The 57,540-nt window shown below is 62.6% G+C and carries 50 protein-coding genes, 2 tRNA genes, 1 other RNA gene, 1 riboswitch and 1 other annotated feature (2 of these 55 running past the window's edge); of the genes, 34 read left to right on the forward strand and 19 right to left on the reverse strand.

Features of this window, described 5'->3' with window-relative positions; genetic code table 11:
* From IB274_RS25240 to IB274_RS25250, 3 genes are all read left to right on the forward strand, one after another.
* Positions 1-1,293, forward strand: the 3' portion of a protein-coding gene (locus IB274_RS25240) for a right-handed parallel beta-helix repeat-containing protein (RefSeq protein WP_192435567.1). The gene continues 1,089 nt to the left of window position 1, outside the view; the window shows 1,293 of its 2,382 coding nt (coding positions 1,090-2,382); its start codon lies off the left edge, out of view; it ends in the stop codon at positions 1,291-1,293.
* Positions 1,294-1,307: 14 nt separating this feature from the next.
* A complete protein-coding gene (locus IB274_RS25245) occupies positions 1,308-1,949 on the forward strand; it encodes a glycoside hydrolase family 19 protein (protein WP_192435568.1) in 642 nt (213 codons plus the stop codon).
* A 386-nt stretch (positions 1,950-2,335) separates the two neighbouring features.
* Positions 2,336-3,430: an O-antigen ligase family protein gene (locus tag IB274_RS25250; protein ID WP_192435569.1), complete on the forward strand. Its 1,095-nt coding sequence runs from the start codon at positions 2,336-2,338 to the stop codon at positions 3,428-3,430.
* A gap of 1 nt (position 3,431) precedes the next feature.
* Here IB274_RS25250 and IB274_RS25255 read toward each other — a convergent pair.
* The 11 genes from IB274_RS25255 to IB274_RS25305 form a co-directional block, all read right to left on the reverse strand.
* Positions 3,432-4,645 (reverse strand): IS3 family transposase gene (locus IB274_RS25255; RefSeq protein WP_192435570.1). Its coding sequence is split into 2 segments (ribosomal slippage): positions 3,432-4,363 and positions 4,363-4,645, totalling 1,215 coding nucleotides; the frame shifts between segments, so codons are not numbered across the junction.
* Positions 4,260-4,376 (reverse strand) — a sequence feature (AL1L pseudoknot). It overlaps the preceding gene by 117 nt.
* 380 nt (positions 4,646-5,025) lie before the next feature.
* Positions 5,026-5,383: a transfer-messenger RNA gene (gene ssrA, locus IB274_RS25260) on the reverse strand.
* Positions 5,384-5,457: 74 nt separating this feature from the next.
* The gene (locus tag IB274_RS25265; RefSeq protein WP_192435571.1) at positions 5,458-6,135 is read right to left on the reverse strand and encodes a type 1 glutamine amidotransferase domain-containing protein; all 678 of its coding nucleotides are present in this window, start codon (positions 6,133-6,135) and stop codon (positions 5,458-5,460) included.
* Positions 6,136-6,221: 86 nt separating this feature from the next.
* Positions 6,222-7,235, reverse strand: coding sequence for a sodium:calcium antiporter (locus IB274_RS25270; protein ID WP_192435572.1), 1,014 nt, complete (start codon positions 7,233-7,235; stop codon positions 6,222-6,224).
* A 52-nt stretch (positions 7,236-7,287) separates the two neighbouring features.
* Positions 7,288-7,460: riboswitch (yybP-ykoY riboswitch) on the reverse strand.
* Positions 7,461-7,497: 37 nt separating this feature from the next.
* The gene (locus tag IB274_RS25275; protein WP_192435573.1) at positions 7,498-10,782 is read right to left on the reverse strand and encodes an acetyl-CoA carboxylase family protein; all 3,285 of its coding nucleotides are present in this window, start codon (positions 10,780-10,782) and stop codon (positions 7,498-7,500) included.
* Between the two features lie 149 nt (positions 10,783-10,931).
* A complete protein-coding gene (locus IB274_RS25280) occupies positions 10,932-11,198 on the reverse strand; it encodes a hypothetical protein (RefSeq protein ID WP_081520678.1) in 267 nt (88 codons plus the stop codon).
* A gap of 83 nt (positions 11,199-11,281) precedes the next feature.
* A complete protein-coding gene (locus tag IB274_RS25285) occupies positions 11,282-12,685 on the reverse strand; it encodes an ATP-binding protein (protein ID WP_192435574.1) in 1,404 nt (467 codons plus the stop codon).
* Positions 12,682-13,359, reverse strand: a complete 678-nt coding sequence (locus IB274_RS25290; RefSeq protein WP_192435575.1) for a response regulator — start codon at positions 13,357-13,359, stop codon at positions 12,682-12,684. Before IB274_RS25290 ends, IB274_RS25285 begins: the two co-directional genes overlap by 4 nt.
* Positions 13,360-13,551: 192 nt before the next feature.
* Positions 13,552-16,374, reverse strand: a complete 2,823-nt coding sequence (locus IB274_RS25295) for an FAD-binding and (Fe-S)-binding domain-containing protein (protein ID WP_192435576.1) — start codon at positions 16,372-16,374, stop codon at positions 13,552-13,554.
* A gap of 172 nt (positions 16,375-16,546) precedes the next feature.
* Positions 16,547-17,692 (reverse strand): FMN-dependent L-lactate dehydrogenase LldD, encoded by a 1,146-nt coding sequence (gene lldD / locus IB274_RS25300; protein ID WP_192435577.1) that lies wholly within the window; start codon positions 17,690-17,692, stop codon positions 16,547-16,549.
* Between the two features lie 156 nt (positions 17,693-17,848).
* Entirely contained in the window at positions 17,849-19,525 is a 1,677-nt protein-coding gene (locus tag IB274_RS25305) for a lactate permease LctP family transporter (protein WP_192435578.1), read from the reverse strand.
* A 346-nt stretch (positions 19,526-19,871) separates the two neighbouring features.
* Between IB274_RS25305 and IB274_RS25310 the strand changes: the two genes are divergently transcribed.
* Positions 19,872-20,648, forward strand: a complete 777-nt coding sequence (locus tag IB274_RS25310; protein ID WP_192435579.1) for an FCD domain-containing protein — start codon at positions 19,872-19,874, stop codon at positions 20,646-20,648.
* Between the two features lie 35 nt (positions 20,649-20,683).
* On the opposite strand, the gene smpB is transcribed toward IB274_RS25310, so the two are convergent.
* Positions 20,684-21,163, reverse strand: coding sequence for an SsrA-binding protein SmpB (gene smpB / locus IB274_RS25315; RefSeq protein WP_017518965.1), 480 nt, complete (start codon positions 21,161-21,163; stop codon positions 20,684-20,686).
* A 154-nt stretch (positions 21,164-21,317) separates the two neighbouring features.
* Here smpB and IB274_RS25320 point away from each other — a divergent pair, with 154 nt between their 5' ends.
* Together IB274_RS25320 and IB274_RS25325 are read left to right on the forward strand one after the other, a co-directional pair.
* Positions 21,318-21,752 (forward strand): type II toxin-antitoxin system RatA family toxin, encoded by a 435-nt coding sequence (locus IB274_RS25320; RefSeq protein WP_192435580.1) that lies wholly within the window; start codon positions 21,318-21,320, stop codon positions 21,750-21,752.
* Entirely contained in the window at positions 21,745-22,053 is a 309-nt protein-coding gene (locus tag IB274_RS25325) for an RnfH family protein (protein WP_192435581.1), read from the forward strand. The genes IB274_RS25320 and IB274_RS25325 overlap by 8 nt, the downstream gene beginning before the upstream one ends.
* Positions 22,054-22,141: 88 nt before the next feature.
* Here IB274_RS25325 and IB274_RS25330 read toward each other — a convergent pair whose 3' ends face one another.
* Positions 22,142-22,678, reverse strand: a complete 537-nt coding sequence (locus IB274_RS25330; RefSeq protein WP_192435582.1) for an outer membrane protein assembly factor BamE — start codon at positions 22,676-22,678, stop codon at positions 22,142-22,144.
* 96 nt (positions 22,679-22,774) lie between these two features.
* On the opposite strand from IB274_RS25330, the gene fur reads away from it, so the two are divergent.
* Positions 22,775-23,179: a ferric iron uptake transcriptional regulator gene (gene fur, locus IB274_RS25335; protein WP_009613072.1), complete on the forward strand. Its 405-nt coding sequence runs from the start codon at positions 22,775-22,777 to the stop codon at positions 23,177-23,179.
* 72 nt (positions 23,180-23,251) lie between these two features.
* Here fur and recN read toward each other — a convergent pair whose 3' ends face one another.
* Positions 23,252-24,928, reverse strand: a complete 1,677-nt coding sequence (gene recN / locus IB274_RS25340) for a DNA repair protein RecN (RefSeq protein WP_192435583.1) — start codon at positions 24,926-24,928, stop codon at positions 23,252-23,254.
* Positions 24,929-25,127: 199 nt separating this feature from the next.
* Between recN and grpE the strand changes: the two genes are divergently transcribed.
* The 9 genes from grpE to IB274_RS25385 all read left to right on the forward strand — a co-directional run bounded on the left by grpE (position 25,128) and on the right by IB274_RS25385 (position 35,955).
* A complete protein-coding gene (gene grpE / locus IB274_RS25345; RefSeq protein ID WP_081520689.1) occupies positions 25,128-25,691 on the forward strand; it encodes a nucleotide exchange factor GrpE in 564 nt (187 codons plus the stop codon).
* 90 nt (positions 25,692-25,781) lie between these two features.
* Positions 25,782-27,698 carry a molecular chaperone DnaK gene (gene dnaK / locus IB274_RS25350; RefSeq protein WP_192435584.1) on the forward strand — a complete coding sequence of 639 codons (1,917 nt, stop codon included), beginning with the start codon at positions 25,782-25,784 and terminating at the stop codon, positions 27,696-27,698.
* Positions 27,699-27,820: 122 nt separating this feature from the next.
* Entirely contained in the window at positions 27,821-28,954 is a 1,134-nt protein-coding gene (gene dnaJ / locus IB274_RS25355; protein WP_192435585.1) for a molecular chaperone DnaJ, read from the forward strand.
* Positions 28,955-29,012: 58 nt separating this feature from the next.
* On the forward strand, positions 29,013-29,819 hold the full coding sequence (gene dapB / locus IB274_RS25360) for a 4-hydroxy-tetrahydrodipicolinate reductase (RefSeq protein ID WP_192435586.1): 807 nt from the start codon (positions 29,013-29,015) through the stop codon (positions 29,817-29,819).
* A 187-nt stretch (positions 29,820-30,006) separates the two neighbouring features.
* Positions 30,007-31,143, forward strand: coding sequence for a glutamine-hydrolyzing carbamoyl-phosphate synthase small subunit (gene carA / locus IB274_RS25365; RefSeq protein WP_192435587.1), 1,137 nt, complete (start codon positions 30,007-30,009; stop codon positions 31,141-31,143).
* Positions 31,144-31,172: 29 nt separating this feature from the next.
* Positions 31,173-31,826, forward strand: coding sequence for a leucine efflux protein LeuE (gene leuE / locus IB274_RS25370; protein WP_192435635.1), 654 nt, complete (start codon positions 31,173-31,175; stop codon positions 31,824-31,826).
* A gap of 19 nt (positions 31,827-31,845) precedes the next feature.
* Positions 31,846-35,067 (forward strand): carbamoyl-phosphate synthase large subunit, encoded by a 3,222-nt coding sequence (gene carB, locus IB274_RS25375; protein ID WP_192435588.1) that lies wholly within the window; start codon positions 31,846-31,848, stop codon positions 35,065-35,067.
* On the forward strand, positions 35,064-35,540 hold the full coding sequence (gene greA / locus IB274_RS25380) for a transcription elongation factor GreA (protein WP_017518953.1): 477 nt from the start codon (positions 35,064-35,066) through the stop codon (positions 35,538-35,540). The genes carB and greA overlap by 4 nt, the downstream gene beginning before the upstream one ends.
* Entirely contained in the window at positions 35,521-35,955 is a 435-nt protein-coding gene (locus IB274_RS25385; protein ID WP_192435589.1) for a DUF4149 domain-containing protein, read from the forward strand. Before greA ends, IB274_RS25385 begins: the two co-directional genes overlap by 20 nt.
* 42 nt (positions 35,956-35,997) lie before the next feature.
* Here the strand turns inward: IB274_RS25385 and IB274_RS25390 are convergent, their stop codons facing one another.
* Complete coding sequence (locus tag IB274_RS25390) at positions 35,998-36,312, reverse strand: YhbY family RNA-binding protein (RefSeq protein ID WP_015478938.1); 315 nt, start codon at positions 36,310-36,312, stop codon at positions 35,998-36,000.
* A 79-nt stretch (positions 36,313-36,391) separates the two neighbouring features.
* On the opposite strand from IB274_RS25390, the gene rlmE reads away from it, so the two are divergent.
* From rlmE to IB274_RS25480, 18 genes are all read left to right on the forward strand, one after another.
* Positions 36,392-37,015 (forward strand): 23S rRNA (uridine(2552)-2'-O)-methyltransferase RlmE, encoded by a 624-nt coding sequence (rlmE, locus tag IB274_RS25395; RefSeq protein WP_045216738.1) that lies wholly within the window; start codon positions 36,392-36,394, stop codon positions 37,013-37,015.
* A gap of 201 nt (positions 37,016-37,216) precedes the next feature.
* On the forward strand, positions 37,217-39,133 hold the full coding sequence (gene ftsH / locus IB274_RS25400; RefSeq protein WP_045216741.1) for an ATP-dependent zinc metalloprotease FtsH: 1,917 nt from the start codon (positions 37,217-37,219) through the stop codon (positions 39,131-39,133).
* 9 nt (positions 39,134-39,142) lie between these two features.
* Entirely contained in the window at positions 39,143-40,012 is an 870-nt protein-coding gene (gene folP, locus IB274_RS25405; protein WP_192435590.1) for a dihydropteroate synthase, read from the forward strand.
* Entirely contained in the window at positions 40,009-41,349 is a 1,341-nt protein-coding gene (glmM, locus tag IB274_RS25410) for a phosphoglucosamine mutase (protein ID WP_192435591.1), read from the forward strand. Before folP ends, glmM begins: the two co-directional genes overlap by 4 nt.
* A gap of 65 nt (positions 41,350-41,414) precedes the next feature.
* On the forward strand, positions 41,415-42,170 hold the full coding sequence (tpiA, locus tag IB274_RS25415) for a triose-phosphate isomerase (protein ID WP_192435592.1): 756 nt from the start codon (positions 41,415-41,417) through the stop codon (positions 42,168-42,170).
* Between the two features lie 2 nt (positions 42,171-42,172).
* Positions 42,173-42,565: a preprotein translocase subunit SecG gene (gene secG / locus IB274_RS25420; protein WP_192435593.1), complete on the forward strand. Its 393-nt coding sequence runs from the start codon at positions 42,173-42,175 to the stop codon at positions 42,563-42,565.
* Between the two features lie 16 nt (positions 42,566-42,581).
* Positions 42,582-42,667: transfer RNA gene (locus IB274_RS25425), tRNA-Leu, on the forward strand.
* 93 nt (positions 42,668-42,760) lie between these two features.
* A tRNA-Met gene (locus IB274_RS25430) sits at positions 42,761-42,837 on the forward strand.
* Between the two features lie 127 nt (positions 42,838-42,964).
* A complete protein-coding gene (rimP, locus tag IB274_RS25435) occupies positions 42,965-43,423 on the forward strand; it encodes a ribosome maturation factor RimP (RefSeq protein WP_045216751.1) in 459 nt (152 codons plus the stop codon).
* A gap of 45 nt (positions 43,424-43,468) precedes the next feature.
* Complete coding sequence (gene nusA, locus IB274_RS25440; protein WP_017518943.1) at positions 43,469-44,950, forward strand: transcription termination factor NusA; 1,482 nt, start codon at positions 43,469-43,471, stop codon at positions 44,948-44,950.
* A 27-nt stretch (positions 44,951-44,977) separates the two neighbouring features.
* A complete protein-coding gene (gene infB, locus IB274_RS25445; protein ID WP_192435594.1) occupies positions 44,978-47,515 on the forward strand; it encodes a translation initiation factor IF-2 in 2,538 nt (845 codons plus the stop codon).
* 106 nt (positions 47,516-47,621) lie between these two features.
* Entirely contained in the window at positions 47,622-48,008 is a 387-nt protein-coding gene (rbfA, locus tag IB274_RS25450) for a 30S ribosome-binding factor RbfA (RefSeq protein WP_045216758.1), read from the forward strand.
* A 3-nt stretch (positions 48,009-48,011) separates the two neighbouring features.
* Entirely contained in the window at positions 48,012-48,926 is a 915-nt protein-coding gene (gene truB / locus IB274_RS25455) for a tRNA pseudouridine(55) synthase TruB (RefSeq protein ID WP_192435595.1), read from the forward strand.
* A 98-nt stretch (positions 48,927-49,024) separates the two neighbouring features.
* On the forward strand, positions 49,025-49,294 hold the full coding sequence (gene rpsO / locus IB274_RS25460) for a 30S ribosomal protein S15 (RefSeq protein ID WP_017518939.1): 270 nt from the start codon (positions 49,025-49,027) through the stop codon (positions 49,292-49,294).
* 169 nt (positions 49,295-49,463) lie between these two features.
* On the forward strand, positions 49,464-51,569 hold the full coding sequence (pnp, locus tag IB274_RS25465; RefSeq protein ID WP_192435596.1) for a polyribonucleotide nucleotidyltransferase: 2,106 nt from the start codon (positions 49,464-49,466) through the stop codon (positions 51,567-51,569).
* 94 nt (positions 51,570-51,663) lie between these two features.
* Positions 51,664-53,085, forward strand: coding sequence for a DUF4013 domain-containing protein (locus tag IB274_RS25470; RefSeq protein ID WP_192435597.1), 1,422 nt, complete (start codon positions 51,664-51,666; stop codon positions 53,083-53,085).
* Positions 53,086-53,278: 193 nt separating this feature from the next.
* Positions 53,279-53,626 (forward strand): BON domain-containing protein, encoded by a 348-nt coding sequence (locus tag IB274_RS25475; RefSeq protein ID WP_192435598.1) that lies wholly within the window; start codon positions 53,279-53,281, stop codon positions 53,624-53,626.
* Positions 53,627-53,672: 46 nt separating this feature from the next.
* Positions 53,673-53,870: a CsbD family protein gene (locus IB274_RS25480; protein WP_081520707.1), complete on the forward strand. Its 198-nt coding sequence runs from the start codon at positions 53,673-53,675 to the stop codon at positions 53,868-53,870.
* A 63-nt stretch (positions 53,871-53,933) separates the two neighbouring features.
* Here the strand turns inward: IB274_RS25480 and IB274_RS25485 are convergent, their stop codons facing one another.
* From IB274_RS25485 to IB274_RS25500, 4 genes are all read right to left on the reverse strand, one after another.
* On the reverse strand, positions 53,934-55,388 hold the full coding sequence (locus IB274_RS25485) for a rhomboid family intramembrane serine protease (protein ID WP_192435599.1): 1,455 nt from the start codon (positions 55,386-55,388) through the stop codon (positions 53,934-53,936).
* 72 nt (positions 55,389-55,460) lie between these two features.
* Positions 55,461-55,745 carry a DUF2845 domain-containing protein gene (locus IB274_RS25490; protein ID WP_192435636.1) on the reverse strand — a complete coding sequence of 95 codons (285 nt, stop codon included), beginning with the start codon at positions 55,743-55,745 and terminating at the stop codon, positions 55,461-55,463.
* A 35-nt stretch (positions 55,746-55,780) separates the two neighbouring features.
* Positions 55,781-56,071: a DUF2845 domain-containing protein gene (locus tag IB274_RS25495; RefSeq protein WP_139791700.1), complete on the reverse strand. Its 291-nt coding sequence runs from the start codon at positions 56,069-56,071 to the stop codon at positions 55,781-55,783.
* Positions 56,072-56,082: 11 nt separating this feature from the next.
* A protein-coding gene (locus IB274_RS25500; protein WP_192435600.1) for a DUF748 domain-containing protein crosses the window boundary here: on the reverse strand, positions 56,083-57,540 show its 3' end. It continues 1,671 nt past the right edge of the window; 1,458 of the gene's 3,129 nt are visible here — the last part of the coding sequence; its start codon lies off the right edge, out of view; it ends in the stop codon at positions 56,083-56,085.

Here is a 57,540-nt window from a genome sequence, read left to right on the forward strand (position 1 = left end):
CGGCACGGCATCTACTGGTGGGGCGGAGACAGCAACCAGAATCGCGGCGGGGTTCCGACAAACCCCCGTTGGGCCCGGCGTGTAAGCATCACGGGTAACAACGTGCGCAACATGGCGATGGGTGGGATCTGGGGCAGTATGGGCCAGAACATCGATGTTGTCGGAAATACCGTTCGTGATGTGAAGGACGTGGGGATCGATTTCGAGGGCACCTTCCACGGTACGGCAACAGGAAACACCGTTTACAACGCATCCGAAGGCTGTATTTCAACTTTCTTCTTTGTGAAGGATATTCGATTCAGCGGCAACGTTTGCACACAGGACGGCTCTTGGATGAACCGCTCTGGTACCGCGATTGCGACGACCATGTACGTCCATAACAACGGTGTGAACAGCCCGGACCCTAATGGCGCATTCAACATCGCGATCGAGGGGAATACCTTCGAGTACCTAGGGGTCGATGGCCAGTTTGGCGTTCTGCGGCCGACCAACGCCAAGCAAATCAGCATGTCTGAGAATCAGCTTATCAACACCAGAATCCAATGCACCTCGCAGAACGCGGGTGGCCGCCGAATCAATAACAACGCCCTGTATTTTACAGTCGCCAGCGCGGCGCCATTCACTGCCATCGAAGCGGACAACTGCCACCTTGGCTACACCAGAGCTCCAGGTGGCGACATCTCAGGAAATACGATTGCGTCCGCTCAGGGAGTAGTTCAGCCGGCAGGAAGTATCGGAATACTCTCTATCCAGTCGTATTTCGGTGGGCGAATTGTCGTCAGGATTCACGACAACATCATCGACGGATTCGAAAGAAGCATTGTGGTGCAGGACACCGGAACAAATGCTGGTATCGCGCATGTCTTCGACATTGCCAGCAATAGGCTATCTGGAACTCTGGAGAACGTAACAGTATCGGTGCCTGCCAAAGGGCTGTGGAAGTTGACAGAGAACTACAGCGTCACCGGTGCGCCGATTCCGAATAGCACCCCAGTTAATGGGAAATGGCCGCGCAATCAGCGCATAGAGCTAGCTGCCAGCGCCGCTGGCTATCTCGAAGTTGTCTGCGTTACCGCTGGTACTGCATGTCCGATTGGCTGGGCCGCGTCGACCAACTATGTCGGAGGCGATCGAGTCTTCTCGGGCAATCGTGTCTACCACTGCTTGGTGGGCGGCACATCGGGGGTAGTTCCTCCGACCAACACAAGTGGCTCAATGGTCGACGGCTCCGTGACTTGGACTTACGTCGATATCTTGGCCGTCTTCAAAAACTGCAACCAGATCGCCGTTTAACGAGGGAAAGGGTCATGAGGCTCATTACAGAGCAACAGTTGCTGCGCATACTGCCAAACGCCCGCCCAGTTGCGGGCGTTTTTGTTCCAGCCCTCAACGCCGCGCTGGCCGAATGGCGCATCGATACATCAGTGCGTATCGCCGCATTTCTCGCCCAGGTCGGCCACGAAAGTGCGCAGCTAACTCGCTGCGTGGAAAGTCTGGCATACAGCGCGCAGCGCTTGGCCGTCGTCTGGCCGCGTCGGTTCCGTGCTGCTGACGGTTCGCCTACGGCCTTTGCTCGTGACATCGCTTACCAGCCAGAGCGAATTGCCAACTTGGTTTACTCCGATCGCAACGGCAACGGCCCTGAAAAGTCGGGTGATGGGTGGCGCTATCGTGGACGCGGCCTCCTGCAGGTGACGGGCCGGGCGAACTATGCGGCGGTGGCAAAGGGACTCGACGCGCCGCTGCTAGATCAGCCGCAATTGCTTGCAGAGCCAGTCTGGGCTTGCCGCTCGGCCGCTTGGTGGTGGAACGTGAATGGCCTCAATGCGCTGTCTGATGAGGGGCACTTCGAGGCCATCACCCGGCGCGTCAATGGCGGTGTGAGCGGTCTTGATGAACGTACAAGGTTATGGCTGCGAGCGGGGGAGGTATTTGCTAGGCAAAGCTAGCCGGTGGCCAAACATTAGTTCCGAGCGAGTCATGAGGGGAATTCTTACACAATTTTCAGTTGTTACTGGTGTGCATTTTGAGCGTCTCTCTTCTAAATTCGCCACCCCATTATTGAATGCAACTTGATGTGTAAGCGTCTGGCTGAACTCTCGGTGAGTAGCTTCTCGAGACTATGCCAAGTGGAGTGCATGTTGTGATAGTTAGAGTTTCTTCCGTAAAGGACCTGTTGCTGAGGCTGACCTTCTTTCTAGGTCCGACCGGTATTTTCTTTACGCCTGTTCCCGGTATTGGGTCTTTGCGGAGTTTTTACTTTGCTACGGCCATAGTAAATATTGTTTTCTTGTGTCGAATGGCAAAGAGGGACTTGCCCCATTATGGCGCTTTGATGGTGATCTTTCTTATTCTCTTCTTAAGTTCGTCATTCTGCCTTATTTCTTTGTCGTATGATGTTCCGTTGTATTTGAATCCGGTTGTCAGAGTTCTTGTTATTTGTAATTTGATGTTTGGTTTTTTTAATGTTTCAAGAATGATTTTGAATAGCTGCCGAAAAGATATCCTGCAGGTTCTGCTTTCAGATTCGTTCAAAGGCTTTTGTTGTGTGTTTTTCCTTGGTTTGGCTCTTTATGTTGGGTATATTGCTGGTAAGGTTCCGTCAGATATATATAACCGATTTACTACTTTGGAGCAGGAAGCGTACGGATATTCGCGATTTAGTCCTGGTACCTATCCGAATGAGTTTGGGGTAATTTGCTCCTTCTATGCACTTTACGCTGTGCTGCTTTCTCAAAGGAAGAAAGGAGGAGCTATTTATCTTTTGCTGTCTGCCATATTCATGGGTGGCGTTTTTCTTACTTCTACCCGGGCAGCATATATAACTCTGGCGATTGGATATACTTATATAGCATTTTCATCTCCTGGGCTTATAAGGCGACTAGTGCTATGCATTCTTCCGTTTGTGTTTGCTCCAGTGATTGTTATCGTATTAGGCCATTTTTCCTTCGATGTAATAGATGTCATAACAAGGGGTTATGATTCGGCGGCAAATCAAACGGGGAGTTCTAATGTTCGAATGGAAGATTGGAACGCAGCTGTCGATGATTTATTAGATAATTTCTATTTTGGTGTTGGGTTTGAGTCACCGAAGGCTTATTCCTTGCATAATTTGCCCCTGCAGATAGTTTATGGGTTGGGTTTGTTAGGGGTGTTGTTATTGGTTTTGGCGTTTTCTGTGTTTGCTTATGTAAATAGCAGGTCGTCGTGGGTCGTTCGGCTTTTTTATTCGGATGATTGGAGGTTTCTTCGTTCCGTGAGAGTTGTCTTATTTATTCATGTTATTATTTTTGGTTTAACTAATCATAATCAGGCTCACTTCTTTACCTGGATGTTGTTTGCTTTGTGCTGCATTAGGATAAAGATGTATGGTCCCGCTCGGAGTGGCACTTTGAATCGCCCCGGGTTTCGCGGAGGCTATTGTGTTTGAGTCAGGCGACAGTGGGTATCGCAACCTGACTCTGCTCGTATAGTGCCTCAAACTCCGCGGGCGGCCTATTTCCAATCGGCTCCAGCAAGCGATGCTGGTTGAACCAGGTCACCCACTTCAGCGTTTCCCATTCCAGGGTTTCTACGCTTTTCCATAGGCCTCGCTTGTGGATCAGCTCAGTCTTATAAAGCCCGTTGATGGTCTCTGCCATCGCGTTGTCATAGCTGTCGCCGGTATTGCCAACCGACGGTTCGATACCCGCTTCACCCAACCGTTCGCTGTAGCGAATCGACAGATATTGCGAGCCCCTGTCGCTGTGATGAACCAGTTGGTGAGGCTCGGGTCGGCGTGCGTGAAGCGCCTGTTCGAGCGCATCCAGGACAAACTCTGTGCGCATGTGTCGACTGACACGCCAGCCGACGATGAACCGGGAATAGACATCCACGATGAAAGCCACATAAGCAAATCCCTGCCAAGTTGAAACGAACGTGAAGTCGGCGACCCAGAGCTGGTTGGGCCGCTCAGCGGTAAACTGCCGTTTCACCCGGTCTCTTGGGCTGGGGTTGGTGGGATCAGACTGCGTGGTCTTCACGGTCTTGCCTCGTGTGACACCGCGCAATCCCATCTCACGCATCAACCGCTCCACCGTGCAGCGCGCCGCTGCCTGGCGCTCGCGGCACATCTGGAGCCAGACTTTCCTGACGCCATAGACCTCGTAGTTCGCCTGCCAGACACGACGAATCTGCAAGGTAAGTGCCTCGTCACGGATCCTCCGTGCTGAGCGCTGCGTGGGATCGCGTAAATGTGCCGCATCGCGCCGGTAGGCTGACGGGGAAACGTGCAGCGTTCGGCACATCGGCTCGACCCCGAACTGCTCCCGATGCGCGTCGACAAGACGCCATATCACTTCAAACGGCGGTCGAGTTCCGCCTGGGCGAAAAAAGCACTGGCAACCTTGAGGATTTCGTTGGCTCGCTTGAGTTCGCGGACTTCGCGTTCCAGCTCTTTGATCCTGGGATCTGCCGGAGCACTGGGCGCAGCAGTAGAAGAGGAGGTCTTGCGAATCCAGTTGCTCAAGGTCTGAGCGGTGCAACCGATTTTGCTGGATACAGCCTCGATGGCAGCCCACTGGGACTCGTGCGACTCGCGGACTTCGTAGACCATCCGCACGGCGCGCTTACGGACTTCAGGGGAAAACTTGGGTGGCTTAGGCATAGTGGCTCCAGCTTCTCAAAAAGTGGAGCCTCCGCGAAACCCGGGGCGATTCAGGGAATACAAGCAGGAAGGCCGTTGCATCCTGATTTAATCCATTGGCTGGCGCACCTCGGGTACTTAATAAATAGCCAGGGGGACCTTCGGCTGACCATCAAGGCCTATCGCCTGATCCTGATCTGGAAATAAGCGTGCAGGGCGGCGAGGCAGTGGCGGCGGGAGGGGGTTATGGGCTACGAGTAGAAGCTGGAGGCGGCAGTTCAGGCCTGCCGGTGACAATGGAAGGCTGTCATTAAGCTGGCATTACCCAGCCAAAACAGCCCATTCAGGCACAAAAAAGGCACTTCGCGTTAAGCGTAAGTGCCTGATTTGTAAGGGTTGTTTGGTGGAGCCGGGGGGATTTGAACCCCCGTCCGCCAGTTCTCCGCTGTCGGTTCTACATGCTTAGCCATCTCTATTAGGTTAACTCCTCGCGGCCCGAGTGGCAGGGCGCTTGGAGCGAGCTGTATGAGTTTTAGCCGTTACGTCTACAGCGAACTTGGCGGCGATCCTGTTCTATATGACAGACCTAATCTTCGGGTTTACAGGCATCCCCTAGGGTCTGCTAGCGGCACTTAGGCTGCTAGGGCGTAGTTGTCGTCGTTGGCAACTATAAAGTTGTGGCAGCTGATTTACGAGAACTGTCACCTACTCGGCATGCCCCTAGAGTTTTGTTACCGGCGTCGAATCCTAATCGGCCCCAAAACCTGTCAAGGTCGAGATCCATTCTACGGGAAAGCCGCCCCGATAGCCACCCGGGGCGGTGCAAGGTGTTGTCAGCTCAGGAATTTCAGCACGGCTTCGGCCACGGCCTCGGAGGACGCGGGGTTTTGCCCTGTGATCAGGCCGCGGTCCACCTCGACGTGGCTCTGCCAGTCAGGGCCCTTGCTGTAGCGGGCGCCGTTGGCCTTGAGCATGTCCTGAACGAGGAAGGGCACTACGTCGGTGAGGCCCACGGCATCTTCCTCGCTGTTGGAGAAGCCGGTAACGTGCCGACCCTGTACCAGCGGCCGGCCGTCGAGTCCGCGTGGGTGGCGGAACACGGCCGGGGCATGGCAGACGGCGGAGACGGTTTTGCCGCTGGAGTGGAAGGCTTCGATCAGCGCCACCGAGGTGCGGTCCTCGGCCAGGTCCCAGAGCGGGCCGTGGCCACCGGGATAGAACACGGCGTCGTAGTCATCGGCCTTCACCTCACTGAGCTTCACGGTATTGGCCAGCGCTGCCTGAGCGTCGCTGTCCTGGCGGAAGCGCAGGGTGGCCGGGGTCTGGGCGCTTTCCTCGTCGCTCTTGGGGTCGAGCGGAGGCTGGCCGCCCTTGGGCGAGGCCAGGGTCAGGCTGGCGCCGGCATCCTTGAACACGTAGTAGGGCGCGGCGAACTCCTCGAGCCAGAAGCCGGTTTTCTTGCCGGTGCTGCCGAGCTGGTCGTGGGAGGTCAGGACTACCAGGATTTTCATGTTCACTCCTTCGGCGTATCGCTAGTCGTGCGGCTGCCGCCGAAACGGCAGCCCGGACTGTCAGTGTAGGCAATGAGCCGTCTGCGTCAGCGCGACAGGGTGATACCCAGATAGGCGGCGTACAGCATGCCGTTGAGCAGAAGCACCCAGATCGGCAAGCCGCCGTCACGCTGGGCGTTGATCCGCAACCAGAGCGCAGCGCCCAGGGTCACCAGTACGCCAGTTAGCACCTCGATACGCGGCTGCCAGGGCGTCAGAAGGATGCCGATCGCGGGCAACAGGGTGCCCTGGAAGACCATGGCGCCGCTGATGTTGCCGAAGGCCAGGGTGTCCTTGCCGCGACGCACCCAGAGGATGCTGTTGATCTTCTCCGGCAGCTCGGTGGCGATGGGGATGATCAGCAGCGACAGCAGCAGCGCGGAAATCCCCAGGATGTGCGACAAGCCCTCCACGCCATGGATGAAGCCCTTGGCCCCCAGTACCAGCAGCACAAGGCCCAGCAGCAGTTGCAGCAGGATGGTGGCGAGGTTGGTCGGCAGTCCGATGCGCGCCAGGTACATGTGGTGGTCGGCCTCGGTGCCGTGGCCGTCTTCCACAAGGCTTTGCGAGGCGCGGATGGTGAGCGTGATGTAGCCGAAGTAGGTGAGCACCAGCAGCACGCTGAGGGCGACGCGCACGGAGTGCAGTTCAGCCGGCACGAACATGGCGATGGTGGCGAAGCTGAAGGCGGCCAGGAAGAAGTTCAGGTCGCGCTGCATGCCCGTGCGCTCGGGACGGATGCGCCCGAGCAGGCCACGAGAGCGCCAGGCGGCGAGTGCCATCAGGCAGGTGGACAAGGTGGAGAGCATCAGTGGTGCGCCGAGGATCGCGCCGACGCCGACTTCCTCATTGAGGTTGACATTGCTGGTACCGGCGAACAGTGCCAGCAGCGGGATCAGGGTTTCCGGCAGGGCGGTGCCGATGGCGGCGAACAGCGAACCGGTGACGCCTTCGGAAATCCCCAGGCGCTCGCCGAAGTGCTCCAGCGCGTTGGTGAAGAGTTCGGCGGCAATCAGGATCACCAGCAACATGCCGAGCAGTTCGAGGATGAAGGTCAGCATGCGCGCAGCTCCAGAGGGATGGAGCGAAGGGTTGGGTGGTGCATCACGGTGAAGCTCCCGGCCGGTGTAAGTACCCATGACCACGCATCTCCCCGGCCGTTGCGGAGAACACGTGGTCAAAGGTCTTGCCAGGCAAAGCTGCTGACGACGCCATGGCCTGCGGGCCAAGTGTGTTGACGTCGCCCCCGTTCGTCGAACGGTCGGCTACTCCCCAATGACGCCGCGCATTCTAGCGGATCGGGCGGGCAGCTCAACCGACATCTCACCAGGTATCGATCAGTGGACGCTTTTTCCCCTGGCGCGGTGCGGGCTTCGGCGTCGACGCCAGGCCGCGCAGCAACCAGCGGCGGGTGTCGGCCGGGTCGATGACGTCGTCGATCTCCAGGTAGCTCGCCATGTTCAGCCCCTTGCCGTTGCGGTAGGCGGCGGCGACCAGCTTGTCGAACAGCTTCTGCCGCTCCAGCGGGTCTTCAATCGCGGCCAGCTCCTTGGCGTAGCCGAGGCGGATCGCTCCCTCCAGCCCCATGGCGCCGAACTCGCCGCTGGGCCAGGCAACGGTAAACAGCGCGGCGTGGAAGCTACCGGCGGCCATGGCCTGCGCGCCGAGGCCATAGCCCTTGCGCAGGACCACGGTGAAGAACGGCACGCTGAGGCTGGCGGCGGTGACGAACATGCGTGAGACGTGGCGCACGGTGCCGGTCTTCTCCGCTTCCGGGCCGACCATGAAGCCGGGGGTGTCGCACAGCGAAATGATCGGCAGGTCGAAGGCGTCGCACAGCTGCATGAAGCGCGCGGCCTTGTCGCCGGCCTCGGCGTCGATGGCGCCGCCCAGGTGCATGGGGTTGTTGGCGATCAGGCCGAACGGCTTGCCTTCGATGCGCACCAGCGCGGTGACCATCCCGGCTGCGAAGTGCCGGCGCAGTTCCAGCACCGAGCCGCTGTCGGCCAGTTGCTCGATGACCTGGCGGATGTCGTAGACGCGCAGGCGATTCTCCGGCACCGCATGGCGCAACAGGCGCTGGTCGGCGCACTGCCAGTCGGCGCTATCGCCCTGGAAGTAGGCGAGGTACTGGCGGGCGACGCGGGTGGCTTCGGTTTCGTCCTCCACCAGCACGTCGATCACGCCATTGGCGCTCTGCACGTCGCTGGGGCCGACTTCCTCGGGAGCGAACCTGCCCAGGCCGCCGCCCTCGATCATCGCCGGACCCGCCATCCCCAGGCTGGTGTCGCGGGTGGCGATGATTACGTCGCAGCAGCCGAGCAGCGCGGCGTTGCCGGCGAAGCAGCGGCCGGAGACCACCCCCACCAGCGGCACCAATCCCGAGAGCCGCGCGAGGCCGACGAAGCTCATGTTGTCGAGCCCGGCCACGCCGACGAAATCGGTGTCGCCCGGACGTCCGCCGCCGCCTTCCGCGTAAAGCACCAGCGGAATGCGCCACTGCTCAGCGAGGTGCAGCATGCGGTCGGTCTTCTTGTGGTTCATCACGCCCTGGGTTCCGGCGAACACTGTGTAGTCGTAGGCCAGCACCAGGCAGCGCGCCTTCTCATTGCCGAACTGCGCGGCGTTGATGCTGCCCAGGCCGCTGACCAGACCGTCAGCGGGGCTGCTGGCGATCAGTTCTTCGACGCTGCGACGACGGCGCTGGGCGGCGATGGCCAGGGCGCCGTACTCGATGAAGCTGCCTTCATCGAGCAGGTCGGCGAGGTTCTCGCGGGTGGTGCGCTTGCCGATCCGGTGGCGCTTGGCGACGGCGTCCGGGCGGCGCTCGTCGAGGCCGATGGCGTGGCGTTCGAGCACTTCGGAGAGGTCGGCGCGGATGGCGTCGAGATCGATGGCGGCGCTGCTTTCATGGTTCTGTGCTTCGATCTCTGCCGGCTCGACGAACAGCAGCGCGTCGCCGTCGCCGAGGCTGTCGCCGGGGGTGGCGGCGAGACTGTGGACGATGCCACTGGCGCTGGCTTTTACCTCGAATTCCATCTTCATCGCCTCGACCACGGCGATGGTCTGGCCCTGGGCAACGGCATCGCCTGTGGCCACGTTCAGGCTGACCAGCACACCCGCGCTCGGCGTAGCGAGAGGGATGCAGCCGGCCGGTGCTTCGCTGCTGCGCGGGGCTTCCCCGGATGCGCCGGCATGGCTGAAGAAGCGATGCGGGTGCGCGTGATCCTGTGCGCCCAGCAGTGTGGGCAGGTGTTCTTCGATGTAGCGGGTGGTGACCTGGTTGTCCGCCACCGGGCTCTGGCGCAGCAGATTTAGCAGCAACGGAATGTTGCTCGCCACGCCTTCGAGGCGGAATTCGCAGAGCGCGCGATAGGCGCGCTGCACCAGCTGTGGATAGCCGCCGTTGCCGTGGACGATCAGCTTGGCCAGCAGCGAGTCGTAGCCGGCGCTGTTGCGGTAGCCCGCGTAGCCGTAGCCATCCACGCGCAGGCCGGGGCCGCTGGGCGGCTCGTAGGCGCTCAAGGTGCCGCAAGCGAGATGGGGCGTGCCGTCGCTGGCGAGGGTTTCCAGGTTGATCCGCAGTTGCAGGGCGTGGCCGCGCGGCACGGGAATCTCCGCCTGGGTCAGGTTCAGCTCGGCGAGGCTGGCGCCCGCGGCGATACGCAGTTGCGCCTGGACCAGGTCGATGCTGGTCACTGCCTCGGTGATGGTGTGTTCGACTTGCAGGCGCGGGTTGGCTTCCATGAACACGAAGTCGCCGCTGTCTTCGTCCAGCAGGAATTCGAAGGTGCCCAGGCCGCGATACTCCACAGCTTCGGCCAGGCGCACGGCAGCGGCGAGGATAGCACCGCGCAGGCGCGGATGCAGGTTTGGGCTGGGGGCGATCTCAAGCAGTTTCTGATTGCGTCGCTGCAAGGTGCAGTCGCGCTCCCACAGATGGCTGACGACGTGGCCGTCGCCGATGACTTGCACCTCGATGTGGCGGGCGTGCTGGATCAGGCGCTCGACGTAGAGGCGATCATCGCCAAAGGCCGCGCGGGCTTCGGCCTGACAGCGGGCGTAGGCGTCAGCGATTTCCTCGATGCTGCGCACCGCGCGCATGCCGCGCCCACCGCCGCCGGCGAGGGCCTTGATCATCATGCCGGCGCCGGCGGGCAGTTCGCGGAAGAAGCGTTCGGCATCTTCCAGTGAGGTCGCGCGGTTGCTGCCGGCGGCCAGCGCCACGCCGTGATCGCGGGCGAGGTCGCGGGCGCGGGCCTTGTCACCGAAGACGTCGAGCACCTCCGCCGAGGGGCCGACGAAGGTGAGCCCGGCGCTTTCGCAGCGCCGGGCGAAGCCGGCGTTCTCGGAAAGGAAGCCATAGCCCGGATGCACCGCGTCGCAGCCCTGGGCCAGGGCGATGTCGATGATCTGCTGCTGGTCGAGGTAGGCGCTGGCGCCACGCCCTTTCAGGGCCGTGGCCTGGTCGGCCTGGCGAGTGTGCAGCGAGGCGGCGTCGTCCTCGGCGAAGATCGCCAGCGTCTGGATACCCAGCTCGGCGGCGGCGCGGGCAATGCGGATGGCGATCTCGCCACGGTTGGCGATGAGCAAGCGGGACACGGGCATGGCGATTCCGTTGTGCTTCTTGTGATGAGGAATCGCACCATCTTAGGCGGGGGCGTTAGCCGGGGAATCAACTGCTGCGTTGCGAATGCCTCAGGCTTCGCGGGCCTTATGAGCGGCGACCGGCCGGGAGCCGGCCGCCGCGTACGGGATCACCCGTTGGCTCCGCCGTCGCCGGCGTTTTTCTTCAACAGCTGCAGGGCTTTTTCGGTCTGCGCGATGCAGGCCTTGGTGTCACCTGCGGCCTGGGCCTGGGCGGCCTTTTCCTGCAGACGCATGGCCTGCTCCTGGGCCTGGGTGTTGTTGGTGACGGTTTTCACCGCGTCATCGACTTTCTGCAGATTGTCGCTGCACAGATCGGCGGCAAAAGCCGGCGACGCCAGCAGGGCGGCTGTAATGAGCAGGGCGGCACGTTTCATGGCAGTACTCCTGTCAACTTGACCGTTGTCGCGGACCGAACGAGCGGGCCGTACAGGGTGGACTGCCACGATTCACGTGGGGTTCAGAGAATCGGCCCGGCGGTTGTCGGGAGTTCGACGCACACGCCCAGGCCAGCGCCATCCAGCCCTTCGTGCAGGGAAATGCGCCCGTGGTGGATTTCCACGATGCGCTTGACGATCGGCAGGCCCAGGCCGCTGCCGTTGCTGCTGGCGACGCTGGGGCTGCGGTAGAAGCGGGTGAAGATCGCTGCCTGTTCTGCCGGTGCTACGCCGGGGCCGTTGTCGCGGACCCAGAGGGTCAGTCGGTCACTCGCGCTCTCCAGGCTGACGGCCACGCGGCCGCCTTCGGGGGTGTAGCGCAGGGCGTTGCCGACCAGGTTGGTGAGCATCAGACCGAGCCATGCCGCGACGCCTCGCAGCGTGACCTCCTGGCTATCGAGGGTCAGTTCGATCTGCTTGTCGATGGCCTGCGGTGCAAGATCGGCGATGGTGTCTTCAGCCAGCAGGCGCAGGTCCACCGGGGCAAAGATTTCGTGCAGTTCTTCGGCATCGAGCCGCGCCAGCAGGAGGATCTGTTCCATCAGTGCGCTGATCCGTTCAACGCTGCGACTGACCTGCTGCAGCCCGTGAGCGTGGGCGGCCGGGTCGGACGAGCGAAGTGCCACCTGGGCGTGGGTGCGCAGACTGGCCAGCGGCGTGCGGATTTCGTGGGCGGCGTCGCTGGTCAGCCGGCGCTCGGCTTCCATTGCCGAATGCAGGCGCTCCAGCAGCAGATTCAGTTCGCTCACCAGGCTGTGCACTTCCACCGGTGCGCGGCTCAGGGCCAGCGGGTGGAGGCTGTGGGCGCTGCGCTGGTGCACCTGTTCGATCAGGCCGCGCAGCGGCGCCAGGCCCTGGCGCACGCCGAACCACACCAGCACGCCGAACAGCGGCAGGGCCAGCAGCAACGGGAACAGGGCGCTGAATAGCAGCAGGTGCAGGGTCTTGTGGCGATAGTGCAGGTCCTCGAAGACCCAGATGCGCACCTCGTCGGTCCCTGCCGTATTCATGTGCAGCACGCGCCAGTTGACCCCGCCACTGAGCAGGTCGGAGAAGCCCGGCGGCTGCGCTTCGATTCCCGTGGGTGGTTTGTGGGTGGCCAGCAGCGGTTGGCCGCGGTACCAGATGGCATAACCCAGCGTGGCTTCGCGGCGGATCAGCGGCAGCCCTTCGATGGCCTTGCGGCTGCGCGCGAGGATTTCCATGGCGTCGGTGGACTGCGGGTCTATCGCGTCGGCAATGTCGACCAGGCTCAGGGCGGCCTGGCCGAAGTCGATCATGTCCTGGTCGTAGAGGCGGTTCACCTGCTCGCGGGTCAGGTGGTAGGTGAACAGGCCCGCGACCAGCCACAGCACGGAAACACCGCCGATCAGGGTCAGCAGCAGGCGCCGGCTGATGGAGCCGGCGCGACGGGGGGCGCTGCTCAAGCTCGTGCGGCGCCTTCGGGGCGGTCGATGCCGTAGCCGATGCCGCGCACGGTGCGGATCAGGCTGTTGCCCAGCTTGCGCCGCAGGTGGTGGATGTGGACCTCGATGGCGTTGCTTTCCAGGTCTCCGTCCCAGCCGTACAGGGCTTCCACCAGGCGTGCACGGGACAGCACCTTGCCGCGCTGTTCCAGCAACAGGCGCAGCAGCGCGTATTCGCGCGGAGCCAGGTCCACCGGCGATCCAGCCAGGCTGACCTGGTGGGTGGCCGGGTCCAGCGCCAGTTCGCCGTGCTGCAGCAGCGGGATGGCCCGACCGGTATGGCGACGGGTGAGAGCGCGGACGCGGGCGAGCAGCTCGTCGAGGTCGAAGGGTTTGGTCAGATAGTCGTCAGCGCCGGCGTCGAGTCCGGCGACGCGGTCGGCCACCTTGTCGCGCGCGGTGAGGATCAGCACGGGGGTCAGGTTGCCGCGGCGGCGCAGCCCGCGCAGCACTTCCAGGCCATCCTTGCGCGGTAGCCCGAGATCGAGGACGAGCAGGTCGAATTCGTCGGTGGCCAGCGCCTGTTCGGCGGCAACGCCGTCACTCACCCAGTCGACGGTGTCGCCTTCCAGACCGAGCCCGGCGCGAATGCCGTCGCCCAGCAACTGGTCGTCTTCTGCCAACAGGATTCTCATCTTGGTCCCCTCATACGGCCTGTGCAGCAGGATAGCTGGCGTGACCCGGTTAGGGCAGAGGGTGAAGAGGGCGGATTAAGAGCCTGTTAACGGCAAGCAGCGGATGGGACCATGGAAAGTAGGGCGAATAACCTGGAACAGGTTATTCGCCGTCTTTGCCAACGGCGGATAACGCCGGGGGCGTTATCCGCCCTACGTCAGGGTTGTGGATGGGCGCGCGCGGGTGACCCGATCCACCAGGTAGACCACGCCGCGATAATCGATGCCGCCATGGGCGGACAGGCCGATCTCGCAGGTGCGGCTGGTGGAGACGCCTTCCTCGCAGTACTGCACCGCGTCCTTGAGCGTGCGCAGCGAGTGCGCGTTCAGCTCGGGCGTGGTGAAGCCCTTGTCGCCGGCGAAGCCGCAGCAGTGGATGCCCTCGGGGATCACCACCTCGCGGGTGCAGCGCTTGACCAGATCGATCAGCGCCTGGCTTTCGCCCAGGTGCTGGGTGCTGCAGGTGACGTGCACGGCAACCGGCTTCTCCTGTGGCTGGAAGTCCAGGCGCTCGACCAGGTGGGTGCGGATGAACTTCACCGGGTCGTAGATATTCAGCCGGTCGTCCGCCAGGTCCTGCACCAGGCGCAGGGTGCAGGGGCTGGTGTCGCAATAGATCGGGTCGAGGCCGCCGCGGCTGGCGCGCAGCAGTTCGGCGAGCAGCTCGCCGCGCTTGGCGTCGGCCTGTTCCTTGTAGCCTTTGGAAGCGAAGGGCTGGCCGCAGCAGAGGTTGTCGGCGTTGTCCGGGAGGACCACCTGGTAGCCGGCTTTTTCCAGAAGCTGGCGGGTCTTGTCGATCAGCGGCATCTGCTCTTCGTCCGCCGCCGCCGGGCCCATGGCGCGGGAGATGCAGGCGGTGAGGTAGACGACGCGCGGCTTGCCGTTATCCACAGGCTCTGATGCAGCTGCGAGGCGCACGGGTTGCGGCATGGCCGGCGTCCACTGCGGCACGCGGCCCTTGCTGGCGTGGCTGATGGAAGCGCTGAGGCGGGCCAGGCGCGGCGCGCCGAGCACCATGCGCGCACCGTTGGCGGCATGAAGCATGAACTTCGCACCCTTGAGCGCAGTGGCGAAGTGGCGTGCGAGCCAGGTGGCGGTGCCGGCGTGGTGCGCTTCCTCGCCGCGCAGTTTGCGGATCAGTTCGCCGGTGTTGATGTTCACCGGGCAGCGCTGGGCACACAGGCCGGTGGCGGCGCAGGTGTCGATGCCCTGGTACTGGTAATGGCGCTCCAGCTCCGTGGTATCGACGCCGGCGCGGCGCTTGGCCTGGATGTCGCGCCACATGACGATGCGCTGGCGCGGGCTGAGGGTCAGCCCTTTGGACGGGCAGACTGGCTCGCAGAAGCCGCACTCGATGCACTTGTCGACGATCTCGTCGGCGGCGGGCAGCGGCTTGAGGTTCTTCAGGTGTAGCTGCGCATCGTCCGTCAGTACCACGCCGGGGTTGAGGATGCCGGTAGGGTCGAGCAGGCGCTTGAGCTGCCACATCAGTTGGTAGGCGTCGTGGCCCCATTCCAGCTCGACGAAGGGCGCCATGTTGCGCCCGGTGCCGTGCTCGGCCTTGAGCGAGCCGCCGTATTCCACGGCGACCAGGTGCGCGACGTCGTCCATGAACGCCGAGTAGCGCGCGATCTGCTCAGGCGATTCGAAACCCTGGGTGAAGACGAAGTGCAGGTTCCCTTCCAGCGCGTGGCCGAACAGGATGGCTTCGTCGTAGCCGTGCTTGTCGAACAGCTCGATCAGGCGGTTCACGCCTTCGGCCAGCTGTTCGACGGGGAAGGTGACGTCCTCGATGATCACCGTGGTGCCAGTCTCGCGAACTGCGCCGACGGCCGGGAAGGTGTCCTTGCGGATGCGCCAGAGCTGGTTGTAGACCGCCGGGTCTTCGCTGAAGTCGACCTGCTTCTCCACCGGGTAACCGGCGATGGAGGCGCTGATCTGCGTGAGTTGTTCGTGCAGCAGCGACTGGGTCGCCGCGCGGGATTCGATGAGCAGTGCGCAGGCGCCTTCGGACAGGCTCTTCACCCACGTCGGCATGCCCTGCATGTTCTCCACCGAGCGCAGGCTGCGGCGGTCCAGCAGTTCCACGGCGGAGACCGGTTGCTGCTTGAGCACGGTCACGGCCTTGCAGCAGGTCTCCACGTCGGGGAAGACGATCAGCGCGCTGGCCTTGTTCGGGTGGTCGGGCACGGTGTCGTAGGTGACCGCGCTGATGAAGCCCAGGGTGCCCTCGGAGCCGACCATCAGGTGGGTGAGGATATCCAGCGGCTCGTCGTAGTCGACCAGCGCGTTCAGCGACAGGCCGGTGGTGTTCTTCAGGCGGTACTTGTGGCGGATCTTCGCGGCCAGCTCGGTGTTGGCGCGGGTCTGCCGGCCCAGCTCGGCGAGCTGGTCGAGCAGGGCGCCATGATTGTCGCGGAAGGCGGCGACGCTGGCGGGCAGCTCGCTGTCCAGCAGGGTGCCGTCGGCCAGCAGCAGCCGCAGCCCGGCCAGGGTGTGGTAGCTGTTCTGCGCAGTGCCGCAGCACATGCCGCTGGCGTTGTTGGCGACGATGCCGCCGATCTTGCAGGCGTTGATCGACGCCGGGTCCGGGCCGATCTTGCGGCCGAACGGAGCCAGCCAGGCGTTGGCCTGGGCGCCGATTACGCCGGGCTGCAGGCGAATCTGCGTACCGCCGTCGCGGATGTCGCGGCCGTTCCAGTTGTCACCCAGCACCAGCAGCACTGAGTCGCTCACGGCCTGGCCGGAGAGGCTGGTGCCCGCGGCGCGGAAGGTTACCGCGACCTGATTGGCGTGGGCGGCCTTGAGCAGGCTGGCGACTTCGTCTTCGCTTTCCACCCGGATCACCAGTTTGGGGATCAGCCGGTAGAAGCTGGCGTCGGTGCCGAAGGCCAGGGTCGAGAGCGCATCGTCGAAGCGGCGCTCGCGGGGTATCAGGTGTTCTACCGTGTCGAGGAACGCGGCGGGCAGGCTCATGGCGGCTCCAGTCATCATCGGTGAGCGTGGACCGCTGGACGGTCCATCGGTGTTCTTTTGATTTGAACGCGTTGTGGGAGCGTTCTTTTCGTAGGAGCGAGCTTGCTCGCGAACCCGGTGGGCACGGAGCTTGGCAGGTTCGCGAGCAAGCTCGCTCCTACAGATGGGGCTCTCAGGCGCCCAGTTCGCGCACCAGCGAATCGCGAGTGATCTCGCCAATGGTCTTGGCGCCGGTGAGCACCATGGCCACGCGCATTTCCTTCTCGAACAGGTCCAGCAGGTTCTTCACGCCGGCTTCGCCATGGGTGGCCAGGGCGTAGAGGAAGGCACGGCCGATGAGCACGGTGTCCGCGCCCAAGGCGATCATACGGACCACGTCCAGACCGTTGCGGATGCCGGAGTCGGCGAGGATCTTCAGGTCGCCCTTCACGGCGTCGGCGATGGCCGGCAGGGCACGGGCGCTGGAGAGCACGCCGTCGAGCTGGCGGCCGCCGTGGTTGGAGACGACGATGCCGTCGGCGCCGAATTTCACTGCATCCTTTGCGTCTTCCGGGTCGAGGATGCCCTTGATGATCATCGGGCCGTCCCAGAATTCACGGATCCATTCCAGGTCCTTCCAGGAGATCGACGGGTCGAAGTTGGCGCCCAGCCAGCCGATGTAGTCGGCGAGGCCTGTGGGGTTGCCGCGGTACTTGGAGATGTTGCCCAGGTCGTGAGGCTTGCCCAGCAGGCCAACGTCGAGAGCCCAGGTCGGGTGGGTCATGGCCTGCCAGACGCGGCGCAGCGGCGCGTTCGGGCCGCTCATGCCGGAGTGGGCGTCTCGGTAGCGGGCGCCGGGCACCGGCATGTCGACGGTGAACACCAGGGTCTTCACACCGGCGGCCTTGGCGCGTTCCAGCGCGTTGCGCATGAAGCCGCGATCCTTCAGCACATAGAGCTGGAACCACATGGGCCGGTCGATGGCCGGGGCGACTTCCTCGATGGGGCACACCGACACCGTGGACATCGTGAAGGGGATGCCCTTTGCCGCGGCCGCGCGGGCTGCCTGTACTTCGCCGCGCCGGGCGTACATGCCGGTCAGGCCGACCGGGGCCAGGGCGATGGGCATGCTCAACGTCTCGTCGAACAGCTTCGTCTCAAGGCTCAGCTCGGACATGTTCTTCAGCACGCGCTGGCGCAGGGCGATGTTGGCCAGGTCGTCGACGTTGTTGCGCAGGGTGCGCTCGGCGTAGGCGCCGCCGTCGGCGTAGTGGAAGAGGAACGGCGGCAGCTTGCGTTGGGCCGCGGCGCGGTAGTCGGTAGAGGCAGAGATGATCATTGGGCTCTTCCGTTTTGAGAGAAAAGTTTTGGATCGAGCGAGCTAGAGCGAGACAAGGCGGAAATGGCCGAGGGAGCGGAGCCTACAACTGTAGGTGAGCATCCCCGAGGCCATCTCCAGCGCAGTATCGCTGACGCGCAGTCGATCAGCGCTCGGTCAGTGCACCAGCATGCCGGTGAAGATGTACGCCTGGGCCAGGGTGATCAGACCCACCAGGGCGGCGAACATCAGGCTGTGCTTGAGGGTGAAGCGGAACAGATCGGATTCCTTGCCGACCATGCCGGTGGCGGCGCAGGCCACGGCGATGGATTGCGGCGAGATCATCTTGCCGGTCACGCCGCCGCTGGTGTTGGCTGCCACCAGGAGGGTGTCGTTGACCCCGATCTGGTGCGCGGTGGTGGACTGCAGCGAGCTGAACAGGGCGTTGGAGGAGGTATCCGAACCAGTCAGGAACACACCCAGCCAGCCGAGGAACGGCGAGAAGAACGGGAAGGCCGCGCCGGTGCCGGCCAGGACCAGCGCCAGGGTGGTGGACATGCCCGAGTAGTTGGTGACGAAGGCGAAGGCCAGGACCATGCCGATGGAGAGAATCGGCCATTTTAGCTCGACCAGGGTCTCCTTGAAGGTGGTCAGACCAGTTCTCGCACTGATGCGCAGGACGATCATCGAGACCACGGCGGAGAGGAAGATCGCGGTGCCGGTGGCCGAGACGGGGTCCAGCTTGAACACGGCGGCAATCGGCGTCGGGTTGGCGACGATGGGCGCGGTCTTCACCACTAGTTGGTCCAGGTGCGGGATGGCGAAGTTGAACACCAGGTTGTACAGCGCACCGCCCGGAGCGAAGAGCGCCTTGAACGGCTTCAGGGTCCAGATGGTGACCAGCACGGTCAGCACTAGGAAGGGCGACCAGGCCTTGAGGATTTCGCCGAAGCTGTAGGGAGTCGGCTCGGCGCTGCGCGGGCCGTTGCCGCCCATGACGGCGGCGCCGCCGGCGGTGGCGACCACTTCGCGCTCGCTGGCGGGTTGCCAGACTTTCAGGAACAAGGTTAGGGAAATCAGGCTGACCAGGGCGGAGGTGATGTCCGGCAGTTCCGGGCCGATAAAGTTGGAGGTGAAGTACTGGGTGATGGCGAAGCTGCCGCCGGCGACCAGGGCGGCCGGCCAAGTTTCCTTCACGCCCTTGAGGCCGTCCATCATGAACACCAGCCAGAACGGCACGAGGATCGACAGGAACGGCAGCTGGCGGCCGGTCATGGCGCCGATCTTGAACGCGTCGATGCCGGTGACCTGGCCCGCGACGATGATCGGGATGCCCAGGGCGCCGAAGGCGACCGGCGCGGTGTTGGCGATCAGGCACAGGCCCGCGGCATACAGCGGATTGAAGCCCAGGCCGACCAGCAGGGCAGCGGTGATCGCCACCGGCGCGCCGAAGCCCGCTGCACCTTCGAGGAAGGCGCCGAAGGAGAAACCGATCAACAGCACCTGCAGGCGCTGGTCGCCGGTGATCGACAGCACCGAGCTGCGGATCACCTCGAACTGGCCGCTCTTGACCGTGAGTTTGTAGAGGAACACCGCCGCGACGATGATCCAGGCGATTGGCCACAGGCCGTAGGCGAAGCCATAACCGGCGGCAGCGATGGCCATGTCGGCGGGCATGCCGAAGGCGACGATGGCGATGATGATCGAGAGGGCGAGGGTGATGCTGCCGGCGACGTGGCCCTTGAGGCGGAACACGGCGAGGGCGAGGAAGAAGAACACGATCGGGATGACGGCGACCAGCGCGGACAGGCCGAGGCTGCCGAGCGGGGTGTAGATCTGCTGCCAGGTTTGCATCTGGTTGGCTCCCTAATTGTTTTTGGGTGGAGGGCCTGGTTGCCGGTCGGGCGATTCCGATGCGCTTGTGGCGCGTTGGGCAGACGGTCGACTGATCGCGGCTTGTTGTTTTTCGTGCATGTGTTGTCGTGCAATCCGACTTCCGGTAAATTGGTATGACCAATTTACAAAGTCGAGCGCTCAGGGTAAAAGCCCTGCTGGCGGCGTGTCAATTTGCTGCTCTGCGACTTTTGTCGGGAGTGATCGGAAAGGCGAGGCGGGCTTGTTGTCGACGGCGGCGCCCGTCAGGCTGCCGCAAGCTGCGTAGGGCGCGGCCCAGAGTGAGAAAGCGAAGGAGTTCACCCGCATGAGTTTTGGTCAGGTCAAGCAACGCCGTCTGTCGGACGACATCGTCGAGCGGCTGGAGGCGATGATTCTCGAGGGCACTCTCAAGGCCGGCGAGCGACTGCCCGCCGAGCGCGTGCTGGCCGAACAATTCGGCGTCTCTCGGCCGTCACTGCGCGAGGCGATCCAGAAGCTCGGCGCCAAGGGCCTGCTGGTCAGTCGTCAGGGCGGCGGCAACTACGTCAGCGAAGGACTGGGCTCGATGTTCAGCGATCCGCTGCTGCATCTGCTGGAGAGCAATCCGGAGGCGCAGCGCGATCTGCTGGAGTTTCGCCATACTCTTGAAGGCTCCTGCGCCTTCTACGCGGCGCAGCGCGCGACCGAGGTGGATCAGCAGCGCCTGAAGCAGGCCTTCGATGCGTTGCAGGACTGTTACCTGCGCGTGGGTAAGGTCAGTCGTGCGGAGGAGGGGGCGGCAGATGCGGCCTTCCACCTGGCCATCGCCGAGGCCAGCCACAACGCCGTGTTGCTGCACACTATTCGCGGGCTGTTCGACCTGCTCAAGCGCAACGTGGTGACCAACATCGGTGGGATGTACGCGCAGCGTGACGAGACCCGCGAGCAGCTGATGCGCCAACACCGCGAGTTGTACGAGGCGATTATCGGCGGACACGCGGAAGCGGCGCGGGAGATTTCCCAGCGACATATCGACTACGTGCAGGAAGTGCTGGCCGAGGTGCAGGCGAAGGAATTGCGCCTGCAACGGGCACAGCGACGCCAAGGCGCGGTGGACGCCTGACCGCAACGCGCCCTCGCAGGAGGGCGCGAAAGGATTCAGTCGTCCTTGCCGTGACGAATGGCGCGCTGGATTTCCCGATCGGAGTCACGCTCCTTCTCGGTGCCGCGCTTGTCGTACTCTTTCTTGCCCTTGGCCAGTGCGATTTCGCACTTGATCAGGTGCTTCTTCCAGTACATCGACAGCGCAACGCAGGCGTAGCCTTTCTGCTGCACGGCACCGAACAGCTTGCCCAGCTCGCGCTTGTGCAGTAGCAACTTGCGCGTGCGCACCGGGTCGGCGATGACGTGGGTGCTGGCAGTGGTCAGCGGCGTGATGTGGCTGCCCAGCAGCCAGGCTTCGCCATCCTTGAGCAGCACGTAGCTGTCCACCAGCTGCGCCTTGCCGGCGCGCAGGCTTTTCACTTCCCAGCCGGCCAGGGCGACGCCCGCCTCGAAGCGCTGCTCGATGAAGTAGTCGTGCAGAGCCTTCTTGTTCTGCGCGATGGTCCCCGAAGGGTGTTTCTTCTGTTTAGCCATAGGCCGCGCATTATAGGGAGTCACTCGCCGCGCCGCTATCGGGACAGCGTGCGACGGCATGCAAGCTTGAGGGTGTGTGGCTAATCTCGGACAATGCGCGCTGTTTTTTTGAGCAGCGGGCGTATGAAACGCCCCACAACCAAGCGAGACGTCTATGAGCACGCATATCCAGCGTTCGGCGCTGCTGCCCTATCCGGCGAAGGCGCTGTACGACCTGGTCAACGATGTGGCGCGCTACCCGGAGTTCCTGCCCTGGTGTTCCGCCTCCACCGTGCTGGAGGAAAGCGAAACGGCCATGCGCGCCGAGCTGACCGTGGCCAAGGGCAGCATCACCCAGCGCTTCACCACGCGTAATGCGCTGGTGCCCGGGCAGAGCATCGAGATGAATCTCGAGGAAGGCCCGTTTTCCCAGCTTCACGGCGTCTGGACTTTCAAGGCCCTGGGCGACAAGGCCTGCAAGATTTCCCTCGACCTGACCTTCGACTATGCCGGCGCCCTGGTGAAGGCCACCCTCGGCCCGCTGTTCACCCAGGCGGCGAACACCATGGTCGACGCCTTCTGCCAGCGCGCCAAGCAACTGCATGGTTGAATCCGCAAGCATCGCCATTGAGGTCGTCTACGCTTTGCCGGAGAAGCAGGTGCTGCTGCGCCTAAGCGTTCCGCGTGGCACGCGGATGCGCGAAGCGGTGTTGTTGTCGGGCATCGCTGCGCATTTTCCTGGCCTAGATGTGCAGAATTGCCCGCTGGGTATCTTCGGCAAGGCGGTGGCGAGGCCCGAGGAGCGAGAGCTGGGGGAGGGTGAGCGAGTGGAAATCTACCGTCCGCTGATCGTCGATCCCAAGGAAGTACGCAAGCAGCGGGCTGCGCGGGCCAAGGCGGCGCGCGGCTGAGTCTTCTTCGCTGCTGATTCTTGTGTACTGAAAGCACAGGCAACAAAAAGCCCAGCATTGGCCGGGCTTTTTTGTTTTCGCGAATCCCTTACTGCGGATTCTTGTCCAGCGGTTCCGGAGTTGGGACCGGTACGGTTTCCACCTGGTCGACTTCCTTCTGGATCTGCTCTTCCACGGAGCCGGGCTTGGCCGGTTCTTCCTTGGGCTGTTCGGGCTGCTGCTGGGTCGGCTGCGACGGCGAAGTTGCCGGGGTGCCTTCCTTGCCGAGGATCGACTCGTCACGGCTGACGCCGGGCATGAAGTCGCCATTCAGGCCGACCAGTTGGTCGTTCTGGCCGAAATACAGGCTCATCCGCTCCTGCTGGCGCTGACCGCCGCCGGGCTGGATGCTGTAGAGGTAGTCCCAGCGATTGGGGTGGAAGGTATCCACGATCAGGGGGTTGCCCATGATAAACCGCACTTGGCGCCGGGTCATTCCGGGCTTCAACTGGTCTATCATATCCTGCGTTACAACGTTGCCCTGCTGGATGTCGATCTTGTAGACCCCCGGGAACGAGCAACCGGCGAGTGCGGCGAGTCCCAGCCCGAAAGCGAGACTGGTCAGCATGAGCTTGGCGTTTTGCATCAAGGGGTGACTTCCACTATCTTGGCTGAGCGACGAAATCCCGATCATACCTGTATTGAGAGATGCTGCGAAGCATTCCGCGCCGAGAAAGCACACATGGTTGAAAATAGCGAACTGCGCAAAGCCGGACTTAAGGTCACACTGCCGCGCGTCAAGATCCTCCAGATGCTCGATTCCGCCGAGCAGCGCCACATGAGCGCAGAGGATGTTTACAAAGCGCTGATGGAGGCGGGTGAAGACGTCGGTCTGGCCACCGTCTACCGCGTCCTGACCCAGTTCGAAGCCGCCGGCCTGGTGGTGCGCCACAACTTCGATGGCGGCCATGCCGTCTTCGAACTGGCCGACAGCGGCCACCATGATCACATGGTCTGCGTCGATACCGGCGAAGTCATCGAGTTCATGGACTCGGAAATCGAGAAACGCCAGAAGGAGATCGTCAAGGAGCGCGGCTTCGAGCTCGTCGATCACAACCTGGTGCTCTACGTGCGGAAGAAAAAGTAAGCGCACGCAGATGCAGAAACGGCGACCCTCGGGTCGCCGTTTTCGTTTGTGCGGCTTTTAAGTGGTAGTGCGTCAGCCCTGTACGGCCGAATCCACCATCTTGCGGGCGTGGGCCAGGGATTCCTTGGTCAGGTCCACGCCGCCGAGCATGCGGGCGATTTCCTCGATGCGCTCGGCCTTCTTCAGGCTGGATACGGCGGTGCGAGTTTCGCGGGTGTCGCGGTCCTTGTGCACGAACAGGTGCTGGTGGCCCTGGGCGGCGACCTGCGGCAGATGGGTAACGGTCAGCACCTGGCCGCGATCGCCTAGGCGGCGCAGCAGCTGGCCGACGACTTCGGCTGTGGGGCCGCCGATGCCGACATCCACTTCGTCGAAGACTAGTGTGGGGATGCGCGAAGTCTGTGCGGTGATCACCTGGATCGCCAGGCTGATGCGTGACAATTCGCCGCCCGAGGCGACCTTGGCCAGGCCCTTCATCGGTTGGCCGGGGTTGGCGCTGACCAGGAATTCCAGCTGCTCCAGGCCGCTGACCTGCGGTTCGTCCGAGCTGGACGGGCGCAGTTCGATGGCGAAGCGGCCGCCGGGCATGCCCAGGCGCTGCATCTCCACCTCCACGGCCTTGGCCAGCTTCGGTGCCGCATCCTGGCGGATGCGGCTGAGTTCGTCGGCCTTCTCCTGATAGTGGCGGGCGTAGGCGGCCAGTTCGTCGCCTAGGCGCTCCACGGCTTCGTCGTCGGCGTTCAGCGCGTCCAGTTCGTCGAGCAGTCGTTGCTGCAGGTCCTGCAGTTCGTGGGGCTGCACGCGGTGTTTGCGCGCCAGGCTATAGATGGCATCCATGCGCTCTTCCAACTGCTGCAGGCGCAGGGGGTCGGCATCGAAGTGGTCGACGAAGCGGTTCAGCTCGCCGATGGCTTCTTCCACCTGGATCTGCGCGCTGGACAGCAGGTTCACCGCTTCGCCCAGTGCGGTCGGCTGGCTCGGGAAGGCGGTGAGGCGGTTGAGGCTGGAGGTCAGCGCCGACAGCACGTTGCCGGCATCGCTTTCGCTGCACAATTCGACGACCTGTCGGCAGGCGGCGATCAGGCTGCCGGCGTTGCTCTGGGTCTTATGTTCGGCTTCCAGCGACTCCAGTTCATTGTCACCCAGGCCGAGGTTTTCCAGTTCTTCAAGCTGGTAGCTGAGCAATTGGTGGCGGGCGCGCTGTTCGTCGCCGTTGCGCGACAGGCGGTCCAGCTCCTGACGGGTCTGCTTCCAGCGCTGCGCGGCGAGTTGCACCTGGCGCGCCAGATCCTGGCTGCCGGCAAATTCGTCGAGCAGGCGGCGGTGAGTGTCGGCCTTGAGCAGTGACTGGTGCTCGTGCTGGCTGTGGATGTCGATCAGCAGCTCGCCCAGGTGCTTGAGGTCGCCCAGCGGGCAGGGGGAGCCGTTGATGTACGCGCGCGAGCGGCCTTCGGCGGTGATCACTCGGCGCAGGATGCACGGGCCGTCCTGTTCCAGGTCACGCTCGGCGAGCCAGTCGCGGGCCTCGGCAATCGCGCTGACATCAAAGCTGGCGAGAATGTCTGCCTTGTCGGAGCCGGGGCGGACCACGCCGCTGTCGGCGCGGTCGCCCAGGGCGAGGCCGAGGGCGTCGAGCATGATCGACTTGCCGGCGCCGGTTTCGCCGGTGATCACGGTCATGCCGGCATCGAGCTCGAGATCGAGGTGCTCGACGATGGCGTAGTTGTGCACGGACAGGTGGACCAGCATGGGCGGCGGCTCCGCAGTTATGTCTGGTTATTTATACAGTATTTTTTGCTGCTGGCAATTCTCCCTTGTCGCCTTTGTGAGTGCCCTGTGGAGCAAAAGCCTTGAAGTCGGGAAAACCTACCCCATATACACGGCAGAGCCGCGGACCATTGGGTTCGCCTTGTTTTCAAAGGCTTATTTTCTTTTTTAGGAGAGTGGCATGTCTGACGAACAACAGACTCAGGATTCCCAATTCAACGAGCAGCCGGACACCGGCGCTACCGGGGATCTGAACGCCCGCGTGCTGGAGCTGGAAGAACAGGTCGCTGCGGCGAAGGATCAGAGCCTGCGCGCTGTCGCCGAATTGCAGAACGTCCGCCGTCGTGCCGAGCAGGACGTGGAGAAGGCGCACAAGTTCGCCCTGGAGAAATTCGCCGGCGACCTGCTGCCGATCGTCGATACCCTCGAGCGCGCGCTGGAGATGTCGAACCCGGAAGACGAAGTGATCAAGCCGATGCGTGAAGGCATCGAACTGACGCTGAAGATGTTCCACGACACGCTGAAGCGCTACAACCTCGAGCCGGTCGACCCGCACGGCGAGCCTTTCAACCCCGAACACCATCAGGCCATGGCCATGGAAGAGAGCATTCGTCTCGAGCCGGGCAGCGTGGTCAAGGTGTTCCAGAAGGGCTACCTGCTCAACGGTCGTCTGCTGCGTCCCGCCATGGTCGTGGTCAGCAAGGCACCGGAACAAACTCCGCCTTCGATCGACGAGAAGGCTTGAAATCCACCACCCGGTCCCCATCTGGGTAATCAACCGAGCCAAAGACCCGCAACAGGGTCAGCGCGGAATCTAATTTCTGGAGAGTGAAATATGGGCAAAATCATTGGTATCGACCTGGGGACCACCAACTCCTGTGTGTCCATCCTGGAGAACGGTAACGTCAAGGTCATCGAGAACGCCGAAGGCGCTCGTACCACCCCGTCGATCATCGGCTACGCCAACGACGGCGAAATCCTGGTAGGTCAGCCGGCGAAGCGCCAGGCTGTGACCAACCCGACCAATACCCTGTACGCCGTGAAGCGTCTGATCGGCCGTCGCTTCGAAGAAGAAGTCGTACAGAAAGACATCAAGATGGTGCCGTACAAGATCGTCAAGGCTGACAACGGCGACGCGTGGGTCGAGGCCAAGGGCCAGAAGATGGCTCCGCCGCAGGTCTCCGCCGAAGTCCTGAAGAAGATGAAGAAGACCGCCGAGGACTACCTGGGCGAGCCGGTCACCGAAGCGGTCATCACCGTTCCGGCCTACTTCAACGACAGCCAGCGTCAGGCCACCAAGGACGCCGGTCGCATCGCCGGTCTGGACGTCAAGCGCATCATCAACGAACCGACCGCGGCTGCGCTGGCCTATGGCCTGGACAAGGCCAAGGGCGACCACACCATCATCGTCTATGACCTGGGTGGTGGTACCTTCGACGTTTCCGTGATCGAAATCGCCGAAGTCGATGGCGAGCACCAGTTCGAAGTACTGGCCACCAACGGCGACACCTTCCTGGGTGGTGAAGACTTCGACCTGCGCCTGATCGACTACCTCGTCGAAGAGTTCAAGAAAGAATCCGGCATGGACCTCAAGGGCGACCCGCTGGCCATGCAGCGCCTGAAGGAAGCTGCCGAGAAGGCCAAGATCGAGCTGTCCTCGACCCAGCAGACCGACGTCAACCTGCCGTACGTCACCGCTGACGCCTCCGGCCCGAAACACCTGAACGTCAAGGTTTCCCGCGCCAAGCTGGAATCCCTGGTGGAAGACCTGGTCACCCGCACCATCGAGCCGTGCCGCGTTGCGCTGAAAGACGCCGGCCTGGACGTCTCGAAGATCGACGAAGTGATCCTGGTCGGCGGCCAGACCCGCATGCCGCTGGTGCAGAAGACCGTTGCCGAGTTCTTCGGCAAGGAAGCGCGCAAGGACGTCAACCCGGACGAAGCCGTTGCCATGGGTGCTGCCATCCAGGGCGCCGTTCTGGCCGGTGACGTGAAGGACGTGCTGCTGCTCGACGTCACCCCGCTGACCCTGGGTATCGAAACCCTCGGTGGCGTGATGACTGCGCTGATCGACAAGAACACCACCATCCCGACCAAGAAGTCGCAGGTGTTCTCCACTGCTGATGACAACCAGGGCGCCGTGACCATCCACGTGCTGCAGGGCGAGCGCAAGCAAGCCGCGCAGAACAAGTCGCTGGGCAAGTTCGACCTGGCCGACATCCCGCCGGCTCCGCGCGGTGTGCCGCAGATCGAAGTGACCTTCGACATCGACGCCAACGGCATCCTGCACGTCGGTGCGAAGGACAAGGCCACTGGCAAGCAGCAGTCCATCGTGATCAAGGCTTCTTCGGGTCTGTCCGAAGACGAGATCCAGCAGATGGTCCGCGACGCCGAGGCGAATGCCGAGGAAGACCGCAAGTTCGAGGAACTGGCCGCTGCCCGCAACCAGGGTGATGCACTGGTCCACGCGACTCGCAAGATGGTCACCGAGGCTGGCGACAAGGCCACTGCCGAAGAGAAGGCTGCCATCGACAAGGCGCTGAGCGAGCTGGAAGTTGCCGTGAAGGGCGACGACAAGGCCGAGATCGAAGCGAAGATGAATGCGCTGTCCCAGGCATCCACTCCGCTGGCGCAGAAGATGTACGCCGAACAGCCGCAGCCGGGTGCTGCCGCTCAGGGCGAGGCCGCTGACGACAAGGCTGGCGACGATGTCGTCGACGCCGAGTTCGAAGAGGTCAAGGAGAACAAGTAAGCCGCGTGCTTGCTTCCGCTCCGGCGCACCGACCAGCGTGTCGGTGCGCATGAAACGTCACGCGGGGGCTTGCTCCCGCGTTGGCGTGTCTGGGGGAACGGTTTTTAGAGTGCAGGAAAGTTATGGCCAAACGTGATTTTTACGAGGTACTGGGTGTTGAGCGCGGCGCCAGCGAAGCGGACCTGAAAAAGGCCTATCGCCGGCTCGCCATGAAGTTCCACCCGGACCGCAACCCCGGCGACAAGGAGGCCGAGGACAAATTCAAGGAGGCCAACGAGGCATACGAGGTCCTGTCCGACGCCAGCAAGCGCGCGGCTTACGACCAGTACGGCCACGCCGGCGTCGACCCGCAGATGGGCGGTGGCGGTGCGGGCTTCGGTGGCGCGAGCTTCTCGGACATCTTCGGTGATGTCTTCAGCGACTTCTTCGGCGGTAGTGGCGGCGGGCGCGGCGGCTCCCGTGGTGGCCCGGCGCGCGGCGCCGACCTGCGCTACACCCTCGATCTGGACCTGGAAGACGCGGTTCGCGGCACCACCGTGACCATCCGCGTTCCGACCCTGGTGGGTTGCAAGACCTGCAGCGGCAGCGGCGCCAAGCCCGGCACTACACCTGTCACCTGTACCACCTGTGGTGGTATCGGCCAGGTGCGCATGCAGCAGGGCTTCTTCTCGGTGCAGCAGACCTGCCCGCGTTGTCATGGCAGCGGCAAGATGATCACCGACCCCTGTGGCTCTTGCCACGGTCAAGGCCGCGTGGAAGAGCACAAGACTTTGTCGGTGAAAGTCCCGGCTGGCGTCGATACCGGCGACCGCATCCGTCTGACCGGCGAGGGCGAGGCTGGCGCTCACGGTGGCCCGGCGGGCGACCTGTACGTGGTGGTGAATGTGCGCGAGCACGACATCTTCCAGCGCGACGGCAAGCACCTGTACTGCGAAGTGCCGATCAGCTTCGCCGATGCCGCCCTGGGGGGCGAGCTGGAAGTGCCGACCCTGGATGGTCGCGTGAAGCTGAAGATTCCCGAGGGTACCCAGACCGGCAAGCTGTTCCGACTGCGGGGCAAGGGCGTTGCCCCGGTGCGTGGCGGTGGTGCTGGCGACCTGATGTGCCGCGTCGTCGTCGAAACTCCGGTCAACCTGGACAAGCGCCAGCGCGAACTGCTCGAAGAGTTCCGCAATACCCTGCAGGGCAACTCTTCCCACTCGCCCAAGGCCAGTGGCTGGTTCGAAGGCATGAAGCGCTTCTTCGACGATCTATGATGCAAGGCCCCGGCGGTGTGAATCGTCCGGGGCTTTTTTAGCTTTGGAGTTGTTTTATATGCGACGTATAGCCGTTATGGGCGCCGCCGGGCGCATGGGCAAGACCCTGATCGAAGCGGTCCAGCAGACCAATGGCAGTGCCGGCCTGACTGCGGCGGTCGACCGTCCGGACAGCACCCTGGTGGGCGCCGACGCTGGCGAGCTTGCCGGTCTGGGCCGCATCGGCGTGCCGCTGTCGGGCGACCTGGCCAAGGTGGTTGATGAGTTCGACGTGCTAATCGACTTCACCCATCCGACCGTGACCCTGAAGAACCTGGAAGTCTGCCGCAAGGCGGGCAAGGCCATGGTCATCGGCACCACCGGTTTCTCCGCGGCGGAAAAGGAGCTGCTGAGCGAAGCGGCGAAGGACATCCCGATCGTCTTCGCGGCCAATTACAGCGTCGGCGTGAACCTCTGCCTGAAGCTGCTCGACACCGCCGCCCGTGTTCTGGGCGACGACGTGGACATCGAGATCCTCGAGGCGCACCACCGCCATAAGGTCGACGCGCCGTCCGGCACCGCGCTGCGCATGGGCGAAGTGGTCGCCAATGCGCTGGGGCGTGATTTGGGTAAAGTGGCCGTGTATGGCCGTGAAGGCCAGACCGGCGCCCGTCCGCGCGAGACCATCGGCTTCGCCACCGTGCGTGCCGGTGACGTGGTGGGCGACCATACCGTGCTGTTCGCTGCTGATGGCGAGCGCGTGGAGATTACTCACAAGGCTTCGAGCCGCATGACGTTCGCGCGCGGCGCCGTACGTGCTGCTCAGTGGCTGGAAGGGCAGGCCAACGGCCTGTACGACATGCAGGACGTTCTCGGCCTGCGCTGAGTGGCATGGCCGTACGTCGTGCAAAAGGTGGACCATGATGTCGCATTTCTGTAAACTACAGCTTTAGTGTGTCCACTAAAAGTAGCGCAGCATGATCACATAAAAAGCGGGATGACTTCTTCTGATGTCATCCCGCTTTTTTACAATCTGCGCACGCCCAGCCAGGCTTGAACTACGGGAGGTCTTCTTGACTAAGCCAGCCATACTTGCACTTGCCGACGGCAGCGTTTTTCGCGGTGACGCCATCGGCGCCGACGGTCATACCGTCGGAGAGGTGGTGTTCAACACCGCCATGACCGGCTACCAGGAAATCCTCACCGATCCTTCCTACGCCCAACAGATCGTCACCCTGACCTACCCGCACATCGGCAACACCGGCACCACGCCCGAAGACGCCGAGTCGAACAAGGTCTGGGCCGCCGGCCTGATCATCCGTGACCTGCCGCTGCTCTCCAGCAGCTGGCGCGACAAGCAGTCGCTGCCGGACTACCTGAAAGAGAACGGCACCGTTGCCATTGCCGGAATCGATACCCGCCGCCTGACCCGCATCCTGCGCGAGAAGGGTTCGCAGAACGGCTGCATCCTGGTCGGCGACGACGCCACCGAGGAAAAAGCCCTCGAACTGGCGCGCGGCTTCCCAGGCCTGAAAGGCATGGACCTGGCCAAGGTCGTGTCCTCCACCGGGCGCTACGAGTGGCGTTCCAGCGTGTGGAACCTGGAAACCGACAGCCATCCGGAAATCGCCGCTGCCGACCTGCCGTACCACGTGGTCGCCTACGATTTCGGCGTGAAGCTGAACATCCTGCGCATGCTGGTTGCCCGCGGCTGCCGCCTGACCGTGGTGCCGGCGCAGACCCCGGCCAGCGAAGTGCTCGCCCTGAACCCGGACGGCATCTTCCTCTCCAACGGCCCTGGTGACCCCGAGCCGTGCGACTACGCCATCCAGGCCATCCGCGAGTTCCTCGACACCGAGATTCCGGTGTTCGGTATTTGCCTCGGCCACCAGCTGCTGGCCCTGGCCTCCGGCGCCAAGACCCTGAAAATGGGCCACGGCCACCACGGTGCCAACCACCCGGTGCAGGACCTGGATTCGGGCGTGGTGATGATCACCAGCCAGAACCACGGTTTCGCTGTTGACGAAGGCAGCATGCCGGCCAACCTGCGCGCCACCCACAAGTCGCTGTTCGACGGTACCCTGCAGGGTATCGAGCGCACCGACAAGGTGGCCTTCAGCTTCCAGGGGCACCCGGAAGCCAGCCCAGGCCCGCACGACGTGGCTCCGCTGTTCGACCGCTTCATCGCGGCGATGGCCGAGCGTCGCTGAGTACGAGCTCGAAGAGGTAGAAGAAGATGATGCCGACCCTGGGAATCACCGACCTCTGGACCTACGTCCTGGGTACGTTGTTCATCGTCCTGCTGCCGGGGCCGAACTCGCTGTTTGTCCTCGCCACTGCCGCCCAGCGCGGCGTGGCCTCGGGCTACCGGGCGGCGAGCGCGGTGTTCCTGGGCGATGCGATCCTGATGTTCCTGTCGGCGCTGGGAATCGCCTCGGTCCTCAAGGCCGAGCCGATGCTGTTCCTGGGCCTGAAGTACGTCGGCGCCGCGTATCTGTTCTATCTGGGGATCGGCATGCTCCGCGGTGGCTGGCAGAAGCTGCGCCACCCGCTGGAGGCCGCCGCCGTGCCGGCGAAGGAAGTGGACGTCAATCAGCCGTTCCGCAAGGCGCTGCTGCTGAGCCTGTCCAACCCCAAGGCGATCCTCTTCTTCATTTCCTTCTTCATCCAGTTCGTCGACCCGGGTTACGCCTACCCCGGCCTGTCGTTCCTGGTGCTGGGTACGATCCTCGAGATCATCAGCGCCCTGTACCTGAGTTTCCTGATTTTCTCCGGTGTGCGTCTGGCGGCCTGGTTCCGTCGGCGGCAACGGCTGGCTGCCGGCGCCTCGAGTGGCGTCGGCGCCCTGTTCGTCGGCTTTGGCGTGAAGCTGGCCAGCGCAACCCTTTCCTGAATATTGCAACGAGAGTCCCATGCCCAAGCGTACAGACATCAAGAGCATCCTGATCCTCGGCGCCGGCCCGATCGTCATCGGCCAGGCCTGCGAGTTCGACTACTCCGGCGCACAGGCCTGCAAGGCCCTGAAGGAAGAAGGCTTCCGTGTCATCCTGGTGAACTCCAACCCGGCCACCATCATGACCGACCCGGCCATGGCCGATGCCACCTATATCGAGCCGATCAAGTGGCAGACCGTCGCCAAAATCATCGAGAAGGAGCGCCCTGATGCGCTGCTGCCGACCATGGGCGGCCAGACCGCTCTGAACTGCGCCCTGGACCTGGAGCGCCACGGCGTGCTCGAGCAGTTCGGCGTGGAAATGATCGGCGCCAACGCCGACACCATCGACAAGGCCGAAGACCGTTCGCGCTTCGACAAGGCCATGCGCGACATCGGCCTGGCCTGCCCGCGCTCGGGCATCGCCCACACCATGGAAGAAGCCTACGGCGTGCTGGAGAAGGTCAACTTCCCGTGCATCATCCGTCCGTCCTTCACCATGGGCGGCACCGGCGGCGGCATCGCCTACAACCGCGAAGAATTCGAGGAAATCTGCACCCGTGGTCTGGATCTGTCGCCGACCAACGAGCTGCTGATCGACGAATCGCTGATCGGCTGGAAGGAATACGAGATGGAGGTTGTCCGCGACAAGAAGGACAACTGCATCATCGTCTGCGCCATCGAGAACTTCGACCCGATGGGCGTGCACACCGGCGACTCGATCACCGTGGCCCCGGCGCAGACCCTGACCGACAAGGAATACCAGATCATGCGCAACGCCTCCCTGGCGGTGCTGCGTGAGATCGGCGTGGAAACCGGCGGCTCGAACGTGCAGTTCGGCATCTGCCCGAATACCGGCCGCATGGTCGTGATCGAGATGAACCCGCGCGTCTCGCGTTCCTCGGCACTGGCGTCCAAGGCCACCGGCTTCCCGATCGCCAAGATCGCCGCCAAGCTGGCCGTCGGCTACACCCTCGACGAGCTGCAGAACGACATCACCGGCGGCCGCACCCCGGCGTCCTTCGAGCCGGCGATCGACTACGTCGTCACCAAGATCCCGCGTTTCGCCTTCGAGAAATTCCCGAAAGCCGACGCCCGCCTGACCACCCAGATGAAATCCGTGGGTGAAGTCATGGCCATCGGCCGGACCTTCCAGGAGTCCGTGCAGAAAGCCCTGCGCGGCCTGGAAGTCGGCGCCACCGGTTTCGATCCGAAGCTCGACCTGAGCAACCCGGAAGCCGAGAGCATCCTCAAGCGCGAGCTGACCGTGCCCAATGCCGACCGCATCTGGTATGTCGCCGACGCCTTCCGCGCCGGCAAGAGCATCGCCGAAGTCTTCGACCTGACCCGCATCGACGAGTGGTTCCTGGTGCAGATCGAAGACCTGATCAAGGACGAAGAGCGCGTGAAGACCCTGGGTCTGTCCGCCATCGACCGCGAGCTGATGTACAAGCTCAAGCGCAAGGGCTTCTCCGACGCCCGTCTGGCGACCCTGCTGGGCGTGACCGAGAAGAACCTGCGCAACCATCGCCACAAACTCAAGGTGCTGCCGGTGTACAAGCGCGTGGACACCTGCGCCGCCGAATTCGCCACTGACACCGCCTACATGTACTCGACCTACGAGGAAGAGTGCGAAGCCAATCCGTCGACTCGCGACAAGATCATGATCCTGGGCGGCGGTCCGAACCGTATCGGCCAGGGCATCGAGTTCGACTACTGCTGCGTACACGCCGCGCTGGCCATGCGTGAAGACGGTTACGAGACCATCATGGTCAACTGCAACCCGGAAACCGTTTCCACCGACTACGACACTTCCGACCGCCTGTACTTCGAGCCGGTCACCCTGGAAGACGTGCTGGAAATCGTCCGCGTCGAGCAGCCCAAGGGCGTAATCGTGCAGTACGGCGGCCAGACCCCGCTGAAACTCTGCCGCGCCCTCGAAGAAGCCGGCGTGCCGATCATCGGCACCAGCCCGGACGCCATCGACCGCGCCGAAGACCGCGAGCGCTTCCAGCAGATGGTCCAGCGCCTGAACCTGCGTCAGCCGGCCAACGCCACCGCGCGCAGCGAAGACCAGGCCCTGGAGTTGTCGAAGAACATCGGCTATCCGATGGTGGTGCGCCCGTCCTACGTACTGGGCGGCCGCGCAATGGAAATCGTCTACCAGGAAGAAGAGCTCAAGCGCTACATGCGCGAAGCCGTGAAGGTCTCCAACGACAGCCCGGTGCTGCTGGACCGCTTCCTCAACTGCGCCATCGAGGTCGACATTGATGCGGTGTGCGACGGCGAGACTGTGGTGATCGGCGCAATCATGCAGCACATCGAACAGGCTGGCGTGCACTCCGGTGATTCCGCCTGCTCGCTGCCGCCGTACTCGCTGCCGGCGCACATCCAGGACGAGATCCGCGAGCAGGTGAAGAAGATGGCCCTGGAGCTGGGCGTGGTCGGTCTGATGAACGTGCAGATGGCCGTGCAGGGCGAAGACATCTACGTGATCGAGGTGAACCCGCGCGCGTCCCGTACCGTACCGTTCGTTTCCAAGTGCATCGGCGAATCGCTGGCCAAGGTTGCGGCCCGCGTCATGGCTGGCAAATCCCTGGCCGAAGTCGGCTTCACCCAGGAGGTGATCCCGCCGTACTATAGCGTCAAGGAAGCGGTGTTCCCGTTCGCCAAGTTCCCCGGCGTCGACCCGATCCTCGGCCCAGAGATGAAATCCACTGGCGAGGTGATGGGTGTCGGCGACAGCTTCGGTGAGGCATTCGCCAAGGCCCAGTTGGGCGCCAGCGAAATCCTGCCGAACGCCGGTTGCGCCTTCATCAGCGTCCGCGAGGACGACAAGCCGCAAGCCGTTCAGGTCGCTCGCGACCTGGTCGCGCTGGGCTTCGAGGTGGTTGCCACTGCTGGCACCGCCAAGGTGATCGAGGCTGCCGGTCTGCCGGTACGTCGCGTGAACAAGGTGACCGAGGGCCGCCCTCACGTGGTCGACATGATCAAGAATGACGAAGTCACCCTGATCATCAACACCACCGAAGGCCGCCAGTCCATCGCTGACTCCTATTCCATCCGTCGTAACGCCCTGCAGCACAAGATCTACTGCACCACCACCATTGCGGCGGGGCAGGCGATCTGTGAGGCGCTCAAGTTCGGTCCCGAGAAGACCGTTCGCCGTCTGCAGGATCTCCATGCAGGAATCAACGCATGAGCAAATTTCCAATGACTGTCCAGGGCGCCCGCGCCCTGGAAGAAGAACTGAAATACCTGAAGACCGTTCTGCGCCCGCAGATCACCCAGGCCATCGCCGAAGCGCGTGAACTGGGCGACCTCAAAGAGAACGCCGAATACCACGCGGCCCGTGAGCAGCAGGGCATGTCCGAGGCGCGTATTCGCGACATCGAGGCCAAGCTGTCCAACGCGCAGATCATCGACGTGACCACCATTCCGCACAGCGGCAAGGTGATCTTCGGTACTACCGTCGATATCGCTAATGTCGAGACCGACGAGACGGTGACCTATCAGATCGTCGGCGACGACGAGGCGGACATCAAGAACAGCAAGATCTCGGTCAACTCGCCGATCGCCCGTGCGCTGATCGGCAAGACTGAAGGCGACGCTGTTCTGGTCAAGACTCCGGGCGGCGACGTCGAGTACGAGATCGTTGAAGTCCGCCACGCCTGATCGACAATCCCTCAACGCAGGCACCATCAGCTGGTTGCTGGCCCAGACATTCTGGGTTGGCGGCCTCTGGCTGCTTCAGTTCGTGGTGTTGCCGGCGCTGGACAAGATCGGCCTGGCACCATTGTTGGTGCAGACCGTCGCCGACGGCCTGAAGCCGCTGTTGCTGGGTTTTGCGGGATTCTGCGTGCTGGTCCAGGCTCTGGTGCTCTGGCAGGCGCGCGGGCTCGCTGCCTTTACCCATGAGACGCGGGGGCAGTTGCTGTTGACCGTATTGGTGATGGCAGCGGCCTATTTCGTGGTGCGCCAGGTAGCGCCGGACGCTGAGCGTTGGCTGCTGTTCAACTATCTGGTGGTGGCGCTGTGCGGTCTGCTGCTGGTGCTGCAACCGGCGCCCGGGCGGGGCGAGCGGAGCTGACGCGGCGGAGCCTTGCCGGCTCCGCGTTGCCGGTCTTGACTGTCAGAGACCGCTGAAGCGGCTGATGTTCGACAGGTTCTTGTTCGGCTTGGGATTGCGACGATAGATCAGCGCCATCTTGCCGATGGACTGAACCAGTTCGCAGCTGCCGTTCTGACAGAGTTCGTCGATCAGCGCACGACGGTCGTCGCGTTCGGTGATGCGGAACTGCACCTTGATCAGTTCATGATCGTTGAGCGCACGCTCAAGCTCGGCCATTACACCTTCCGAGAGACCGTTTTCTGCAACGGTCAATACGGGTTTCAGGTGATGCCCGATAGATTTGAACTGCTTTTTCTGCTCCTGAGAGAGCGCCATAATCTGACCCCTGGGAAAAAAGGCGGATATTCTACCCGAGTTTCGGTTATACCGGGATGCCGCTCAGACGAGGTAATACGTGGCCCGTTCCAAGACTAGCCATCGCTGGCTGAAAGAACATTTCGACGATCCTTACGTGAAGATGGCACAGCGCGACGGCTATCGCTCGCGCGCCAGCTACAAACTGCTGGAAATCCAGGAGAAGGATCGCATCCTGCGCCCCGGCATGACCGTGGTCGACCTCGGCGCGGCGCCGGGCGGCTGGTCGCAGGTCACCAGTCGGGTGATCGGCGACAAGGGCACTCTGATCGCGTCGGACATCCTGCCGATGGACAGCATCCCGGATGTTACCTTCATCCAGGGTGACTTCACCGAGGACGAGGTCTTCGCCCAGTTGCTCGAGGCTATCGGAGAAAATCCGGTAGACCTTGTGATTTCCGATATGGCCCCCAATATGAGTGGACTGCCCGCTGTGGACATGCCTCGTGCGATGTTCCTCTGCGAGCTGGCCCTGGACCTGTGCACCCGTGTGCTACGTCCGGGCGGCGATTTCCTGATCAAGATTTTCCAGGGTGAGGGTTTCGACGCTTACCACAAGATGGTTCGCGAGAACTTCGAGAAGGTGCAGATGCGCAAACCGCTGTCGTCCCGCGACCGTTCGCGGGAACAGTATCTGCTCGCACGGGGCTTTCGCGGCGCCTAGACTGGAATGATTGGGCCGGCTTCTGGTCTATGCCTTGCAGGTTTTGCTTGTACCGGTGAAAGCCGGGGTTCATAAAGGGTTACAGACGGCGCCTGCCTGGCGGCGGGCGTTGTGTAGTAATTTTGGCCGGAAGGAGTCTGGCCGTCGTGAGAAGCGGTTTCCAGGGCGGAGCCGGCTTCAGAGGGTAGTCAATTGAACGACATGGCAAAGAACCTGATTCTGTGGCTGATCATCGCGGCGGTACTCGTCACCGTGATGAACAACTTCTCCAGCCCGAGCGAGCCGCAGACGCTCAACTATTCCGACTTCATCCAGCAGGTGAAGGACGGTAAGGTCGAGCGCGTTACCGTCGACGGCTATGTCATCACCGGCAAGCGCCAGGATGGTGACACCTTCAAGACCATCCGCCCGGCGATCCAGGACAACGGCCTGATCGGCGACCTGGTCAACAACAACGTCGTTGTTGAAGGCAAGCAGCCCGAGCAGCAGAGCATCTGGACTCAACTGCTGGTAGCGAGCTTCCCGATCCTGGTGATCATCGCGGTCTTCATGTTCTTCATGCGCCAGATGCAGGGCGGCGGCGGCGGACGCGGCGGCCCGATGAGCTTTGGTAAGAGCAAGGCCCGCCTGCTGTCGGAAGATCAAGTGAAGACCACCTTCGCCGACGTCGCCGGTTGCGACGAGGCCAAGGAAGAAGTTAGCGAATTGGTGGAGTTCCTCCGCGATCCGGGCAAGTTCCAGCGCCTGGGCGGTCGTATCCCGCGCGGCGTGCTGATGGTCGGCCCGCCCGGTACCGGTAAGACCCTGCTCGCCAAGGCGATCGCCGGCGAAGCCAAGGTACCGTTCTTCACCATTTCCGGTTCTGACTTCGTGGAAATGTTCGTCGGCGTGGGCGCCTCGCGCGTTCGCGACATGTTCGACCAGGCCAAGAAGCACGCACCCTGCATCATCTTCATCGACGAGATCGACGCCGTTGGCCGCCATCGTGGTGCCGGCCTGGGCGGCGGTCATGACGAGCGCGAACAGACCCTCAACCAGTTGCTGGTGGAGATGGACGGCTTCGAGATGAATGACGGCATCATCGTCATCGCCGCGACCAACCGTCCGGACGTGCTCGACCCCGCGCTGCTGCGCCCGGGCCGTTTTGACCGCCAGGTGGTCGTCGGTCTGCCGGATATCCGTGGTCGCGAACAGATTCTGAAAGTGCACATGCGCAAGGTTCCGCTGGGCGACAACGTCGATCCGGCCGTGATCGCGCGCGGTACCCCGGGCTTCTCCGGTGCCGACCTGGCCAATCTGGTCAACGAGGCCTCGCTGTTCGCCGCTCGTTCCAACAAGCGCATCGTCGACATGCGTGAGTTCGAACTGGCCAAGGACAAGATCATGATGGGCGCCGAGCGCAAGACCATGGTCATGTCCGAGAAGGAGAAGAAGAACACCGCGTTCCACGAAGCCGGCCACGCCATTGTTGGTCGTCTGGTTCCGGAGCACGACCCGGTCTATAAGGTTTCCATCATTCCGCGCGGTCGCGCTCTGGGCGTGACCATGTTCCTGCCGGAAGAGGACCGCTACAGCCTGTCCAAGCGCGCCCTGGAAAGCCAGATCTGCTCGCTGTTCGGTGGCCGAATCGCCGAAGAGATGACCTTGGGCTTCGAAGGTGTGACCACCGGCGCTTCCAACGACATCATGCGTGCTACCCAGCTGGCGCGGAATATGGTGACCAAGTGGGGCCTGTCGGAGAAGCTCGGTCCGCTGATGTATGCGGAAGAGGAGGGCGAGGTCTTCCTCGGCCGCAGCGCTGGTGGCCAGCACTCGAATATCTCGGGTGAGACCGCCAAGCTGATCGACCAGGAAGTGCGTCGCATCATCGACGACTGCTACGGCACCGCCAAGCGTCTGCTGGAAGAGAATCGCGACAAGCTCGACATGATGGCTGACGCGCTGATGAAGTACGAAACCATCGATGCCGACCAGATCGACGACATCATGGCTGGCCGTACCCCGCGCGAACCGCGTGACTGGCAGGGCGGCAATTCCGGCTCTTCTGGTAACGCCGCCTCGCCGCGCGATGAAGGTCGCCAGGAAAACCCGATTGGCGGGCCCGCCGGCGAACACTGAGAGTGCTGAATGAGTTCGTTGTACCACTCGACCCGGTTGCCTTGCGGCAACCGGGTTCTTGATTTAAGCCGCCCGCACGTCATGGGCATCCTCAACGTAACTCCCGATTCCTTCTCCGATGGCGGGCGCTTCAACAGGCACGATGCTGCGTTGCGTCATGCGGCGGAGATGGTCGCGGCCGGCGCCACGCTGATCGATATCGGCGGCGAGTCAACGCGTCCGGGGGCTCGCGTGGTTTCGCCCACCGAGGAGCTGGAGCGTGTCGCTCCGGTGGTCGAGGCCATCGCCCGCGAGCTGGATGTGGTGATTTCTGTAGATACTTCCACTCCGGCCGTGATGCGTGAGACGGCCCGTCTTGGTGCGGGGCTGATCAACGATGTGCGCTCCCTGCAGCGCGACGGTGCCTTGGATGCTGCTGTCGATACCGGGCTCCCGGTGTGCCTGATGCACATGCGCGGTGAGCCGGGAAATATGCAGGACGACCCGCGTTACCCCGATATTCTTCAGGAAGTCCGTAGCTTCCTTGAGGGACGCATTGCGCTGTGCGAATCCGTGGGTATTGCCCGCGAGCGGATCGTCATCGACCCTGGCTTCGGTTTTGCCAAGACCCAAAGCCATAACCTGAATCTATTCCGGCAGATGGAGAGGTTGATGGATATGGGGTGCCCGCTGCTGGTCGGTGTCTCGCGCAAGAGCATGGTCGGGCGCGCGCTCGGCCGTGAGGTGGGCGAGCGTCTCTATGGCAGTCTGGCGCTGGCCGCCCTTGCAGTCACCAAGGGAGCCAGCATTATCCGTGTCCACGATGTCGCCGAGACCGTGGATGTGGTTCGAATGATTCACGCAGTGGAAAGTGCAACGGAAGAGGGGATGCCCGCATGAGCAGGAAGTATTTCGGTACCGATGGAATTCGCGGGCGCGTAGGCACACCGCCGATCACGCCGGACTTCGTGCTCAAGTTGGGTTGGGCGGTGGGCATGGCCTTCCGTCAGCAGGGCAAATGCCGCGTATTGGTCGGCAAGGACACGCGCATCTCCGGCTACATGTTCGAGTCCGCGCTGGAGGCTGGTCTGTCGGCCGCCGGCGCCGATGTGATGCTGCTGGGCCCTATGCCTACTCCCGGGATTGCCTATCTGACCCGTACCTTCCATGCCGAAGCCGGCATCGTCATCAGTGCCTCGCACAATCCCCATGACGACAACGGCATCAAGTTTTTCTCCGGCCAGGGCACCAAGCTGCCGGATGAGGTCGAGCTGATTATCGAAGAGCTCCTGGATGCGCCGATGACGGTGGTCGAGTCCGCTCGTCTGGGCAAGGTTTCGCGCATCAACGACGCGGCTGGCCGCTACATCGAGTTCTGCAAGAGTAGCGTGCCCTCGAACACCAGTTTCGCCGGCCTGCGTATCGCGCTGGATTGCGCCCATGGCGCGACCTACAAGATCGCTCCCAACGTATTTCGCGAGCTGGGTGCCGAGGTATTCATCATCGGCGCCGAGCCCAATGGCCTGAACATCAACCACAATTGCGGTTCCACCCACATGGGGGCGCTGCAGGACGCTGTTCTGGCTAATCACGCGGATATCGGCATCGCCTTCGACGGCGACGGCGACCGGGTGATGATGGTTGACCATACCGGCACCATCGTCGACGGCGACGAGATTCTCTACCTGATCGCCCGTGACATGCTTGATCGCGGCAAGCTGCATGGCGGCGTGGTCGGGACTCTGATGAGCAACCTGGGACTCGAACTGGCCTTGCAGGAGCTGCACATCCCGTTTGCTCGCGCCAAGGTGGGCGACCGCTACGTGATGTCCGAGCTGCAGTCGCGCAACTGGCAGTTGGGTGGTGAGAACTCCGGTCATGTCGTGTGCTATCAGCACACCACTACGGGCGATGCGATCATCGCTGCGTTGCAGGTTTTGATGGCGCTCAAGACCCGTGGCCAGAACCTGGCCGAGGCGCGCATGGGCATTCGCAAGTGCCCGCAGGTGCTCATCAATGTGCGCTTCGCGGGCGGTGGTGTCGATCCGTTGGAGCATCCGGCGGTGAAGGAGGCCTGCGCCAAGGTGACGGAAGAAATGGCCGGTCGTGGCCGCGTTCTGCTGCGCAAGTCCGGTACCGAACCACTGGTTCGGGTAATGGTCGAGGGTGACGAGGAAGCTCGCGTTCGCGGCTATGCCGAGCAGTTGGCAAAAGTCGTTACAGAGGTATGTGCTTGATTTCTCTTGTCAGTTCCCAAAGCGTCGAGTAATATCTGCGCCCACTTTGCTCAGCGAGGTACAGCATGCGTCGACCCTTAGTGGCCGGTAATTGGAAAATGCACGGTACCCGCTCCAGCGTAACGGAGCTGATCAAAGGCCTGCGTCAACTGGCTCTCCCTACGGGTGTCGATGTGGCGGTGTTCCCGCCCTGTCTGTACATCAATCAGGTCGTTCAAGGCTTGAATGGAAAGGCTGTTGCCGTCGGTGCGCAGAATTGCGCGGTTGAGCCGATGCAGGGCGCCTTGACGGGCGAGGTCGCAGCCAGTCAGCTGGCGGACGCGAACTGCTCCCTGGTGCTGGTTGGTCACTCCGAGCGTCGCCTGATTCTGGGTGAAAGCGATGGTGTGATCAGTCGCAAGTTTGCGGCGGTTCAATCGTGTGGCCTGATTCCGATCCTGTGCGTGGGCGAGACCCGCGAGCAGCGTGAGGCAGGCAAGACGCTTGAGGTTGTCGGGCGCCAGTTGGGCTCGGTGATCGAAGATCTCGGTGTCGGGGCTTTCTCCCGTGCCGTTGTGGCTTACGAGCCGGTGTGGGCGATTGGGACGGGGTTGACCGCTTCTCCCGAGCAGGCCCAGGAAGTACATGCGGCGATTCGCGCGCAGATCTCGGCGGAAAACGCAGAGGTGGCTCGCGGCCTTCGTCTCCTGTACGGCGGTAGTGTCAAGGCCGCCAACGCTGTCGAGCTTTTCGGCATGCCGGATATCGATGGGGGGCTCATTGGTGGAGCCTCCCTGAATGCAGATGAGTTCGGTGCGATCTGTCGCGCCGCAGGAAACTGAAGATGCTGGAAACAGTTGTAATCGTGATTCACCTGCTGATGGCGCTGGGTCTGGTTGTGCTGGTCCTGCTTCAGCAAGGCAAGGGTGCCGACGCGGGTGCGTCGTTTGGTGCTGGCGCTTCGGGTACTGTTTTCGGTAGCCAGGGTTCTGCTACCTTCCTGAGTCGCTTCACCGCTGTGCTGGCTGCAGTTTTTTTTATTACCAGCTTGGGTTTAGCGTATTTTGCTAAAGAAAAAGCTGATATGATTCGTCACGCTGGGCTTCCTGATCCGGCAGTGATGGAGCAGAAGCAGGAACAAGCTCCGGCAGCTAGCGATGTGCCGGGCGCGCAAGGGCAACCTCAAGCCCCTGCAGGCGGTAACGGCGACGTTTCGGCGGCTCCTGAGCAGAAGTAAGCAGGCAAGAGTTTTTGCCGAGGTGGTGGAATTGGTAGACACGCTACCTTGAGGTGGTAGTGGCCATAGGCTGTAGGGGTTCGAGTCCCCTCCTCGGTACCATATTACGAAAAGGCCCGCAGTGCGGGCCTTGTCGTTTCGGTGTTTCGGTTGACCTTGAAGGGGCGCAACCGTATAATTTTGCACCAGCTTTGACGCGGGATGGAGCAGTCTGGTAGCTCGTCGGGCTCATAACCCGAAGGTCGTAGGTTCAAATCCTGCTCCCGCAACCAGTTTGGCAGAGCCCCTTTTCAGGGGCTTTTTGCTAGCTGGACAGTCCGCGCCGCCAGATCAGGGCGGTCCTTAAGGGATGGGCGTTTCGCCCATTTTTTGTTTCTACAGCATACGCGAGGCGATCAGGTGTCGAGCAAGCTAGAACAGTTGCAGGCCTTGTTGGCCCCTGTAGTAGAAGCGCTCGGCTATGAGTGCTGGGGCCTGGAATACATTTCCCAAGGTCGCCATTCCCTGCTCCGGGTTTATATCGATCGTGCCGAAGGCATCCTGGTCGATGACTGCGAAATCGTCAGTCGTCAGATCAGTGGCATCCTCGACGTGGAAGACCCGATCAGTGGCGAGTACACCCTCGAGGTGTCGTCGCCCGGTATGGATCGGCCGCTCTTCACACTCGAGCAGTTCGCCCGTTACGTCGGCGAGCAGGTGAAGATCAAGCTGCGCACGCCCTTCGAAAGGCGTCGCAATTTCCAGGGCATTCTCCGTGGTGTGGAGGAGCAGGATGTGGTGGTCCTGGTGGACGACCATGAATATCTGCTGCCGGTCGACTCGATCGACAAGGCCAACATCATCCCCCGATTTGAGTGAGCCGCCAGAGCGCGGATTCCAATGGATTGAAAGGCGAGGCGTACGATGAGCAAAGAAGTACTGCTGGTTGTTGAGTCGGTATCCAACGAGAAGGGTGTACCGCCTGGCGTGATTTTCGAAGCGCTGGAGCTCGCTCTGGCGACTGCGACCAAAAAGCGTTTCGAGGATGAGGTTGACCTGCGCGTGGAAATCAACCGCGCCAACGGCAACTACGAAACTTTCCGTCGCTGGACCATCGTCGAAGACGAGGACTACTCCAATCCGGCATCGGAACTGACCGTCGAAGACGTGCAGGAAGAGCACCCCGGCATGAAAGCCGGCGAGGTCATCGAAGAGAAGATCGAGTCCATCGAGTTCGGCCGCATCGCCGCACAGACCGCCAAGCAGGTCATCGTGCAGAAGGTTCGCGAAGCCGAGCGCGCCCAGGTGGTCGACGCCTACCGCGAGAAGGTCAACGAGATCATCTCCGGCACCGTCAAGAAGGTCACCCGCGACAACGTGATCGTCGACCTGGGCAACAACGCTGAAGCGCTGCTGGCCCGCGACCAGATCATCCCGCGTGAAACCTTCCGCGTCGGCACCCGCGTGCGTGCCCTGCTGAAGGAAATCCGCAGCGAGAACCGTGGCCCTCAGCTGATCCTGTCGCGTACCGCGCCGGAAATGCTGATCGAGCTGTTCCGCATCGAAGTACCGGAAATCGCCGAGCAACTGATCGACGTGATGGCCGCTGCCCGTGATCCGGGTTCGCGCGCCAAGATCGCCGTTCGCTCCAAGGACAAGCGTATCGATCCGCAGGGCGCCTGCATCGGTATGCGTGGTTCCCGCGTCCAGGCCGTCTCCGGCGAACTGGGCGGTGAGCGTGTGGATATCGTCCTCTGGGACGACAACCCCGCGCAGTTTGTGATCAACGCCATGGCTCCGGCCGAAGTGGCAGCGATCATCGTCGACGAAGATACCCACACCATGGATATCGCCGTCGCCGAGGACAACCTGGCACAGGCTATCGGCCGCAGTGGCCAGAACGTCCGTCTGGCCAGCCAACTCACCGGCTGGACCCTGAACGTGATGACCGAGGCCGATATCCAGGCCAAACAGCAGGCTGAAACTGGCGACATCCTGCAGCGCTTCGTCGACGAGCTGGATGTCGATGAAGAACTCGCCCAGGTTCTGGTTGAAGAAGGTTTCACCACCCTGGAAGAGATTGCCTACGTACCGATGGAAGAGATGCTCAGCATCGACGGCTTCGACGAAGACATCGTCAACGAGCTGCGCTCGCGTGCCAAGGACCGCCTGCTGACCAAAGCCATCGCCACTGAAGAGAAACTCGCCGACGCACAACCTGCCGAAGACCTGCTCAGCCTCGATGGTATGACCAAAGAGCTGGCCGTGGACCTGGCACTGCGTGGCGTAACCACCCGTGAAGATCTTGCCGAGCAATCTATTGACGATCTGCTCGACATCGACGGCATGGACGAAGAGCGTGCCGGCAAGTTGATCATGGCCGCCCGGGCCCATTGGTTCGAGTAAGCATTCGCGGCCTGAGGAGAGAAGTGCATGACGCAAGTCACGGTGAAAGAACTGGCCAAGACGGTCGATACGCCGGTGGAGCGCCTGCTGCAGCAGATGCGCGAAGCGGGTCTGCCCCATAACGATGCCGAGCAGGTAGTGACCGACAGCGAGAAGCAAGCGCTGCTGGCCCACCTGAAAGGCAGCCACGGTGATCGCGCGGATGAGCCGCGCAAGATCACCCTGCAACGCAAGACCACCTCGACCATTCGAGTCGCTGGCAGCAAGACCGTCAGCGTCGAGGTTCGCAAGAAGAAAACCTACGTCAAGCGTGACCCTGAAGAGGTCGAGGCCGAGCGTCAGCGCGAGTTGGAAGAGCAGCGCGCCGCCGAAGAAGCTGTACGTGTGAAGGCCGAGGAAGAGGCTCGCCAGCGCGCCGCTGCAGAAGAGGCTCGCCGTCAGGCCGACGCCGCTCGCCAGACCGCTGGTGTCGCTCCTGCGGCTGCCGCCCCGGCCTCCGCCGAGGCTCCGCGTGCCGCTGCTCCGGCTGCCGCTCCCGCTGCTCCGGCCGCTGCTGCTCCTGCTGCAGACGACCGCAAGAAGGACGAAGTGCGCCGCGCGCCCAAGCGTGACGAAGAAGACGAGCGCCGTGATCGCAAGCATGCCCAGCATCGCCCGTCGATCAAGGAAAAGGAAAAGACCACTGCCCCGCGCGTTGTTCGCAGCGGTGGTGGCGACGACGACGACAGCTTTGGCCGTCGTGGCGGTGGCCGCGGCAAGGGCAAGCTGAAGAAGCGTAACCAGCACGGGTTCCAGAGCCCGACAGGACCGATTGTGCGTGAAGTGAATATCGGCGAAACCATCACCGTGGGCGAGCTCGCTGCCCAGATGTCGGTGAAGGGTGCCGAGGTCGTCAAGTTCATGTTCAAGATGGGCACCCCGGTGACCATCAATCAGGTACTCGACCAGGAAACCGCTCAGCTGATCGCCGAAGAGCTCGGCCACAAGGTCAAGCTGGTCAGCGAGAACGCCCTGGAAGAGCAACTGGCCGAATCCCTGAAGTTCGAAGGCGAAGCCGTCTCCCGCGCGCCGGTCGTGACCGTCATGGGCCACGTCGACCACGGCAAGACCTCGCTGCTCGACTACATTCGTCGTGCGAAGGTTGCAGCTGGCGAAGCCGGCGGCATCACCCAGCACATCGGCGCCTACCACGTGGAAACCGACCGCGGCATGGTCACTTTCCTCGACACCCCTGGCCACGCTGCGTTCACCGCGATGCGTGCCCGTGGTGCCCAGGCGACCGATATTGTCATCCTCGTGGTGGCAGCGGACGACGGCGTAATGCCGCAGACCCAGGAAGCCGTACAGCATGCGAAAGCGGCTGGCGTGCCGATCGTGGTTGCGGTGAACAAGATCGACAAGCCCGACGCCAACCCGGACAACATCAAGAACGGCCTGGCCGCTCTGGATGTGATCCCGGAGGAGTGGGGCGGCGATGCTCCGTACGTTCATGTCTCCGCCAAGCTGGGTACCGGCGTCGACGAGCTGCTCGAAGCCGTACTGCTGCAGGCTGAAGTGCTTGAACTCAAAGCCACTCCTTCGGCCCCGGGCCGTGGCGTGGTGGTCGAGTCGCGTCTGGACAAGGGCCGTGGCCCGGTAGCCACCGTGCTGGTCCAGGACGGCACCCTGCGTCAGGGCGACATGGTCCTGGTCGGCGTCAACTACGGCCGCGTTCGGGCGATGCTCGACGAGAACGGCAAGCCGATCAAGGAAGCGGGTCCGTCCATTCCAGTCGAGATTCTCGGCCTGGACGGTACGCCGGATGCGGGTGACGAAGTCTCGGTGATTACCGACGAGAAGAAAGCTCGCGAAGTCGCTCTGTTCCGCCAAGGCAAGTTCCGCGAGGTGAAACTGGCTCGTGCCCACGCCGGCAAGCTGGAAAACATCTTCGAGAACATGGGCCAGGAAGAGAAGAAGACCCTCAACATCGTCCTCAAGTCCGATGTCCGTGGTTCGCTGGAGGCCCTGCAGGGTTCGCTCAGCGGCCTGGGCAACGACGAAGTGCAGGTTCGCGTGGTCGGTGGCGGCGTCGGTGGTATCACCGAGTCCGATGCCAACCTGGCGCTGGCCTCCAACGCGGTGCTGTTCGGCTTCAACGTCCGTGCTGACGCTGGTGCGCGCAAGATTGTCGAGTCCGAAGGCCTCGACATGCGTTACTACAACGTGATCTACGACATCATTGAAGACGTCAAGAAAGCCCTGACCGGCATGCTCGGCAGCGATGTTCGCGAGAACATCCTGGGTATTGCCGAAGTGCGTGACGTGTTCCGCTCGCCGAAGTTCGGCGCGGTCGCGGGCTGCATGGTCACCGAGGGTCTGGTGCACCGCAACCGTCCGATCCGTGTACTGCGCGACGACGTGGTTATCTTCGAAGGCGAGCTGGAGTCCCTGCGTCGCTTCAAGGATGACGTCTCCGAAGTTCGTGCCGGCATGGAGTGCGGTATTGGCGTGAAGAGCTACAACGACGTCCGCGTCGGCGACAAGATCGAAGTGTTCGAGAAGGTCGAAGTCGCTCGTACTCTGTAAGGGTATTCGAGCGTGAACGCAGCGCCCGGGCCAGCTGAATTGCTGCCCCGGGCGTTTGCCGCTTTCAGACCCGGAGCCTCGCGGCTCGGGTAAGCAGGTTAGAAAAATGGCTAAAGAGTACAGCCGTACCCAGCGTATCGGCGACCAGATGCAGCGCGAACTGGCGCTGCTGATCCAGCGTGAAATCAAGGACCCGCGTCTCGGCCTGGTGACCATCACCGGTGTCGACGTGGCCCGTGACCTGTCCCATGCCAAGGTGTACGTCACCGTGATGGGCCAGGACGACAACGCCGAAGTGGTGAAGCAGAACACCAGCATCCTCAACGATGCTGCCGGCTTCCTGCGTATGCAGCTGGGCAAGGCGATGAAGCTGCGCACCGTGCCGCAACTGCACTTCAGCTACGACGCCAGCATCCGCCGTGGTGCCGAGCTGTCGGCGCTGATCGAACGCGCGGTGGCTGCCGATCGTCGCGGCGGCGATTCCGAGGAGTAACGCGTGGCCCAGGTGAAACGCATTCGCCGTGCAGTCAACGGTGTGCTGATTCTCGACAAGCCGCTGGGCATGAGCTCCAACCAGGCGCTGCAGAAGGTGCGCTGGCTGCTCAATGCCGAGAAGGCCGGCCACACCGGCAGCCTCGACCCGCTGGCGACCGGCGTGCTGCCGCTGTGCTTTGGCGAGGCGACCAAGTTCTCCCAGTACCTGCTCGACGCCGACAAAGCCTACGAGACGATTGCCAAGCTGGGCGTCACTACCACCACCGCTGATGCCGAGGGTGAAGTAGTCGAGCAGCGCGAAGTGACCGCTGGTCGGGAAGCCATCGAGGCCCTGCTGCCTCGCTTCCGTGGCGACATAGAGCAGGTGCCGCCGATGTACTCGGCCCTGAAGAAGGACGGCCAGCCGTTGTACAAGCTGGCCCGTGCGGGAGAGGTAGTGGAGCGCGAGGCGCGTTCTGTTACTATTGCGCGCCTGGAAATGCTCGCGTTCGAGTCGCCCTGTGCGACCCTGGCGGTTTCCTGCAGCAAGGGCACCTACATTCGCACCCTGGTCGAAGATCTCGGCCGCGAACTCGGTTGTGGCGCACACGTCGCCGCCCTGCGCCGGACACAGGCAGGTCCCTTCCAGCTGAACCAGTCGGTCACGCTGGATGAGCTCGAGAAAGTCCATGCCGAGGGTGGCAATGAAGCCCTCGACCGCTTCCTGCTGCCGGTGGATGCCGGCCTGGAGCACTGGCCGCTGCTGCAGTTGTCGGAGCACAGCGCCTATTACTGGCTGCATGGTCAGCCGGTACGCGCCCCCGATATGCCGAAGTTCGGCATGTTGCGGGTGCAGGATCATGAGGGCCGCTTCATCGGTATCGGTGAAGTGGTCGAAGACGGGCGCCTGGCGCCGCGTCGACTGATTCGGTCTTAAGACCGAAACCGAGGGTGGCTGTCAGCAGGCACGGTCACTCCTCTTATTATGAACACAGGGATAAGTCCCTGGCCTGTTACCTCAGAGGAAGCCCCATCATGGCACTGAGCGTCCAAGAAAAAGCCCAGATCGTTAACGAGTACAAGCAAGCTGAAGGCGACACCGGTTCCCCGGAAGTGCAGGTTGCACTGCTGTCCGCCAACATCAACAAGCTGCAGGATCACTTCAAGGCCAACGGCAAAGACCACCACTCCCGTCGTGGCCTGATCCGTATGGTTAACCAGCGTCGTAAGCTGCTGGACTACCTGAAGAGCAAGGACACCTCTCGTTACAGCGCCCTGATCGGTCGCCTGGGCCTGCGTCGCTAAGACGGCAAGCCTGAAGTGGGAAGCTGGGAGTCCGGGGTCGTTGGGCGGTGTATACCGCTCATCGGCTCTGGCTCCCGGCTTTCTCGCTTTTATAGGGAATGAAAACGGGTCCGACTCCCGGCATTTCCACAATTTCCCCCAAGGCAACTAAAGCGAAGGTAGAAAAACCGTGAACCCGGTAACCAAGAAATTCCAGTTCGGTCAGTCGACTGTAACCCTCGAGACTGGCCGCATCGCCCGCCAGGCCACCGGTGCCGTCCTGGTCACCATGGACGACGTCACCGTGCTCTGCACCGTCGTCGGCGCCAAGCAGGCCGACCCAAGCAAGAGCTTCTTCCCGCTCTCCGTGCACTACCAGGAGAAGACCTACGCAGCCGGCCGCATCCCTGGCGGCTTCTTCAAGCGTGAAGGCCGTCCTTCCGAGAAGGAAACCCTGACCTCGCGCCTGATCGACCGTCCGATCCGCCCGCTGTTCCCGGAAGGCTTCATGAACGAAGTGCAGGTTGTCTGCACCGTCGTTTCCACCAACAAGAAGTCCGATCCGGACATCGCTGCCATGATCGGCACCTCCGCCGCCCTGGCGATCTCCGGCATTCCGTTCGCCGGCCCGATCGGCGCTGCCCGCGTTGGCTTCCACCCGGAAATCGGCTACATCCTCAACCCGACCTACGAGCAGCAGCAGAGCTCCAGCCTCGACATGGTCGTGGCCGGCACCTCCGACGCCGTGCTGATGGTTGAATCCGAAGCCGACGAGCTGACCGAAGACCAGATGCTGGGCGCTGTGCTGTTTGCACACGAAGAGTTCCAGTCGGTTATCCGCGCCGTTGCCGAGCTGGCTACCGAAGTCGGCAAGCCGACCTGGAACTGGGCTGCCCCGGTGGAGAACACCGCCCTGGTCAATGCCATCAAGGCCGAGTTCGGTGCCGCTATCTCCGAAGCCTACACCGTCACCGTTAAGCAAGACCGTTATGCCGCCCTGGGCGCCCTGCGTGACGAAGTTGTCGCCAAGTTCGCCGGCGAAGGCGAAGGCCAGTTCTCCGCAGCTGAAGTCAAAGACGTCTTCGGCCTGCTGGAGTACCGCACCGTTCGCGAAAACATCGTCAACGGCAAACCGCGCATCGACGGCCGTGACACCCGCACCGTTCGTCCGCTGCGAATCGAAGTCGGCGTACTGGGCAAGACCCACGGCTCGGCGCTGTTCACCCGTGGCGAAACCCAGGCTCTGGTCGTTGCCACCCTCGGCACCGCCCGTGACGCTCAGCTGCTCGACACCCTCGAAGGCGAGCGCAAAGACCCCTTCATGCTGCACTACAACTTCCCGCCGTTCTCGGTAGGTGAGTGTGGCCGCATGGGTAGCGCGGGCCGTCGTGAAATCGGCCACGGCCGTCTGGCACGTCGCAGCGTTGCTGCCATGCTGCCGACCCAGGACGAGTTCCCCTACACCATCCGCGTCGTTTCCGAGATCACTGAATCCAACGGTTCCAGCTCCATGGCTTCCGTTTGCGGTGCTTCCCTGGCTCTGATGGACGCCGGTGTTCCGGTCAAGGCGCCGGTTGCCGGTATCGCCATGGGTCTGGTGAAGGAAGGCGACAAGTTCGCCATCCTGACCGACATCCTGGGTGACGAAGACCACCTGGGCGACATGGACTTCAAAGTCGCCGGTACCGACAAGGGTGTTACCGCCCTGCAGATGGACATCAAGATCAACGGCATCACCGAAGAGATCATGGAGATCGCCCTGGGCCAGGCCCTGGAAGCTCGCCTGAACATCCTCGGCCAGATGAACCAGATCATCGCCGCCCCGCGCGCCGAGCTGTCGGAAAACGCTCCGACCATGATCCAGATGAAGATCGACACCGACAAGATCCGCGACGTCATCGGCAAGGGCGGCGCCACCATTCGCAGCATCTGCGAAGAGACCAAGGCCTCGATCGACATCGAGGACGATGGCAGCGTGAAGATCTACGGCGAAACCAAGGAAGCTGCCGAGGCCGCCAAGCAGCGCGTTCTGGGCATCACCGCGGAAGCCGAGATCGGCAAGATCTACGTTGGCAAGGTTGAGCGCATCGTGGACTTCGGTGCCTTCGTCAACATCCTGCCGGGCAAGGATGGTCTGGTGCACATCTCGCAGATCAGCGACAAGCGCATCGACAAGGTCACCGACGTTCTGCAGGAAGGCCAGGAAGTCAAAGTCCTGGTTCTCGATGTGGACAACCGTGGCCGCATCAAGCTGTCGATCAAGGATGTAGCCGCTGCTGAAGCCTCCGGCGTGTAAGCAATCGGTGAAATGAAGGAGGGCCCCTTGCGGGCCCTCTTTTTTTGCCTTGAAAATGCGCTATTCGCCGATCTCGCTCCAAGGATGCCCCGAGATGGACAAGCGTTACTGCCACTACCACAGTGCTCAGCCCGCGACGTGGCATTGCCAGCCGTGCGAGCGGCATTACGGCGATTGCTGCATTCCCCTCAACGCCGATGCTCCCGAGTACGCGCCGGCGTGTCCGTTGTGCCGCGGCCACCTGCGCTTCCTTGGAGCAGCCAACACCGCGCAACCTTTCTGGGAGCGCCTGCCGAAGTTCTTCGCCTACGGCTTCCAGACCGGGCCGCTGGCATTCTGCGCCTTGCTGGCACTCGCTTGTGTGTTCATGCCAGCCATGATCGTGCTTTGGGTCGCATTGCTCAGCGTGGCGACCAAGTACCTGCATAGCGTGATCGAAACCGCGAGCTTTGGCGGTCAGGACGCCCCGGGCCTGATTGAAGCCTTCAGCGCCGACAGCCTGCGGACCTTCTTTCAGCAACTGGCGGTCTTCCTGATCGCCCTGGTCCTGCTCTGGCTGGCGGCCGACTTCCACAGCGAGGCCGTTTACTGGGCCGCCAACATCGGCCTCATGCTGGTGCTGCCGGCGAGCATCATCCGCCTGTCCCTGGACAAGAGCCTGGGCTCCGCGCTCAGCCCCAGTGAAGTAGGGCAGGTCATTGCCGCCATGGGCTGGCGTTACCTCATTCTCTGCGTGTTCCTGTTCATCCTCTGGCAATCGCCCACCTATGTCGGCTGGTTGCTCTCCAACGGACTGCCACGCGTGGTAATGGTCCCGATAGTGGCGGGGCTGACCGGTTATTTCTCCGTGGTGATGTGCGCCATGATGGGCTATGCCGTGTTCCAGTATCAGGGCGAGCTGGGCTACGTCTCCGCCGGGGAAGACGCACCAGCCGGCTTTGCCGCGCCGGAATGGCATCGCCGCAAGGCGCTGGCCGAGGCGGAAGTGCGGGTCAAGGAGGGGCAGACCGGCGCCGCCCTGGAGATTCTGGTCGCCGCCCTGCGTGAAGGACGCCAGGACCTCAAGCTGAACGAGCGTTATCACCAACTGCTCTTCGCCTTGAATGAGCGCGCCGAGTGCCTGAACCATCTGCCGCATTATCTTGGCCTGGCCAGCCGGCTCAATCCGCAGTTGGCCGCCAGCGCATTCCTCAATGCCCGACAGTTGCAGGCAGATTACTTACCGGAGGATCCGAGCGTGTGCGAGCGCATTGCCGAGGTCCTGATCGAGCGCCACAAGGCCCGAGAGGGGCTGAGCCTGCTGCGCAACCTGCACAAGCGTTTCCCGGATTACCCCGGCATTCCGCGCGCGTACCTGATGGCGGCACGGGCGTTTTCGGAACGGCTTGGGCAGGTCGAGCCCGCGCAGCAGCTACTGGCCTTCATTCGTCAGCGCTACCCCGCGTTCGAGCAGATGGGGGAGGTGGTACAACTCGAGGCGGTGCTCGCTAAGTTGGGGCGCAACTCTGGCACCTGATCGTGCAACCTGCATGAAGCGCAACGGCAGTTTTTGCAAACTGCAAGCGACAGGCGCTTTTGGCATTTATTCAACTTGTTGATTTATAAGGTTTTTGCTGAATTAGAAAAGCTGGCACAGGGCTTGCGATAGTCCTAGTGCAACTGCTGCCAGGCACGGGCCGCAGTTTTCCAATAATTCAGGAGAAACCGCCATGAAACGTTTCAACAAACTGGCTCTCGCCGCTGCCACTGCAACCGCCCTGAGCTTCTCGTTCGCCAACTCGGTGTTCGCCCAGCCGACGACTCTGGCCGCCAACGAGACAGTCCAGAAAACCGAAGAGGCGGTCTCTGATACCTGGATCACCAGCAAGGTGAAGTCCAGCCTGATCGCTGACAAAGACATCAGCGGCACCAACATCAAAGTCGAGACTAACAAAGGTGTGGTCTCGCTTTCCGGTAACGTCAAGACCGACGCCGAGAAGGAACTGGCGATCAAGACCGCCAAAGGCATCAAGGGCGTGACTGCCGTCTCCGCCGATGGCCTGAAATCGGTCGAGTAAGAACCACAGGCTCTTACCCTATCCAACCTCAAGCAGGAGGATCGCCATGAACACTGACGTCATCAAAGGCAAGTGGAAGCAGCTGTCCGGCACCATGAAGGAAAAGTGGGGCAAGCTGACCGACGACGATGTGCAAGCGGCAGACGGACACGCCGAGTACCTGGTCGGCAAACTGCAGGAACGCTACGGCTGGACCAAAGAGAAAGCGGAAGAGGAAGTCCGCGATTTCAGCAGCCGTCTGTAGATCCCAGGGACAGGGATGGTCCAAGCCCCGCCGGTTCGCCGGCGGGGCTTTTTCATGGGCGAGTCAGGGGGCGAGGTGCTGCTGGTAGATCGTCAGCTGTCGGGTCGGATCGGCTTCCGGGTAGTGCTGACGGAGGAAGCGCGAAAGTTCGCGCACGGCCTGCAGGTCGCCTTTCTGCCCCATCTGCTTTGCCAGTTGCAAGGTCAGGCCGGGCAGCGGTTCGGGAAGTTGGCCCGAGCGCGACAGACGACGCCAGCAGTTCAGCGCCTGGGCGGATTCATTGCGTTGGAGCAGTTTGCGCAATAGGTGCAATTGAATAGCTGGGTGGGCCAGCAGCCCGGCGCCACTAGCGGCACTTTCCTCGGCGAGACGGCGCAGTAGCGCATCGGCTGTCGTGGAGGGTGGCAAGGCGAACAATTGCTTGAGGGTTTCACTCATCAGTGCGCGGTCCTGTCTCCCCTTGGCTACGCCGTAGAGGCGCTCGACCAGCACCGGTTGTCCAGGAAATTGCCGCAGCAGCTCCGGTCCGCGTGCAGCGGCCTGGTCGAGGGCAAAGCGGCCAATCTGTTCGTCCAGCGACGCTAGCGCGCGCTTGAAGGGGGCCTCGGGGTCTTCCTTGCTCAGGTAGGCCTCGTCCACCGGCATGCGCCCCAGCTTGCGGGGTAGCCAGACGGCAAGAAAACCGGAAACCAGGCCGCCGATGTGCGCGTAGTAGTTCACGTGGTCGGCGGCACGAACCAGCCCGAACAGTTCCTTGCCCAGCCACAGTGGCAGGATCCACAGCGCCGGTGCCTTGAGGTAGCCCATCAGGGGCCCGAGCCAGTAGAAGAACTGGATGCGCCGTAGGCCGTAGACGCCGATATACATGCCCATCAGGCCGGAAATGGCGCCTGAGGCACCGATACCCGGCACCCAGGAAGGATCGAGCGCCCACCACAGCAGGCCTGAGCACAGGCCGCTGAACAGGTAGAGGCCCAGATACAGGGCGCGGCCCAGCGCCGCTTCGAGGGTGAAGCCGAAGATGAACAGGAACACCATGTTGCCGGCCAGATGCCAGAAACTGCCGTGGAGGAACATCGAGCCAAACAAGCCCAGCACTGTGAAGCGCTCGGGGATGAAGCCGAAACGCAGGCTGCTGGTCTGATCGCGCGCCGCTTCAGCCCTTAGGCGTGAAGCCTGCCAGGCGGCGTCCTGCTGGAAGGCGGGCATGGCGCGCAGTTCGTGGCCGAACTCCAGGTCCGAGAGCACCAGCCAGGCCAATTGCTGCCGGGGAAGGGCTTCGAGGGCTCGCTGCTGATCGGCTTCCAATCGGTCGCGGCGTTCCAGCGAGGCGCTGAACAACGGCCGCTCATGGCTGAGCAGGTCCTGTTCGAGGTAGATGCGCACGGCTTCTTCGCGCCGGGTGCTGTCGCCACCCTGGTAGCCGAAGTAGATCAGGACGTTGATGACGATCAGCAGCAGCGTGATGACGGGAGGTTTCTTCCAGTCCAGCGGGTGCTCGGCGGGGACGATAACCATGGCGACCGGTCCTTGGCCCGAATGGCGTGAATGCGTGAGTGGCGGCGAGACTAGCACTCGCCACCGCGGCTGTCAGTTGCCGCTGCGCTTGCTCTGGATATCGCTCAGGCGGTTGCCCTCGAAGCGGACGAAATACAGCATGCCGCTCCAGGGACCGTAGATCCATTCTTCCACGGCTACTTCCATCGACTCGCCATAACGCGGGCCGGGTACCTGCTTGTACCCGAGGAAGGAGCGGCTGACAGGCTCGCCGCACCGGCTGAGTACGTCGCTGGTGACATCGCCGGTGCTTATGAGTTTGCTGCTGCAGCGCAGGCTGGCGGCCTGTGCGTCAAGGGCGGTGAAGGTAAGGGGCATTGCAATGGCCGCCAGCAGCAGTGCGAGGGGTGTCTTCAATTGCGTTTGAACTCGATGCTTTTGAGTTTGTTGGCTTCGAAGGTGAGGATGTAGCTGGTGCCATTGCGCGGGCCATAGACCCACTCCTCGACCCGGTACTCGCGGCGATCGTAACCGCCGAGGGTGTAACCGACTTCGTCACGGTGATCCGGCGCGCCGCACTTCTGCTCGACTTCCCAGGCGCGGTCGCCGGCGTTGATCAGGGCGCTTCCGCAACGCATGCTTTCCGCCTGGGCGCCCGCCGCGCAAAGCAGCAGGGCGCAGGACATCCAGGTCAGGGCTTTCATCGACCGACTCCTTATTCGCTATCAAGGTGAAGCTGGGTGGCCACACTGCCACCATTCTCCGCTTCGCCGAAGCTGACGTCGATGAGGTAGATGCGGTCGTCACCCAGGCCACCCTTGGCGACCAGGTAGTCCTTGATCTGGGTTGCGCGCTCCTGACCGAGCTTGCGCAGCAGCAACTGGCTGTCGCTCCAGGAATCGAGCACGGCCTGGCGCATCTTTGCCGAACGCTCGTCCTTGCTCAGGTCCTGCCATTCCGCTGGCGGTTGCTTCTTCAGGCGCGCGCGGTAAACGCCTTCGAGCAGGACCGGCTGCAGGTCTTCCGGCACTTCCAACTGGCTCGCGTCGCTGGGTACCTTGTCGCCGCGGCGCTGCAACATGCTGTAGTAGTTCTTCTGGTATTCCTGCTTCAGGCGCTTGTCGGCCAGTAGCGGGCCATCGCTGGCGGCCGCGGCGACGCCTTCGACTTCCAGCTTCAGCGCCGGACGCTGCTTGAGGGCTTCGGCCAGCTTGTCGAGATTGCCCTGGGCGCTGGTGTCCAACTCGCTGGAGCCGGGGGCGAACACCACGTTGCTCAGGTCCGGCCCGCCACCGCCACTGGCCAGGCCGGCGATAAAGTTGAACGGGGCTTGCACCGCGCGAACGACCAGGTTGCGCAGGGTTTGCCAGACGATGGGCATGACGCTGAACTGCGGGTTGTTCAGGTCGCCTTCCACCGGCAATTGGATGTCGATGTTGCCGTTGGCGTCCTTGAGCAGGGCGATCGCCAGTTTCACCGGCAGGTCCACTGCGTCCGGGCTGTCGACCTTCTCGCCCAGCTGGAGGTGTTCCACCAGCACCTTGTTGTCGGCTTTGAGCTTGCCCTGGGTGATCTGGTAATGCAGATCCAGATTCAGCCGGCCCTTGCGGATGCGGTAGCCGGCGAACTTGCCGGAGTAAGGCGTCAGGGTGGTCAGTTCGACACGCTTGAAGCTGGTGGCGATGTCCAGTTTCTCCAGCGGCGAGAACGGGTTTAGGCTGCCCTTGATGGTGACCGGCGCGTACTTGTCGACCTTGCCTTTCACGTCTACCGAGGCGGGTGCCGGATTGCGGTTGTCGATTGTGCCGATCTCGCCGGCCAGTTGCTGGATGGCCGTGGCGAAGTCCGGGCGCAGGGTCAGGTCGGCGAAGTTGGCCGAACCGTTGTTGATCTTCACGCCACCGATACGGATGCCCAGCGGCTTGCTGTTGCTGCCCGAGGCGCTGCCCTTGCTCGCCGACGACGAGCTGGACTCTGGCTGCGGGATAATCAGCTCGCTGACGTTGGTGCTGCGATCCTCGTTGATGATGAAGCGTGCGTAGGGCTCTTCCAGTGAGACGGTCTGGATCACCAGGCTGTCGCCATGCTTGTAGGCCAGGCCGTCGAGGGTCAGCTTGGTCCATTTGACGAAGTCGCGGCTCTTGAGAGTATCCAGGGTGTGCAACTGGGTGAC

The organism is Pseudomonas sp. PDM18, assembly GCF_014852585.1.
Taxonomy (GTDB): domain Bacteria; phylum Pseudomonadota; class Gammaproteobacteria; order Pseudomonadales; family Pseudomonadaceae; genus Pseudomonas.

What these genes read in the sequence shown, in the direction of transcription:
- IB274_RS25245 (WP_192435568.1), top strand. Translation starts at nt 1,308, where the DNA reads ATGAGGCTCATTACAGAGCAACAGTTGCTGCGCATACTGCCAAACGCC.
- IB274_RS25250 (WP_192435569.1), top strand. Translation starts at nt 2,336, where the DNA reads ATGGTGATCTTTCTTATTCTCTTCTTAAGTTCGTCATTCTGCCTTATT.
- IB274_RS25265 (WP_192435571.1), bottom strand. Translation starts at nt 6,135, where the DNA reads ATGAAAATCCTGGTAGTCCTGACCTCCCACGACCAGCTCGGCAGCACC.
- IB274_RS25270 (WP_192435572.1), bottom strand. Translation starts at nt 7,235, where the DNA reads ATGCTGACCTTCATCCTCGAACTGCTCGGCATGTTGCTGGTGATCCTG.
- IB274_RS25275 (WP_192435573.1), bottom strand. Translation starts at nt 10,782, where the DNA reads ATGCCCGTGTCCCGCTTGCTCATCGCCAACCGTGGCGAGATCGCCATC.
- IB274_RS25280 (WP_081520678.1), bottom strand. Translation starts at nt 11,198, where the DNA reads ATGAAACGTGCCGCCCTGCTCATTACAGCCGCCCTGCTGGCGTCGCCG.
- IB274_RS25290 (WP_192435575.1), bottom strand. Translation starts at nt 13,359, where the DNA reads ATGAGAATCCTGTTGGCAGAAGACGACCAGTTGCTGGGCGACGGCATT.
- IB274_RS25295 (WP_192435576.1), bottom strand. Translation starts at nt 16,374, where the DNA reads ATGAGCCTGCCCGCCGCGTTCCTCGACACGGTAGAACACCTGATACCC.
- lldD (WP_192435577.1), bottom strand. Translation starts at nt 17,692, where the DNA reads ATGATCATCTCTGCCTCTACCGACTACCGCGCCGCGGCCCAACGCAAG.
- IB274_RS25305 (WP_192435578.1), bottom strand. Translation starts at nt 19,525, where the DNA reads ATGCAAACCTGGCAGCAGATCTACACCCCGCTCGGCAGCCTCGGCCTG.
- IB274_RS25310 (WP_192435579.1), top strand. Translation starts at nt 19,872, where the DNA reads ATGAGTTTTGGTCAGGTCAAGCAACGCCGTCTGTCGGACGACATCGTC.
- smpB (WP_017518965.1), bottom strand. Translation starts at nt 21,163, where the DNA reads ATGGCTAAACAGAAGAAACACCCTTCGGGGACCATCGCGCAGAACAAG.
- IB274_RS25320 (WP_192435580.1), top strand. Translation starts at nt 21,318, where the DNA reads ATGAGCACGCATATCCAGCGTTCGGCGCTGCTGCCCTATCCGGCGAAG.
- IB274_RS25325 (WP_192435581.1), top strand. Translation starts at nt 21,745, where the DNA reads ATGGTTGAATCCGCAAGCATCGCCATTGAGGTCGTCTACGCTTTGCCG.
- IB274_RS25330 (WP_192435582.1), bottom strand. Translation starts at nt 22,678, where the DNA reads ATGCAAAACGCCAAGCTCATGCTGACCAGTCTCGCTTTCGGGCTGGGA.
- fur (WP_009613072.1), top strand. Translation starts at nt 22,775, where the DNA reads ATGGTTGAAAATAGCGAACTGCGCAAAGCCGGACTTAAGGTCACACTG.
- recN (WP_192435583.1), bottom strand. Translation starts at nt 24,928, where the DNA reads ATGCTGGTCCACCTGTCCGTGCACAACTACGCCATCGTCGAGCACCTC.
- grpE (WP_081520689.1), top strand. Translation starts at nt 25,128, where the DNA reads ATGTCTGACGAACAACAGACTCAGGATTCCCAATTCAACGAGCAGCCG.
- dnaK (WP_192435584.1), top strand. Translation starts at nt 25,782, where the DNA reads ATGGGCAAAATCATTGGTATCGACCTGGGGACCACCAACTCCTGTGTG.
- dnaJ (WP_192435585.1), top strand. Translation starts at nt 27,821, where the DNA reads ATGGCCAAACGTGATTTTTACGAGGTACTGGGTGTTGAGCGCGGCGCC.
- dapB (WP_192435586.1), top strand. Translation starts at nt 29,013, where the DNA reads ATGCGACGTATAGCCGTTATGGGCGCCGCCGGGCGCATGGGCAAGACC.
- leuE (WP_192435635.1), top strand. Translation starts at nt 31,173, where the DNA reads ATGCCGACCCTGGGAATCACCGACCTCTGGACCTACGTCCTGGGTACG.
- carB (WP_192435588.1), top strand. Translation starts at nt 31,846, where the DNA reads ATGCCCAAGCGTACAGACATCAAGAGCATCCTGATCCTCGGCGCCGGC.
- greA (WP_017518953.1), top strand. Translation starts at nt 35,064, where the DNA reads ATGAGCAAATTTCCAATGACTGTCCAGGGCGCCCGCGCCCTGGAAGAA.
- IB274_RS25390 (WP_015478938.1), bottom strand. Translation starts at nt 36,312, where the DNA reads ATGGCGCTCTCTCAGGAGCAGAAAAAGCAGTTCAAATCTATCGGGCAT.
- ftsH (WP_045216741.1), top strand. Translation starts at nt 37,217, where the DNA reads ATGGCAAAGAACCTGATTCTGTGGCTGATCATCGCGGCGGTACTCGTC.
- folP (WP_192435590.1), top strand. Translation starts at nt 39,143, where the DNA reads ATGAGTTCGTTGTACCACTCGACCCGGTTGCCTTGCGGCAACCGGGTT.
- glmM (WP_192435591.1), top strand. Translation starts at nt 40,009, where the DNA reads ATGAGCAGGAAGTATTTCGGTACCGATGGAATTCGCGGGCGCGTAGGC.
- tpiA (WP_192435592.1), top strand. Translation starts at nt 41,415, where the DNA reads ATGCGTCGACCCTTAGTGGCCGGTAATTGGAAAATGCACGGTACCCGC.
- secG (WP_192435593.1), top strand. Translation starts at nt 42,173, where the DNA reads ATGCTGGAAACAGTTGTAATCGTGATTCACCTGCTGATGGCGCTGGGT.
- nusA (WP_017518943.1), top strand. Translation starts at nt 43,469, where the DNA reads ATGAGCAAAGAAGTACTGCTGGTTGTTGAGTCGGTATCCAACGAGAAG.
- infB (WP_192435594.1), top strand. Translation starts at nt 44,978, where the DNA reads ATGACGCAAGTCACGGTGAAAGAACTGGCCAAGACGGTCGATACGCCG.
- rbfA (WP_045216758.1), top strand. Translation starts at nt 47,622, where the DNA reads ATGGCTAAAGAGTACAGCCGTACCCAGCGTATCGGCGACCAGATGCAG.
- rpsO (WP_017518939.1), top strand. Translation starts at nt 49,025, where the DNA reads ATGGCACTGAGCGTCCAAGAAAAAGCCCAGATCGTTAACGAGTACAAG.
- IB274_RS25470 (WP_192435597.1), top strand. Translation starts at nt 51,664, where the DNA reads ATGGACAAGCGTTACTGCCACTACCACAGTGCTCAGCCCGCGACGTGG.
- IB274_RS25475 (WP_192435598.1), top strand. Translation starts at nt 53,279, where the DNA reads ATGAAACGTTTCAACAAACTGGCTCTCGCCGCTGCCACTGCAACCGCC.
- IB274_RS25480 (WP_081520707.1), top strand. Translation starts at nt 53,673, where the DNA reads ATGAACACTGACGTCATCAAAGGCAAGTGGAAGCAGCTGTCCGGCACC.
- IB274_RS25485 (WP_192435599.1), bottom strand. Translation starts at nt 55,388, where the DNA reads ATGGTTATCGTCCCCGCCGAGCACCCGCTGGACTGGAAGAAACCTCCC.
- IB274_RS25490 (WP_192435636.1), bottom strand. Translation starts at nt 55,745, where the DNA reads ATGCCCCTTACCTTCACCGCCCTTGACGCACAGGCCGCCAGCCTGCGC.
- IB274_RS25495 (WP_139791700.1), bottom strand. Translation starts at nt 56,071, where the DNA reads ATGAAAGCCCTGACCTGGATGTCCTGCGCCCTGCTGCTTTGCGCGGCG.